The organism is Actinosynnema sp. NPDC004786 (assembly GCF_053601135.1).
The window spans coordinates 1-57,671 of the sequence record NZ_JBSGBG010000009.1; the positions used below are offsets into that span (position 1 = coordinate 1).

The following is a 57,671-nucleotide window of genomic DNA, read 5'->3' on the forward strand; positions in this document are numbered from 1 at the left end:
CACCGCGATGCTGCTGTCCCTGCCCGGCTCGCCGGTCCTGTACTACGGCGACGAGATCGGCATGGGCGACAACATCTGGCTCGGCGACCGCGACGGCGTCCGCACCCCCATGCAGTGGACCCCGGACCGCAACGCGGGCTTCTCCGACTGCGACCCCGGCCGGCTCTACCTGCCGGTGATCATGGACTCCATCTACGGCTACCAGTCGATCAACGTGGAGACCCAGCAGCGCGACACCTCGTCGCTGCTGCACTGGACGCGGCGGATGCTGGCCGTGCGCCGGCGGCACCCGGCGTTCGGGCTGGGCGAGTACCGGGACCTGCCGTCATCGAACCCGAGCGTGCTGGCGTTCGAGCGGCGGCACGGGGACGACACCATCCTGTGCGTCTACAACCTGTCCCGCCACCCGCAGGCGGTGTGGCTCGACCTGTCCGACCACCTCGGCGACGAGCTGGTCGAGCTGACCGGCGGGGAGGGTTTCGGGCCGGTGGAGTCACCGGACCACGCGCTCACCGTGGTCGGGCACGGGTTCTACTGGCTGGCGCTGGTGAGGCCGTCATGACGCTCTCGGCCTGGGACCGCACGAGGCTCGCGGCGGCGCTCGTGGACTGGCTGCCCTACCGCCGCTGGTTCGCCGCCAAGGGCAGGCCGGTCGAGCGGGTCGACCTCGCGCGGGTCGCCGACCTCGGGCGCGGTTGCCTGCTCGCGGTGGTGGAAGTGCGCCTGGTCGGCGAGGCGGAGCCGCACCGGTACCAGCTGCCGCTCGGACTGCTGGCGGAGCGCACGCCGGACGCGATCACCGACCTCGGCGGCCTGTGGGTGGTCGACGCCACCGACGTGCCGGACCTGATGGCGCACGTGCTGGCGCTCGTCGCGGCCGGCGGGGAGCGGGACGGCGTCCGGTTCACCGCGCACGCGCCCGTCGTGCCCGCGACACCGGTCCGGCGGATCACCGCGGAGCAGTCCAACACCTCGGTGGTGTTCGGCGACCGGCACATCCTCAAGTTCTTCCGGCGGCTCTTCCCCGGGGTGAACCCCGAGCTCGCGGTGTCACGGGCGCTCGGCCCGACGCCGACCCTCCCGCCGCTGCACGGCGCGGTGGACGACGGCACGTCGACCCTCGCCGTGGTGCAGGGGTACGCGGCGGGCGCGGTGTCGGGCTGGGACCTGGCGGGCACGCCGGGGTTCACCGGTCGGATGCGCTCGCTCGGCGAGGCGGTCGCCGCCACCCACGCGGCGCTGGCCGACGCGTTCGGCCACGCGCCGCTGACCCGCGCGGACCTGTCCGCGCTGGTGGACGGGATGCTCGACCGCCTGACCGGGACCGCCGCGGAGGCGCCCGCGCTGGGCCGGCACGTCGACCGGCTGACGCGCCTGCTGGTGGGCGCGGTCCGCGCGGCCCTGCCCGGGTCGCCGCGCCAGCGCGTGCACGGCGACCTGCACCTCGGCCAGGTGCTGGCCGCCGGCGGCGGGTGGCTGCTGATCGACTTCGAGGGCGAGCCGGGCGTGCCGATCCCCGAGCGCGCGCGGTGGGACTCGCCGCTGCGCGACGTCGCGGGGGTGCTGCGCTCCCTGGACTACGCCGCGCACCGCACGCCGGACCGGGACTGGGTCCCGGCCGCGGAGCGGGAGTTCCTGGCGGGTTACGCCGAGCGCGCCGGTCGCGCGCCGGACCCCGCACTCCTGCTCGCCCACCAGCTGGACAAGGCGGTCTACGAGGTCGGCTACGAGGTCCGCAACCGGCCCGACTGGGTGGACGTCCCGCTGCGGGCCATCGAGCGGTTCGTGGCCGCCGAGGGGAGGGCGGGGTGAGCGTGGTGGAGTTGACCGACCACGACCTGCGGCTCATCGGCGAGGGGCGGCACCCCCGGCTCTGGGAGGTGCTGGGCGCTCGGGTCGAGCCGTCGGGCGGCGTGTCGTTCGCCGTGCTCGCCCCGGCCGCCCGTGAGGTCCGGCTGCGGGGCGACTTCAACGGCTGGGACGGGGCCGCGCACCCGATGCGCCGCCGCGACGGCGGGGTGTGGGAGCTGTTCGTCCCCGAGGCCCGGCCCGGCCACCGCTACCGCTTCGCGGTGCACGGCGCCGACGGCCGGTGGCGGGAGAAGGCCGACCCGATGGCCCGGGCGTCCGAGTGCCCGCCCGCCAACGCCTCGGTGGTGTTCCGGTCGCGGTACCGCTGGGGCGACGACGGCTACCGGGTCCGGCGCGACTGGGCGAAGGAGCCGATGAGCGTGTACGAGGTGCACCTCGGCTCCTGGCGCGCCCGGGCGGACGGGCACGCGCCGACCTACCGCGAGTTGGCGCACGAGCTGGCCGACCACGTCGTGGACCTGGGCTTCACGCACGTCCAGCTGCTGCCCGTGACCGAGCACCCGTTCGGCGGTTCGTGGGGCTACCAGGTGAGCGGCTACTTCGCGCCGACGGCCAGGTTCGGCACCCCGGACGATTTCCGCTACCTCGTGGACCACCTGCACCGCAGGGGGATCGGCGTCCTGCTGGACTTCGTGCCCGCGCACTTCCCGCGCGACGACTGGGCACTGGCCCGCTTCGACGGCACCCCGCTGTACGAGCACCCCGACCCGCGGCGGGGCGAGCACCCGGACTGGGGCACGCTGGTGTTCGACTTCGGCCGGCCCGAGGTGCGCAACTTCCTGGTCGCCTCGGCCCTCTACTGGCTCGAGGAGTTCCACCTCGACGGCCTGCGGGTCGACGCGGTGTCGTCCATGCTGTACCTGGACTACTCCCGCGGACCGGGGGAGTGGGAGCCGAACGCGCACGGCGGCAACGAGAACCTGGAGGCCGTGGCGCTGCTGCGGGAGCTGACCGCCGCGGTGCACCGCGAGGCGCCCGGCGCGGTGGTGATCGCCGAGGAGTCCACGGCCTGGCCGGGCGTCACCGCACCGGACGGCCTCGGCTTCGACCTCAAGTGGAACCTCGGCTGGATGCACGACGTGCTGGGCTACCTGCGCCACGACCCCGTGCACCGCGCCGCGCACCACGGTGAGCTGGAGCTACCCCTGGACTACGCGTGGGACGAGCGGTACGTGCTGCCCCTGTCCCACGACGAGGTCGTGCACGGCAAGGGTTCGCTGTGGCAGCGCATGCCCGGCGACGACGAGCAACGCGCGGCGGGGCTGCGTGCGCTGCTGGCGTACACGTGGGCGCATCCGGGCAAGCAGCTGCTGTTCATGGGCGGCGAATTCGGCCAGCCGCCCGAGTGGGACAGCGATGGCTCGCTGTGCTGGGACCTGGCCCAGAGCCCGCCGCACCGGGACGTCCTCGACCTCGTGCGCAGGCTCAACCACGTCTACCGGCGCACGCCCGCGCTGCACGCCACCGACGACGACCGGGACGCCTTCGCCCGGCACCTCGGCGATCCCGGGCGCAACGTGCTCGCGTTCCGCCGCACCGGCCCCGACGGCACGCTGCTGTGCGCGGCCAACTTCTCCGGCGTGCCGCAACAGGTGCCCGTCGGCGGTCCCTGGACGACCCTGCTCGACAGCGGGCGCCCGCACCTGGCGGGCGAGCGCGTCACCGGCGTGCTCGACCTGCCCGCGTCCACCGTCACCTGGCTGTTCTCCGTGCACTGCACGGAAAACAGCGAGTGCACGGAGAATTCCGCAACTCCCTGATCGCCGGTGCGGGGGCGGCGATTCCTTGTGCGCCAACCGAATGCTCGCGAAGATTGACTTGTCGGTTCCGTAGTGAGCGGTACGACATCCGGGAGAAAATGTGAGCAAGAAAATCCTGTTCATCCTGTCCGAATACGGTTATTGGGGTGAGGAGCTGCTCGGGCCGCTGGTGGCGTGCGACCGCCAGGGGTACACGGCGGTGTTCGCCACCCCGACCGGCAAGCGCCCCGTCGCCCTGCCGCCCAGCCTGGACCCGGGCTACATCGACCCGCCGCTCGGCCGGTCGGTGACCACCCCCGAGGTCGCGGTCGCGGCCCGGGAGCTGGACGAGTCGTCCCGGCTGGACAACCCGACCAGCCTCGCCGACTGGATCCCCGAGCGCCCCTACGACAGCGAGCCGAACCCGTTGCGCGCCATGGAGGCGTACTACCGGGAGATCGCCACGCTGACCGACGACATCGCCGAGTTCGACGCGCTGGTCATCGTCGGCGGCTCGGGCCCCATCGTCGACCTGGCCAACAACGGCAGGCTGCACGAGCTGATCCTGGCGTTCGTCCGGGCCGACAAGCCGGTGGTCGGCGAGTGCTACGGCGTCGCGGCGCTGGCGTTCGCCCGCGAGTGGGACGACCGCAAGTCGATCATCTGGGGCAAGCACGTCACCGGCCACTGCAAGGAGTACGACTACAAGGACGGCACCGGCTTCGTCGGCGTCGAGTTCAACATGGGCCCGCCGCCGTACCCGCTGGAGTACATCCTGCGCGACGCCACCGGCCCCGACGGGCAGTTCCACGGCAACGTCGGCAAGGAGACCTCGGTGATCGTCGACTACCCGTTCATCACGGCCCGCTCGACCCCGGACTCCTTCCTCGCGGGCGAGAAGCTCGTCGAGGTCCTGGAGAACGGTCTGCGTCGGTTCGGCTGGTAATCGAGAACACCCCGTGGAGGGCAGGTCAATGACCGAACGGCAGGGCAAGCACGCCCTCATCGAACAACTGCGGGCCGACGGCCTGACGACGATGTTCGGCAACCCCGGCACGGTCGAGCAGGGTCTGCTCGACGTCGTCGAGCACGACCCGGACTTCGACTACGTGCTGGCGTTGCAGGAGACGGTCGCCATCGGCATCGCGGACGGCTACGCCCGTGCCACGGCCGGGCCCGCCCTCGTGCAGCTGCACACGGGAGTCGGTCTCGGCAACGGGATCGGCATGCTCTACCAGGCCATGCGCGGCCACTCGCCGCTGGTGGTCATCGCCGGCGAGGCAGGCGTCCGCTACGACGCCATGGACTCCCAGATGGCCGTCGACCTGGTGGCCATGGCCAAGCCGGTGACGAAGCACGCGACCCGGGTCACCCACCCCGACTCGGTGCTGCGGGTGCTGCGCAGGGCGGTGAAGACGGCGATGACCGAGCCCCGGGGCCCGGTGTTCGTCGCGCTGCCCATGGACGTGCTCGACGCGCTCAACACCGAACCGGTGGCGCCGAGCACCGTACCCAGCCGCGCGGTCCGGCCCGTCCCCGACGAGCTGGACCGCGCGGTGGCGGCGCTGCGCGGCGCGCGCAACCCCGTCGTGCTGATGGGCGACGGCGTGGCGGTGTCCGGCGCGCAGCGCGAGCTGGCCCGCGTCGCCGAGGCGCTGGACGCGCCCGTGTGGGGCTTGGACAACTCCGAGCTGAACATGGACAACCGCCACCCGCTCTACCGCGGGCAGCTCGGGCACATGTTCGGCTCGGTGAGCAGGCGGGTCGTGGCCGACGCCGACGCCGTGCTGGTCGTGGGCACCTATACCTTCCCGGAGGTGTTCCCGGACCTGACGAGCCCGTTCGCCGCGGACGCCCGGGTCGTGCACATCGACCTCGACGACTACGAGATCGCCAAGAACTTCCCGGTGGACGTCGCCCTGGTCGCCGACCCGAAGGCCACCCTCGCGGCGCTCGCCGACGCGCTGGGCGCACCCGCCGAGCCCGCGCCCGTCCCGCCGTGGACGCCGCCCGCGCTCACCGCCGACAGCCCGCTGGTGGAGCACCTCAGCGCCGCGCTGGCCGCGCACACCGGCGAGGACCTGGTGCTGTTCGACGAGGCGCTGACCGCCTCGGCGGGCCTGCTCAGCCACCTGCCGCCGCACGTGCCGGGCAACTACTTCCTCACCCGCGGCGGCTCGCTGGGCATCGGCATCCCCGGCGCCATCGGCGCCAAGCTGGCCCGACCGGACGCCACGGTCGTCGGCGTCACCGGCGACGGCGGCAGCATGTACACCATCCAGGCGCTGTGGACGGCCGCGCGCCACGGCGTCGCCGCCAAGTTCGTCATCTGCAACAACCACCGCTACCAGCTGCTCGACCTGAACATCGAGCAGTACTGGCGGGACAGCGGGCAGCCGTCGCGCCGCCACCCGAACGGCTTCGACCTGCGCCCCGACCTCTCCTTCGTCGACCTGGCCAGGGGCATGGGCGTGGAGGCGCTGCGGGTGGACGAGCCGGCGCAGGTGGAGCCGGCGGTGCGCAAGATGCTCGACCACGACGGCCCGTTCCTGATCGACCTGCTCACGGACTAGGGCGGACGCGATGACCACGACGATCCTGCGGGAGGGCGGCGCGCTCACCGGGCGCACCGTCGCCATCCTCATGGAGACCGACTACGTCGAGCCGGAGATCGACTACTACCGGCTCAGGTTCGCCGAGGAGGGCGCGCGGGTCGAGTTCCTGACCCGCCTGTGGGGCCGGGAGAGCATCACGTTCACCGGCCACGAGCACCGGCTGCCGATCACCGTGGCCGGCGACCTGGAGCAGGTGGACGACGAGCGGCTGCGCGGCTACGACGCCCTGATCGTGCCGTCGGGCATGGTCGCGGACCGGTTGCGCTACGCGGAGTCGCCGTCCGGCACCGCGCCTGCGGTGGACCTGCTGCGGCGGGCGTTCGCCGAGCCGTCGGTGCTCAAGGGCGTCATCTGCCACGGCCTGTGGCTGGTCGCCCCGATCCCGGAGGTGGTCCGGGGTCGTCCGCTGACCTGCCACAACAACCTGGTCGCCGACGCGCGCAACATGGGCGCGCAGTACGTGGACCAGGACGTGGTGGTCAGCGGCGACCTGGTCACCGCGCGCAGCGCCGACCACTGCCACCTGTTCGCGCGGACCGTGATCGACCTGCTGGCCGCCCGCACGGCGGACCGCGCCACCCGGTGGTGGCGCTCGTCCGTGCGGGACGCGGGAGGGGTGCGCCGTGGCCGCTGACCCGCTGGCACACGTCCGGATCTCCGACCTGGTCGCCGGGTACGTCGTCGAGGCGCACCCCGACCGCGGCTTGGTCGACCTGCGCACCGGCGACGGGCGCCCGGTGCGGGTCGGCTTCGCGCACGCCTCCGCCGAGCTGCTGCGCAACCTCGGCGAGCCGCACACCGACCTGACCTCGCGCAAGGCGGAGCTGTTGACGCCCGGGCGGCACGTCCTGGCGCACGGCATCTACTCGCCGACCGGCGACGGGCACGTCTTCGACGCCACGCGCATCGTGTTCCTCGACCGGGAGCCGGGCGAGTACGCGTTCGCGCGGCCGGGCTGGTGGCCGCGCCAGCTCGCCGAGCTGGCCCGGTTCTACCGCGTCGCCCAGTTCGGCACCGGAGAGGTCGACTACGCCGACTACCGCACGATCCTGCGGTTGGGCGGTGACAAGAGCGGCAGGCACGTGCAGGAGACCGACACGATCTCCCGGCTGGTGTACGGGATGGCGTCGGCGTTCCTGCTCACCGGCGAGGACGACTTCCTCGACGTGGCCGAGCGCGGCACCCGCTACCTGCGCGACCACCTGCGGTTCGCCGACCCGGAGAACGACGTCGTGTACTGGTACCACGGCCTCGACGTCGCCGACGGCGTGGAGACCAAGCTGTTCTCCTCGGAGTTCGGCGACGACTTCCGGTCCATCCCGGCCTACGAGCAGATCTACGCCCTGGCGGGCCCGACCCAGACCTACCGGATCACCGGCGACCCGGACATCCTGGCCGACGTCGACGCGACCGTGCGGCTGTTCCACCGGTTCTTCCGGGACGAGGAGCGCGGCGGGTACTACTCGCACATCGACCCGGTGCACCTGCGACCCGACCACGAGTCGCTGGGGCACAACCGGTCGCGCAAGAACTGGAACTCGATCGGCGACCACGCGCCCGCGTACCTGATCAACCTGTTCCTCGCCACCGGCCGCCGCCAGGACGCGGACATGCTGGAGGAGTGCTTCGACCTGATCGTCCGGCACTTCCCGGATCCCGCGAGCCCGTTCGTGCAGGAGCGGTTCCACGCGGACTGGACGCCCGACCGCGAGTGGGGCTGGCAGCAGGACCGCGCGGTGGTCGGCCACAACCTCAAGATCGCGTGGAACCTGATGCGGATGAACGCCCTCCGCCCCAAGGACGCCTACACCGAGCTCGCCCGCGCCCTCGGCGAGACCATGCCCGCGGTGGGCGGCGACACCCGGCGCGGCGGCTGGTACGACGTGGTGGAGCGGGCGCACCGCTCGGACGTGCCCGGCCACCGGCTCACGTGGCACGACCGCAAGGCGTGGTGGCAGCAGGAGCAGGGCGTGCTGGCGTACCTGATCCTGGCGGGCCACACCGGCGAGGAAGAGTTCCTGCGGCACGCCCGCGAGTCCCAGGCGTTCTACAACGCCTTCTTCCTCGACCACGACGAGGGCGGCGTGTACTTCAGCGTCCTGGCCGACGGCACGCCGTACCTGCTGGGCACCGAACGGCTCAAGGGCAGCCACTCGATGTCGATGTACCACGCCGCCGAGCTGTGCCTGCTCGCCGAGGTCTACGAGCGGCTGCTGATCCGCGGCGAGTCGCTGGACCTGTGGTTCCGGCCGCGGCCGGACGGGTTCCCGGGCCGGGTGCTGCGGGTGGCGCCGGACGCGCTGCCGCCGGGCTCGGTGCGGCTGCAATCGGTGGAGGTCGACGGCGGTCCCTACGACCGGTTCGACCCCGAGTCGCTGACCGTGCGACTGCCGGACACGTCCTCGCCGGTGCGGGTGCGCGCGCGCCTCGTCGCGGTGTGAGGTCCGGGTGTCGCGGCTCGTTGTGACGTCGCGGTGGAGGTTCTCGGCGTTGGCCGCCGGACCTCCCCGCCGGAACTCCTCGGGGGACACGTGGAAGCGGAGCTGATCGAGGCGGTGCGCCCGGCGCCGCCGCACCCACCGGGCGCGCGGGTCGTGCCGGGCGGCGTCTCGTTCGTCGTCCGGTCCACCGGGGCGACGGCGGTGACGCTGGTGCTGTACCGGGCCGGGGAGGAGGAGCCGTTCGCGGAGCTGCCGCTGCCGCCCGAGTGCCGGACCGGCGGCGTGTGGGCGGTGACGGTGCCCGGCCTGGACCACCGTGACCTCGAGTACGGCTACCGGGTGTGGGGTCCGGACGGCCCGGGCGACCGCTACGACCCGCGGCGCGTCGTGGCCGACCCGTACGCCCGGGCGATCGGCGGTGGCGGCGAGCGGTGGGGCGGGCCGCGCCAGCCGTTCGAGGGGTACCGGTACCGGAGCCGGGTGGTGGTCGACGGGTTCGACTGGGAGGGGGACAGGCCGCTCAACCTCCCGGCGCGCGACCTGGTGGTGTACGAGGCGCACCTGCGCGGCTTCACCCGGCACCCGTCGTCCGGGGTGGCGGCGCCCGGCACGTACGCGGGGTTCGCCGAGAAGGTCGACTACCTGCGCGAGCTGGGCGTCACCTGCGTCGAGCTGCTGCCGGTCTTCGAGTTCGACGAGCTGGCCAACGACCGGTTCGACCCGGTGGCGGGCCGGGCGCTGTGGAACTACTGGGGTTACAACACGGTCGGGTTCTTCGCGCCCAAGGCGGGCTACGCGTCCGGGCCCGACGCCGCCGCGGAGCTGAAGGATCTGGTGAAGACCCTGCACCGGGCCGGCATCGAGGTGGTGCTCGACGTGGTCCTCAACCACACCGCCGAGGGCGACGACAACGGGCCCGCGATCTCGTTGCGCGGCTTGGACAACCAGGTGTTCTACCTGCTGGACGACGAGGGGAGGTACCGCGACTACAGCGGCACCGGCAACACGCTCAACGCCAACCACCCGCTGGTCGTCGAGTTCGTCCTGGAGTGCCTGCGGTTCTGGGTGGTCGAGTACCACGTGGACGGTTTCCGGTTCGACCTGGCGTCGGCGCTGACCCGGGACGCGGACGGCACACCGCTGGCCGACCCGCCGCTGCTGCGGGCGATCGCCGAGGACCCGTTGCTGCGGGACACCAGGCTGATCGCGGAGGCGTGGGACGCGGCGGGCCTGTACCAGGTCGGCTCGTTCCCCGGGCACGGCCGGTTCGCCGAGTGGAACGGCCGGTACCGCGACGCGGTCCGCCGCTTCCTCAAAGGCGACCCGGGCACGGCCGGGGAGGCGGCGCTGCGGCTGGCCGGGTCACCCGACCTGTACCGCGGGCGGGGACCCCTGGCGTCGGTCAACTTCGTGACCGCGCACGACGGCTTCACCCTCGCGGACCTGTTCTCGTACAACGAGAAGCACAACGAGCGCAACGGCGAGCACAACCGCGACGGCGAGCACGCCAACCACTCGTGGAACTGCGGCCACGAAGGCCCGACCGCCGACCCGGAGGTGCTGGCCCTGCGCCGGCGGCTGACCCGCAACGCGCTGGCGTTGCTGCTGCTGGGCCGCGGCGTGCCGATGCTGGTGGCGGGCGACGAGTTCGGCCGCACCCAGCAGGGCAACAACAACGCGTACTGCCACGACGACGAGCTGTCGTGGGTGGACTGGGAGGCCGCGACCCGCAACCGGGACCTGGTGGAGCTCGCCCGGTCGCTGATCGCGTTCCGCCGGGAGCACCCGGCCCTGAGCCACGACGGGTTCGACGGCGTCCGGCACCGGGCCGAGGGCCTGCTGCTCACCGTCGAATTCCGGGCGGCGGGCGACGTCGTGCTGGTGATCGCGAACTCGCACTGGGAACCGACCGAGGTCACCCTGCCGCCGGACGCGGCGTGGCGGCTGTTCCTGGACACCACGACCGGCGAGGCGCACCGGGACCCGGCGCCCGTCGACCGGGACCGGATCACGGCGGGGCCGCGTTCGGTGCTGGTGTTCACCGCGGCCCCGTGAGGAGGAACCGGGAGATGACGCTCTACACGAAGGTGGAAATGGACGACGACGAGGCCACCGTGACCCTGACCGGGTACGCGGGGCCGGAGGCGGTCCCCACGCTGGACCGGTTGATCAGCGCGGTGGCCCTGCTGCCCGTCCGGCGGCTGGTGTTCGACCTGGAGCGCCTGACCGCGTTGCCCAGCGCGGGCGTCCGGAGCCTGCTGATGGCGCACCAGGCGGCCGGGCCGGGCTTGCGCATCGAGATCACGGGCGCCCGCGGCGCGGTGGCCGAGACGGTTCGGCTGTCGGGTTTCCCGGGCGTCAGCACGCCGTCGATCGCGTTGGCGGCCTGAGGCGCCTCGCCCTCACCGTTCGCGGAACGGTGAGGGCGACCCGGCGAAACAGACACTGGCAGGGTCACCCTGGGTCGTTGACGTGGTGGTCGAGGGGCCCGGAAGATCGTTCCTGTTGCTCCTGGAAAGCGACCGGTCGAGGTAGATGTGATGACGCCACAATCGGGCGATGAAGACCACCTTCGCGACGCATCCGAGCCCGATCGGCCACGCCGACGGCGTCGTCGCCGGGCGCGCCGGGCGTTGATCCCGGTCGGCGTGGTGTTGGTGCTGGTGGTGGCGAGCGCCCTGGTCTACGTGCGCAGCACGCCGTTCGGCGCGTCCGCGTCCGGCGACCGGTTGGCGAGGATGGAGTCCTCGCCCCAGTGGCACGACGGCGAGTTCGCGGCGCCCCGGCCGCTGTGGGTCGACAACTGGAACGCGACCATCGGCGCGTTCTCCGGTAGTGCGACGAGCAGCCCGGACACCGCGCTCGACATCGCGGCGACGGACACCGGTCTGTTCGACGTGCCGCCGGCGACGGGATTGCGCGTCACCTGGTTCGGCCATTCGTCCACGCTGGTCGAGATCGACGGTTCCCGGGTGCTGGTCGACCCGTTCTGGGGGGAGCAGTCGGGTCCGTCGAGCCTGATCGGCGTCAAGCCCTTCTACCCGCCGCCGGCCGCCCTCTCCGCGATCGGGCCGATCGACGTCGTGCTGATCTCGCACGACCACTGGGACCACCTCGACCAGCCCACGATCAGCGCGATGGCCGACTGGCGGGCGACCACGTTCGTCGTCCCGCTGGGGATCGGCGCGCACCTGGAGCGGTGGGGCATCGCGGCGGACCGCATCCGTGAACTCGACTGGTGGCAGGGCACGAACGTCGGCCCCCTGCGACTCACCTCCACACCCGGTCGGCACAACTCCGGGCGGGACCCGTTGCGCAGCAACGAAGCCCTGTGGTCGGGGTGGGCGGTCCAAGGTCCGCGGCACCGGGCCTGGTATTCGGGTGACACCGGGTACTTCCCGGAGTTGGAGCAGATCGGGAAGCGGCTCGGACCCTTCGACCTGACGTTGATCGCGTCGGGGCAGTACGACCCGGCCTGGCCGGACAACCACCTGGGACCGGAACTGGCCGTGGAGGCGAACGAGCTGGTGGGCGGGAAGCTGGTGGTCCCGGTGCACTGGGGCCTGTTCGACCTCGCGCCGCACAGCTGGACGGAGCCGGTCGAGCGGGTGCGCGCCGAGGCGCGGTGCCGGGCGCAGGACTACCTCGCGCTGGTGCCCGGAGCGCCGACCGAGCCGACCGCGGAGGCAGTGGCCGGGCAGCGGCAGTGGTGGCCGGAACTGCCGTGGCGCACCGCGGCGGAGGCGCCGATCACCCCGACGGTCGAAGGCAACCCCGACCAGCGGGTCGACATCACCCCTTGTGTGCTGGGCGGTGCCCAGGGCTCGACGGGCAACCCGGAACCCCGTTGACCGCGGTTCGTCCGTGAACACCATGGCCGACGTGCGGCAGTGACCGGTGGCACGTGCGGTGCCGGAGGCGGGCTGGACCGGCTTCCCTCCTCTCCAACGGCGTGGGCACGCCGCCCGCCATCGCGGTTCGCCTACCGACCGCTGGTCCGCCGCGACCGGGACCGGACCCTCCGATCCCGCAACCACCCGGGATGACCTGCTGCAACCACCTCCTCGGGACAGCGCGGCCCGCCCGGCGCCGGGCCGATCTCCCGGCGCGGCTACCGGGCGGAAACCGTCGCGGGTGCGCAGGCATCGGCGGACGACGGCCGGTCGGGCCGGGGAAGCCACTTCGCCGGGCCGCCTGGACACGACACCCGCGGCCGGGTGCTCCACCGGTCGTGGTCCGGACCCTTGACGGCGGCTTCGGCACGGAGTATCGCCGCAGGTGGGGGCGCGGTGCGTGCGCGTTTGAGACCGGTCTCAAGACGTGCGCGATAGCCTGCCGTTGCCTGAAAGGAGCCTGCGTGACGAACAGGAATCTCCGGCCCCACCCGTTGCCGGCGGGCACGCCCAGCCTGGCGCGTGGGGTGCCGGACATGCCGACGGGCACCATCTTCGCGCTGGCGGCGGACGGTGGGTTCGTCGTGCCGCCCCAGGAGCAGGAGTTCGTCCTTCGCTTCGGGCGGAGCAGGGACGACGTGCACGTGCCCATCGGCGTCACCGATCCCTACGTCAGCCGGTCGCACGGGGCGGTGGTCGGTGACGGCCGGGAGTGGTGGATCTCCAACAACAAGGGGAGCCTGCCGCTCCAGCTCCCCGGCGATCTCCTGCTGCTCGCCGGCCAGGAGGTGGCCCTCGCGCCCGGCTACACCCCGCTGTTCATCTGTTCCTCGAAGCACCGGGCACACCTGCTGGAGTTGCACGTCGTCGGCGCCGGGACGGCAGGCTCCGAAGGCGGGGAGCACGAGCGGACGAAGCCCCCTGACGCCTACGACTTGAGCCCGGAGGAACGGCTGGTGCTCACCGCGCTGGCCCAGCGGTACCTGCGGCAGGACCGCTACGCCCAGCCGGTGTCGTGGAAACAGGTGGCCGCGGACCTCAACCAGGTGGACGACGGCAGGCGGTGGACGCAGAACAAGGCGGCGCACACCGTCAACGCCGTGCGCCGGCGGCTCGCCGCGGGCCCGGATCCGGTCCCCGGCCTCCGGCGCGAGGACGGCGTCGGCGAGCCGGTGGGCAACGCGTTGAACCACAACCTGATCCAGGCGCTGCTGCGGACCGGCACGCTGGTGCCGTCCGACCTGAACGTGCTCGGCGACGCGGATGCGTGAGCCGGCGCCGATGTGGCGGAAAGGCCAGGTGGTCGACGACCGCTATGAGGTGACCGCGGTGCACGGACAGGGCGGGATGGGTGTGGTGTACCGGGTCCGGCACCTGGGGTGGAACATCGATCTCGCGGTGAAGTGCCCCCGGCCCGAGCTGTTCGACAGTGCGGCGAGCAGGCAGCGGTTCGTCGAGGAGGCGGAGACCTGGGTGTCGCTCGGGCTGCACCCGCAGGTGTCCCACTGCTACTACGTGCGCGTGCTCGGAGGTGTGCCGCGGGTGTTCGCGGAGTACGTCCCCGGCGGCAGCCTGTACGACTGGATCGCGGACCGGCGGCTGTACGAGGGCGACGCGCCCGAGGTGCTGGGTCGGATCCTGGACATCGCGATCCAGACCGCGTGGGGCATCGACCACGCGCACGGCCACGGCCTGGTGCACCGGGACGTCAAGCCCGCCAACGTGCTGCTCGACGACGACGGCACCGCCAAGATCACCGACTTCGGACTGGCCCGGGCCAGGGACCTGGCGCTGACCGGCCCCGCCTCCGCTCCCGGCGCGAGCGTCCCGGTCCCCGGGGGCGGCGGGTTGACCCCGCGGTACGCCTCGCCCGAGCAGGCGGACGGGATGCCGGTGAGCCGGCGCACCGACATCTACAGCTTCGCGGTGTCGGTGCTCGAGATGTGCGTCGGCAGGGCCACCTGGACGTACGGACCCACTGCGGGCATCGCGCTGGCGGGCTACCGCGCGGGCGTCGTGCCCGGCGCGGTAGCCCTCCCGCGGGCTCTCGGCGACCTGCTCGAACGGTGCCTGCGCGAGCACCCCGCCGGTCGGCCCGGCACCATGGTCGACGTCGCCGCCGAACTGGTCGACACCTACCGGGCCGTCACCGGCCGGCCGTACCCCCGGCGCGCGCCGGTCATGGCCGACCTGCTCGCCGATGAACTCAACAACCGGGCGTTGTCGCTGCTCGACCTCGGCCGTCCGGCAGAGGCCGAGGCGGCGTTCGAGCAGGCCCTGGCGGCCGATCCGCAGCACACCCGGGCCGTCTACAACGCCGGGCTCGCGCAGTGGCGCCGGGGCGAGATCACCGACGACGAGCTGGTCACCGGGATGGAGGCGTTCCGCGCGCACACCGGCGACCACTGGGAGGTGCGGCTCGCGCTCGCCCGGATCCACCTGGAGCGCGGCGACCTCGGCGCCGCCCGCGTGCTCCTCGACGCACTGGCCGGGCGGCAGTCGCGGGAACCCGAGGTGCTCGCGACGGTGCGCGTGGTCGAGTCCGGCGAGGTCGCCGACGCCGGCCTCGTGCACGAACGACGGGTGCCCTGGCGTCAGGACGGGTACGTGGTCCCGCTCGCCGTCACCCCCGACGGCGGGTTCGTGCTGACCGCGGAGCGGGACGGCAGGATCCGGCTCTACAACGTCGCGGCCGGGCGGTGCGTCCACACCGTCGGGGCGCGGCACGGCCCGGTGCACGCGGTCGACCTCACCCCGGACGGACGGTTCGCCGCCGCCGTCTACGAGGACGGGACCGTGTGGTTCTGGGATCTGGCCGGACCGCACGGCCGCCGCCTGCACGCCGGCGGCGACTCCGGCGGCCGCGGCGCGGTTCGGCTCGTCCCGGACGGGCGCCGCCTCGTCCACAAGAGCGCGGACGGCGTGCTCCGCGTCCTCGGCACCGATCGCGACCGGCACCTGGCGCTCGACGGGACCGCGGGCGCCGGGCCGATCGACGTGAGCGCCGACGGCCGCCGGGCGCTGTCGGTCGGCCGGCGCCCGGAAGGCTCGCCCACGTCCGTCGTGCGGGTGTGGGACCTGGAGAACGGCTCGTGCGAGCGCGAGCTGACCGTGCCCGGGTTCATGGTGACCGCCCTGTGCTTCAGCGCGGACGGCGGTTTCGCGGCCACCGCTTCCTTCGAGGAGCCCGTCCACGTCTGGGACCTGGCCGACGGGCGGCTCGCGCACGTCCTGGCGAGCGAGTCGACGCCGGACACCCTGTCGATGAGCGGGCGCTTCCTGTTGTCCGGCAGCAAGTACGACAGCGCCATCCGGTTGTGGGAGCTGGGTGGTGGCCGATGCCTGCGCACCTTCCAGGCCCACCGGAACGGCACCACCGCGGTGCACGTCGACGGCCGGTTCGCGCTCTCGGCGGGCCAGGACGGGACGGTCCGGCGGTGGCGACTGCCGGGCGAGCACCGCGGCACGGCGTTGCTGAGCCGACCATTTCCGCACGTCGAGCTGAACGAACGGGGCAACCGGGTCGACGCCCTGCTGGCCGGTGCGGAGGCAGCGATGGCGGCCGACCGCCTGCCCGCGGCGCTCGACCTGCTGCGGCAGGCACGGGCGGTCGACGGGTACGAGCGGGCGTCGCGGGTCATGACGGCGTGGTGGGCGTTGGGCCGTCGCGCTGTGCGCACCGGACTCCGGTCGGCCTGGTCGTCCACCCTGATCGCGGGGGGCACGGCGGTGCGCGCGGTGGACCTGACCGCTGACGGACGGCTCGCGGTGTCCGGCGACGGTGACGGGACGATCCGGTTGTGGGACACCCGGTCGGGCACCTGTCTGCGGGAGCTGCGCGGGCACCGCGGCGAGGTCGGGTCGGTCTGCCTGAGCGCCGAGGGGCGACGGGTGCTGTCGTCGAGCCGGGACGGCACGATCCGGCTGTGGGAGACCGGCAGCGCGACCTGCCTGCGCGTCCTGACCGCTACGCGGTGGTCGATGGGCGGGTCGCTGCCGGTGCGGTTCAGCGCCGACGGAAGGCATGCCGTGGTGGGTATCGGCCGGCTCCCCTTGTGGGACCCGGGAACCGGTGGCCTGATCCGGGAGCTGGCGGTACCGGACGGCAGCAGCACCGCCGACCTGAGCGTCGGTTACGACGACCTGGCCGTGGGTGGCGACGGCCGCCTGGCCGTGACGACGACGTATTCCGGGCTGCGGCTGTGGGATCTCCGCAGCGGGCGCGTCACCCGTGACCTGCCGAGCGGCTTCGGGTGGCGAGCGGGACGGGTGTCGCTCAGCGCGGACGGCCGCCTCGCGTTGACCGGCGGCCAGGACGGCCTCCGGCTGTGGGACATGGCGACCGGAGACGTCGTCTGGACCGTTGACGGGCCGGAGACCAGGCTCAACGCGGTCCGGATGACCGCGGACGGGCGGTTCGCGGTCACGTGCGGCGCCTGGTCGTACCCGGTGGTGCGGGACGTCCGCACCGGGCGACCGCTGCGGGTGCTCGACGGTCACGAGCGCGGCGTGCGCGATGTCACGCTGACGCCGGACGGCCGTTTCCTGCTGACCGCCAACCCTGACGGCTTGCGCCTGTGGGAACTGGACTGGGAGCTGGACGCGCGCGAGGCCGCCGACTGGGACGACGGCGCGACCCCGTTCCTCGAAGCGTTCCTGCGCCGGCACGGTCCACAGTGGACGAGCATGGACTTCGACGCACTGCTGCGGCTGCTGCAAGACGTCGGCTACGGCTGGTTGCGCGCCGACGGCGTACGGGTTCGGCTCAAGCGCATGACGACCTGACACAGCGATGAGATCACTGCCCCGACCACACAGGGAGAGACCGAGGCGATGTCCATCTTCCGGCAGAGCAAACCGACCGCGTCCGAGGACTGCACCCAGCACAGCCCGTGCCGCGAGTTGCTGGCGATACCGGCCGCGCAGCGCGACTCCCTGTTCCGCCTCGTCATCACCCGGACCGCGGACCTCGGCCCGGACGCGATCACCGTCTACCTCAACGACGAGTTCGCCGCGCTCCTGGTGGCGATGGGGCCGGGCGAGTCCGGCAGGCATCAGCGGGCGTTCCCCGTCCTCGGCCACCTGGCGGCCCGGTGGGGCATCGCCCACCAGGACCTGCTGTTCCGCGCGATCGACAACATGCGCGGCGACAACGTGTCGGTCCAGACCTACGACCAGCCCGAGAGCTCGCCGCTGCACGTCGTCGTCGACCAGGGCGTGTCGGGCGTCGCGCAGCTGGTGCGGCTGGAGGAGCTGCTGGGCACCGACCTCCCGCACGGAGCGCTCGTCGGCATCCCCCGCGAGCACCAGATCGTCGCGGTGCCGATCCGGAAGCACCGCGACATCAACACCATGGAGCCGCTGCTGAAGCTCGTCTACGAGGTCGGCTCACAGGCCGGCGACCGGCTCAGCCTGGACGTGTTCTGGTACCACAAGGGCCGCCTGCACCCGTTGCACGCCGACGGGAACAACGGAGAACTGGATCGGATATTCCCACCGGACGAGTTCTTCCGGCTCGTGGACCACCTGCGGGGCACCTGACACGGTCCTTCGGGTCAGCGTGAGCGCTGTGGTCGCCGAGAATGTCATCCGTGCAGGTCCGGAGGCGCGGTGGCACTCGTTGCGGATGCCGCGCCGTCGTTGCCTTCGGTGGATGTCGAGTTGGGGGTGAGGGCTGCTTGATCGGTGACGGTGGGTGGCAGCGTGCGCAGTGGCCGGGCGTTGGCGATGCTTTGGCGGGAGTTGTAGAAGTGCTCGAACCGACGTAGCGCATCGAGCAGGTGCCGTTGGTGGTCGGCCGGGCCGCTTGGGACGGGATCTGGGTGCGTGGCGGCGGGCAAGGAGTCTGGGTGCGAGCGGAGAACTGTCTCCGAGCACATCAGTAGTCGGAGCCGACGAAGCGTGGCGACCGGGGTCGGTCAGCACGGGCATCTCCGAGTTGGCGTTCCAGGACGGTGATCTGGTGCCGGAGCGTGAGGATCTTCGTGTCTTTGTCCCGGTCGCTCAGGGGCAGCAGGCGCAGCAGCGCGAAGGCGTTGGCCATGCCGAGGTCGGCCAGTCGGAGCAGCACAGCCGGTCATCATGCCGTGCTGGTCAACGTCACAGCGGATGGCAGCAGTGCTCGCGAACGCTCAACTCCCTTGGACCTCGTACGTCCTCTACCTGCGTGGATGCGGTACTCCGCCGACCGCTGTACGCACCTCGCCGAACAACCCATGCATGGGGGGTCGTGGAATGATCAACGGCTACTGCATTCGTCCATCTGTCGCTGGACACGCTCGGCATTGACGTCACGTCCTTGTTCGCGGAAGAGTCTTAATGCTTCTCTCCAGACTTCGCGAGCCTGTTCCTGTTGTCCGAGGCCGACATAGGGATGGCCGAGGTGTTCGAGGGTGCTGGCGACCTGGTAGGTGTGGCCGAGGGTGCGAAGCAGGGTCAGCGCCTGGTCGTAATATTGGATGGCCTGGTGGTGGTCACCGGTTGCGTATGCGATGTAGCCCAGGCTGTCCAGGGTAGCTGCCTCAGCGTCGAACTCGTGGTGACGGCGGCATAAGGTCAGGGCGGCGCGGCAAAGGTCGCGAGCGGTGTCGAAATTGCCGAGCAGGGCCGCATACCATCCCACCGCGTTGAGCGCGCCGGCTTCGCGTATCGGCTGGTCGAGAGTGCGGGCAAGTTCTAAGGCGAGTTGTGCGTGCTTGAATGCTTCGGGAGTGTCCTCCTGTAATTCCTGTATCTCCGCAAGATCGAGGTGTATATCGGCTTGTTGAGCAACGTCACGTTCCTGCACGGCCGCAGCGAGCGCCCGATGTAGGTGTTCGGCTGCTTCGTTGTAGTGACGCAGTCCGAGATGTGAGCGACCGACGAACCGGTGGGCGAGGATGTGGATGGAGGGTTCGGACAGGTGGGTCGCGGCATCCAGTGCGATCTGCCACATCGCCAGGCTTTCGCGGAAGTACCCCCGTCGATGATGGAAAGGCGACAAGGCCTGGGCCAACTGCCAGGCGGTGCGATGTCGGTGGTGGGTGGCGACGGTGTGCTGCGCGGCAAGCAGGTGTGGGTGTTCGGCGTCCAGCCAGGCCATCGCGGCTGATCGATCGGGCAGTGGATGGATGTGGACACCCGGTGCGGGTGGCTCGAGCGGGACCGGCTCGTCGTAGGGAACGAGCAGGCGGTGGGCGTGGTGGGCGGTGTGAAGGTAGAAGTCGACGACGCGTTCCAGCGCCGTCTGCCGGACAACTTCGGGCAGATCGTGGACGAGGGTCGTGGCATAGGCGCGGGTGAGGTCGTGCATGATGTACCGGCCGCCTGGGGCGATATCGACCAGAGAGTTGGCGACTAGGGTTTCCATGTCCGCGCGGGTCTGTTGCACCGGCAGTCCAACGAGGCTGGCGGCGGCCTGCAGGCCGATGTCGGGGCCCGGCGCGATGCCCAGCAGCGCAAACATCCGCCGCGGCCGATCAGTGAGATGGCGCAGCGACCAGGACAGCACGACGGGCAGGCTGGCGGCCGGGTCGTCAACGTCGGACAAGGCCTCTAATCCGAGACTGCGCAGTTCGGCGACGGTGTCGGCCAGTGACACGTGAGGACGACAACGGGCAGCGACCAGTCCGAGCGCGAGAGGAAACCCGCCGCACAACGCGATCAACTCGGCAGTCGCCTGCTCGTCGGCCATGACGTGATCTCGGCCCAGGGCGGCTACCAGGAGCGCACGTGATTCCGCCGCGGAGAGCACTCCCAACGCCAACGGTCGAGCGCCGTGGCGGGCGAGCAGAGCGGGCAACCGGTGGCGACTGGTGACCAGCACAGTGCACGAAGCGCTGCCGGGCAGCAATGGGATCACCTGTTCGGCGGACACGGCGTTGTCCAGCACAATCAACATCCGTCGACCTGCCACTAGGCTGCGATAACGCGCGATCTGCGCATGACGGTCGGTCGGGATCCGAGCCGGCTCAGTCCCCAGGGCGTCGAGGAAGCCGCGCACTGCCACTTCGGGCTCCAACGGTGTGCTTTCGGGACTGAAACCCTGCAGGTCGACGAATAACTGCCCGTCGGGGAACCGCTCCAGGTGACGGTAAGCCCATGTCAGCGCCAACCAGGTCTTACCGATACCGCCAGCGCCGGCTATCGCGGAGATCACTATCCGCTCACCGGTCGCCGTGTGGTCGACCGGCCAGGCCCCGTCCAGCAGGTTCAATTCTTTCGCCCGTCCGATGAACAGCGGTGGAGCAGCGGGCAATTGTCGAGGCACGAGTCCAGCCTCGACAGGGCGTGATGTCAGGACCGGGTCGGCGTCAAGGATACGACGGTGCAACTCCCGCAGACCGGGCCCCGGATCCACGCCCAGTTCCTCGGCCAACAGACTGCGGAATTCCTCGAAGCAGGTCAGAGCTTCGGCTTGCAATCCACAGCGGTAGGCGGCCAGCAGGAACTGCTCCACCACTCGTTCATTGAGCGGATGCGCCGCCACCAACGTCGATAGCCTGGCGAGTAGATCCTGGTGCCCACCTTCATTCAATACGAGGTCGTTGCGCTCCAGTTCAACAGTCAATCGCCGCTGCAGTAGTTCCTCGCGCAACGACGTCCACCAGGGTGACTCCATGCCTTCAAAAGGTTCCCCACGCCACAGGGCCAACGCGGCGTCCAGGATCTGCAGCCCTGGTTCTCCGGAGTTACGGGCGTTGGAGACAAGGCGGTTGAACAGGTGCAGGTCGACTGTTGTCGGATCAGCTGTCAGGATGTACCCGCCTGATCGCCGTGAGATGGCCACACCGGCCTTCCGTAGATGGTAAATGTAGCCGTACAACGTGGTGCGCACCCCGTTCGGTGCCGCATCCCCCCACACCCGATCGATCAAACGATCCACCGGGACGGGACGGTTCACTTCCACCGCCAGTACCGCCAGCACGCAGCGCTGACGGCTATGGCCGAGTTCCACCGGCTCACCGTCCACCAACGCACGAACCTCGCCAAGCAAACCGAATTCCATCACCCAGCCCCCGCTCAGTGCACGTACTGACCCTCATGCATAACAGACACGGCGCCTATTGCGCACCGACATCGTGCGGTCACACCACGAACGGAGCCCCCAACGAAGCGGGGAGGCGCGTGTCCCGGGAAGCACCGCCTCGACCGGTCGCATCACCGACAGGACGACGCTCCTCTGCATCGTCCATCGGCGCGCCGAGAACCATCCACCACTTCGAATGGACCTAGGGAGCCACCACTCGCCGTGCCGGTCGACAGGCGAAGCATGCGCGAGGGACTTCGACGCGGGCGCCGTGGTGAGCCGCGACGACCGCTCCGGGGGTCGAGATCCTGACTCGGCTCTGGCTCAAGTTCTGTGGAGCGGTGAGCTTGCGTGATCAGGATGGGTGAGGATCACTGCGGCTTTGCCTCGTGATCGACACTTTTGCGGACCGTGCGTCCGGTCCATTTGGACGCGGTTGACATCGGTGGCGCCGCTGTGTCGGTGGACGGTGGAGATCCTATCGGTAAGGATCTTGCCCGAGGATGTCCCCCTCGGCCAGAGCACGTTGCCGTCGATCGTGTCGACTTGGTCGCCGTTGAACGAGCGGCCCTGCTGGTTGGCTGGACAGGCCCGCTTGCCCGCGTTCGGCCGGAGTGCTCACCGGGCGAACGCGGGCATCAGGCGACCGATCCAGGACCTTGGCAATCAAGGCCGCTGAGGTCGGGCGACAAGTTGTGCCGAATCCAGCCGATCCCGAGTCAGCTCACGCCGGTGCAGTTGAGGTTGGTAACGGTGTTGCTGTTGATCCTGTCGCAGACCCGGATGCGAAGATCACGGATCGTGCTGTACGACCTGTCCACGACGTGGTCGCCCGATGCCTTGGCGATGGTGACCCAGTTCTGGGTCGCCCAGGTCCCGCCGCTGCGGTACTTGAAGGTGACCTGCGCGACCGCGTCGTCGTATCCGTCGCAATAACCGGCGATGACCGCGAGGCCTTCGATCTGCGCGTCGTAGGCGGGGTAGCCACCGAGGTTGTCCGACACCTTCCAGTATTCGTACCAACCATCGGCAGCCGAACAATTGGTGGTTCCGTACACCGCGCCGGTCGCAGTGATGTCGTCTGCCGCCGCGGTGCCGGCGCCCACCAAACTAATGGCCGCGACCAGACCTGCCACGAACATCGCCGATCTACGAAGCGTGGAAACGATCATGGGTTCCCCCTGTGGTGATGACTGACCGGATCAAGTGGCCGTCGCTCCGAGTGGAACAAGGCAGCACTGTCCGGTTGGTCGAACATACTCGGTTCATTGGGAGTGGCCGGTGGAGGCGGCGTCCACCAACGTCGTGGTGCGGCCTTGCGCCAGCGAAGGAAGACACCACAGCGTGATCAGCCGATCGACTGGGGCGTGCCGCACGCCCACACGCTGCCGGTGCCCGAGTTGCGCCACGAGCACATGGTCGCCGTCCCGCTGATGAACGTCCCGGGGAACGCCTTCTGGCGGGTAGCGAAGACGTACGCGTCACCGTTGCCGACCGTGGCGAACGGGATGTTGTAGGTGCCCGAGCTCGACCTGATGTTGATGTAGAGCGCGCTCGAACTCCGATGGAACCCCGTGTCTGCGATGCTGCCGTTGGCCTTGACGACGTTCGTGCCGACCACGACGGAACCGTTGTAGTAGCCGTCGACGCTGTCGACGCTGACCGCCTGCTGGGCCTCCACCGCCGAACCGGGTGCGGCCACCACGGCCAGTGCCGTCAGCACGCCTGCCACCACGCCGATCGCCTTCATAACCAAACGCATCCGCTTCCCCCTTACATCCTGAGCTCTGGAGGCACGTCCTCCGTGTCCTCGATCGTCGGGCAGGCGAATGGGAGGAATCTTGGATGATTCTGGGGTCGACCCCAGGTCGGCTCGCTCACGGGCGTCTGGAGAGCTGACTGCCGGCTATGTCGGTGGGGACCGGCTCTGGCTCGAGTTCTGTCGACCGGTGACTGATCGTCAGGAGAACAGGTCCCGTTCGCGGAGTAGCTGGAAGCCCGCGCGTCCCTGCATCTGGCGTACGAGCATGTGGTACGGATTGACGTGGTCTTCTACGACTCCTGAGCTCCAGGGCAGAGTGAGCCGTGCGGTGACGGCGGCCAGGTCACGCTCCACGCCAGCGGCGTAGTCGTGCTGGCTGGGCAGGTCGGTTGCGCGGCGTCGGTGAGCCACTGTTCGAGCCGTTGGCCTTGTAGGCGGGTGTCCAAGTCGATCCGGGACCAGTGCGGCCCAGTCGGTTTGCCCCAGCGCATGCCGGTGTAGACCGCAGTGAGGCTCAGGGTGGCGTCGAACGACGGCACCCGCCCGGTCAGCGCGGTACCTCGTCGGGACCGGCGGTAGCGGCAGGTCCGTGGCGCGGCACGCGTAAGGGGACGCCCGTAGTCGTCGGCGTACATCACTGCGGCGACTTACGTCGTGCGTGATCCGGTGCGAGTACGAGGCGGAACTTGGTACGTGATCACCTTGTCCCGCTGGGAACCTGCTGACGTGCGGCGTCCACCACGTACTCGGCCGATGACTGGTCAGCGGCGTGTCGAGGTGCAGTCCGGCTTCGCGATCGGTCGGCTTGGTCGTGGCATCGCGAGTTGAGGTCGTCGGTGTGGAAGACGGCGTCGAACGCCTGGCTGTACGTGCCGTCGTGGTCGCGGCGCGGGAAGCGCCGGGACTCCGAGGTCGGCGGTGAGGTTCCACCGCCACCACCCATCGGTCGCGGTTGCTTCCGACCCCTCACGCCCGCTACGCCATCATGAACGAATTGCCGACTGCCACCACGCAGCGGGTTCGAGCGGAGCACCGGAGGGGTGGCGACGATGCGCCAGCGCAGGCAAGGTCGGGCGATGTTCGCGGGTTTCGCCGGGTGGTTGGCCACCGGCGTGTGGCACCGGTACGCCGTCGAGATGGCGCAGGCGGGGACCCTCAACGGCACTCCGCCGACGGCGGAGGTGGTGATCGTGATGGCCGCGATCGGGTTCGGCGTCGCCGTCGGTGCGGCATGGGCGGTGTGCGTGCGCCGGTGGAGCACCGGCCGGGGGTGGCGAGTTCCGCTCGTGGCCGTGGGGTTGTTCGTCGCCGAGACGGGCACCGCCCTGCTCTTGAGCCTGGTTTACGCCGACCGATCAGGTGTGGCGGCGCTCGGTTCTCTGCCGATCGGGCTCGTGCTCTACTTCGCGATCAGGCGGCCCGACGGGTTGCGACATGCCGAGCCTTCAGGCCGCCGTGCCGACCGTTGGAGAGACAACGGCTTGATCCGGTTCTCCCAACGTGACGATGAGCATGGCACGGACCATGCCGACGTCGTCCGCGCAGCGGCGCGATCCGGAGCGCGCGCGGTCGCACCCGCTCTGGAGGCGCGACTGCGGCAGTACTACGGCCCCGACTGGCTCGTCCAGGTCAACAGCACGAGAGGCGCTGGTCAGCGGGCACGCGGGCTCAGGGACCACCGGTTCTGCCTCTCCACGCTGGCCAACGACCGTGCCACCGAGGGCTGGGCACCCGCCCATGTCCGCCGCGACGCCCGCAGGCTCGCCGCACTCTCCAACGCCGCCGCTCACGACGATCCGTGCGGTCCGCGGGAAGCTCACGAGGCGAGGCAACTCGCGAACAGGCTGATAGCGGCGAACCTCGGTGTTCACCGGTGACGCGTGGGCAGAGCCCGTGAGGTGCGGAAACTGCTCTACGCCGAGCTGGGTGGTCCTCACGGGGGGAGCCGCGCGCGCCGTGCTGGAACGCATCGGCGGGGAGTCCGGCAGGCTCGCCGTCGCGGATGCGTAGTCGTCGCCCCGGCTTGGCCGGTCCGCGGATGGCGAAGGGATCGGTTCGACCGTCGGCGGTCGGGTCGGGTTCGGCGGCGTTTGAGGTGGTGGGCGAGTGGTTAGCCGTGGGTGGGTGGGATGAGTGCCGGGGGAGGCGCGGTGGACGAGAGGGTTCGTCGGGCGCGGGACGAAGTGGTCAACATGGTGGCGTTGCGGCCGGTGGCGACTTCGGTTGGTGGGGAGTTGCCCGGTGGGCTCCTCCGGCGGGAGTTGTGGTTGTCGGTCGGGTCGGGTGTGCTGGATCTCGTGGCCGCGGTGGCGGTGGTGGCGGTGGGGCCCGATGCCTGGTTCGCCAGTGCCGCCGGTGTCGGGTTGGGTGCGGCCGGTGCGAACGCGATCATCGAGGCGTTCCGGGAGTCGCGACGGCGCAGGGCGGAGGTCGCGCGCATCCGCGAGCACGGCGCGGATGAGGTGGACACGCTGACGGCGTTGCGCGCCGACGTCCCGGCGCGCCGGTGGGGCGCGGTGGTCTGGGCGCTGTGCGAACTGCTCTTGGTCACCGTGCTGGCAGTGGTCCTGGTCGGGGTGGAAGGGGTGCTCGCTCGGGTGATCGTGGTGGCGGCCTTGGTCTGTCACCTCGTCGCCGCCGTGTGGGAGTACCGGTACGCCCGCCGCCGGGAGCGGTGGAGGGCGGAGTTCGTGCGCGGGGAAGGCGTCGTGCTGCCTCCTCTGCCGGACCGGTGGCGAGTCCTCGTGCCGTGTGACCCTGCCGCAGGTACGGGGAAGACCGCTGAAAGCACGTGAAGGCGGCGCCACCGGTCGGAGCGCTGCTCCGCTCGGCACCGGGGTGGTTATGCCACATCGTCCTGCCGTAGCTTGACGATCAGGTCCGCGGGTCGGCGGTGTGCGGGCGCTCGGGGCGGTGAGGTGGTCGTAATCGCTGAGGACGCGGCACCGGGTGACAACCGGAACTCGGTGAGCGGAGTCGCCCGCGACGTCGTGCAGGCGGGCAGGGTGGGGAGCGTCGTCATCCGGTCGACCCACGACCGACGTGGCGTGATCGCGCTGGTCGTCGTGGCCCTCGCCCTGACGGTCACGGTCGCACTCGTTGCGCTGCACGCGGTGGACGGCCGTCCCGGCGACCGCTCGGGAGGGGATCCCGTCGCGGCGGTGAGCCGATTACGCGTGGGCTGCGAGTCCGGTTGGGTGGTGCCCGGTTGGGGCGACGCCCCGGTTCCGTGGGACGACGGGTTCGTCATGGCCCACTCGTCCCTCGACGGCCCTTCTCGGGTGCACGTGTCGGCGGACGGTGTGGACTGGCGCGAAAGCGCACCGGGGAACGTGGTGACGCTCGAACGCCACGTCAACGTCGTGAGCGGGTACGGTCCGGCCGCCTACCTCCTGGGGCGGGACGCGCGAGGACCGGCGGTCTGGCGCACCGAGGGAGGCGACCGGTGGGAGTCGACCCCGCTCCTGCCGGGCGACCGAAACCCGCCGGCACCGCGGAACCTGGTGATCACCGCGGGGCTGCGCGGCGTCCTGGTCGTCGGCGCGAACGGCGGCTTCGACACCGAACACCGCGAGGTCTGCGCGTGGTATTCCCGGGACGGGCGGTGCTTCTCCGGGATGTTCGCCATCCCCGAACCCGAGGCCGGGTACGAGGACTACGCGCCGGTCGCGGCCGCGACGTCGAACGGTTTCCTGCTGGGGCTGTGCGATCGTGACCGTTGTTCGATATTGTCGTCGGCCGACGGGACGACCTGGCACGACATTTCCGCCGGTTTTCCCCAGACGGGCAGGACCGGCATCGGCGGAATCGCCGGCAACGCCTCCGTCGTCGTGGTGGAACGGCGGCCGGCGCCGGACCAGGAGCGCGTTTCCGACGAGCCGCGGATGTGGTGCCGACGGGACGGCGCGTGGCGGCCGGCCCGCACCGATCCCGGGACGCTCCCCGACGCCGGAGTGGTCCCCGCGCACGACCGCTACCTGTGGGCCATCCGGAACCGGGGAACGGGCTTCATCGCTCCCGGTGGCACGTACGGTGACGTCGCCGGGGTGATCTGGCACTCCTCGGACGGCGCGCACTGGCGGCGCACCCCCGTTCGGGACAACGGCTTCGACCGCGCCCGGGGGATCCGGGACGTGGTGATCGGCAACAACCGCGCCCTGGCATTCGGCATATCCGCCGACCCGGCGGACGGTGTCCTGATCCGGCAGACCCCGACCCCCTGAGTGCTTCGCCGGAACGGGGCAACTTCGCTTCCCGCCACTGCGACTGAACGGTCCACGCACACCGACCGTCATTTGCGGAACACTGAACGTGGGCGAGTGCACACGGAGGGGACGTAAAGTTGCGCAAAAAATGGAGCACATTCCGCGTCACCGCTCTGTCCCTGGCCTCGGCCCTGGTGGCCGCCGGGGCGTTGGCGGGAGCCGCGGGTCCGGCGGCGGCGCAGACGACCGCGGTGCGGATGGACTACACCTGCACGACCTCCGCCGGCCCGACCGTGGCGTTGACCGCGTGGGTGGTCGGCGGGCTGCCGGACGAGGCGGGCCCGAACAGCGCCCCCAGCGGCACCTACGCCTTCCTCGACGTGGACCTGGACCTGCGTGAGCTGCGGCCGGCCCTGCCGGTGGGCAGCGGGGTGCGCCTGGACGGCGACAGCACGGCGACGCTCGACGCGAGGGTCGTCGGCCCGGACGGGACGCGGACCACGCGGGCCGCGTTCACGCTCGCGCCCACCTGGATCACCGACGTCCGCACGACCGCCGTGCGCGCCGCGGGAGCCTTCCCGGCGCTGTACCTGCCCGTGCCGGGCGCCTACGACCTGCGCGTGGACGACCTGGCGCTGACGCTGCGCCCGGAACGCGCCGACGGCACGCCGTTCGGCCCGACGATCACCGCGTCCTGCTCGCACGACCCGGCGCAGAACGACCTGCTGGGCACGCTCCAGGCGCTGATGCTCCACGCCGACCGGCCGATCCGCCCGGACGCGCTGCACGTGGTCTCGTCGACCCCGACCTCCGTGACGCTGGCGTGGGACGCCCGCTCGTGGTGGAACCCGACCGCCGGTTACCACGTGTACCTGGACGGCGGGCACGTCGTCTTCGTCACGGAGAAGCAGGCGACCATCACCGGGCTGACGCCGGACAAGCAGCACCGGGCGAAGGTGGTCACCGTGGACGTGAAGGGCAGTTGGTCGAACCCGAGCGAGGGCCTGATCTTCACCCTCCCCAGGGCCTGATCCCGCGCGACGCGCCGATCACCGGGTCCGTCGGGCGGCGGACCCGGTGATCCGGTGGGTGCGGGCCGTGTGCGCCGTCCGGGTGACCCGCGGTCGGTTCCGCGTTCCGGGGGCGGGCGGGTGCGTACGGTCGTGGGCCATGTCGTCCTTGGCGGACAGGGAGATCGGGAGCGCGGACGGGCCTCTGGCGGAGTTCGCCGCCCTCCGCGACGAGATCCAGGACAGGGTGAAGGCCCAGCAGCAGATGTTGTCCCTGCAGCTGACGTTCACCGGCGCCATCTTCGGCTTCGCCCTCACGCGGCCGGGCATGACGGCGCTGCTGTTGATCGTCCCGTTCGGGTCGTACCTCCTCTGCGGTCGTCTGGTGGCGCAGCACTTCGGCACCCTCCGGGTCGCCGAGTACATCAAGGAGGAGCTGAGCGACCGGGTGCGCGGCGGGCTCGGCTGGGAGCGGTGGTTGGAGGAGCGCCAACGGCGTCGACCTCACTTCCTGGGGTCGACGCTGCCGTTGTTGATCACCTTCACGGGCGCCGGTGTCCTCGCCCTGGGGTGGACGGCCGGGTACGTCTTCGGGCGTCACGACGTGTCGGCGCCGGCGTGCCTGGGGCTCGGCGCGTTCTGGCTGCTCGGTGTGGCGGCGGCGGTGGCGTGCACCGTCCTCGTGCTGCAGATGGCCAACCGCCTGCCGGTCCGCGGTTGGGCGCAGACCGGGCTGTCCTGAGCCCCTGGTCCGCCGGGAGACCTGCTCGGGTGACGTGCCCGATCCGCCGGGTGAAGTCGCTGGCCGCCGGGCAGGCGGCGCTGCCACCGTCGAGGCAGGGGACGAACCCCTGACCGAGGGGCGGAGATGGGCAACTCCCGGCGGACTGCGCGGGAGCGCGACGCCGAGGCGCACGGCGAGGCGTCGGCCGGTCGGATCGTGGGGTCGCCGGAGCGGGCCGACTCCCCGTCCCGGCCGGGCACCGGGTTGCCGTTCGACTTCTTCGCCTCCGGGCGCACGAGGCGTTCGCCCTCGTGGAACCGAAGCAGAGGAGCCGAAGATGTCAGACACGAAGGACCGGAAGTTCACCGTCCTCTTCGACTGGTTCGACCGGACCGGGGACGGCTACCTCACCGCCGACGACCTCCGGGGCATGGCGGACCTGTTCACCGGCCTGCCGGGCGGCGCCGACCCCGGGAACGCCGAGCCGGTCCGGGAGGCGTTCGCGAGCTGGTGGCGGTTGCTCGAAGAGGGGGACACCGACGGCGACGGGCGGGTCGCGCGGGAGGAGTTCATCGACCTGATGAAGTCCAGCGTGACCGCCCCCGGCAACTTCGAGGCGGCGGTGATCAGGATCGCCGACGCCTTCATGCGCATCGTGGACACCAACGGCGACGGCTCGCTCGTGTTCGACGAGTACGTGCGGATGTACGAAGGGCTGGGGATCGACCCGTCGTACTCCGGCGACGCGTTCCGGCGGCTCGACCGGGACGGCGACGGCCGGATCGGCAAGGACGAGTTCCGGACCGCGATCACCGAGTTCTACCTCAGCGACGACGAGAACGCCCCGGGCAACTGGCTGCTGGGGCCGCTCGTCCAACCGGCCTGACGGGGTGGCGCCGGGTTCGGTCCGGATCGGACCCGGCGGGGAACCACAGGGGCGTGGGGGTGTCACCGTTCGCGGCGGGGCTTTCCGGCGCGGAGTGCCAGCAGGCCGAGGGCCACGGCCGCCAGCCCGGAGAGCGCCGCCAGGGCCACGTTGACGCCGGTGCTCGGCAATTCGTCGTGGGGGCGCTCGGGGTGCGGGGGCGTGCCGGGTCGGGTCGGCTGAGGCTCGGGCTGCGGCTCGGGTGGGGTGGTGGTCGGCAGGGCGCCCGACGGGACGGTGGCCGTGTCGGGTGGGGAGTCGACGGCGCCGCCGCCCGGGGTCCGGCCGGTGGCGGTGGCCGTGTTGACGATGGCGCCCGCGGTGACGTCGTCCCGGGTCACGACGTAGGTCGCGGCGCAGGTGGTGCTGCCTCCCGGCGGCAACGGTCCGGTCGGGCAGGTGACCGCGACCCCGGCGGCCGCCAGTCGGTCGTCCACGATCGTCGGGTCGGTGATGGTGACGGAGCCGGTGTTGGTCACGACGAACGAGTAGTCGACCCGCTCGCCGGCGTCGGCCCGGCCGTTGCCGTCGGCGTCGGCCAACGTGGCCCGCTTGTCCAGGTCCAGGCCGGCGACGACCTCCACCGGGGTCGTGGTGTGGTCGCTGCTCGTCACCGGGTCGCCGGTGGGCGGGACGCCGGTGGCGGTGGCGGTGTTGTCGACCGCGCCCGCGTCCACGTCGGCCTGGGTGAGCGGGTAGGGCGGCGCGGTGCAGGTGGTCGACGCGCCCGGTGCGAGGGTGGTCGACGGGCACGTGACCGGGCCGACCCGGGGATCGTCGACCGCGACGCCCGTCAGGGTGACGTTGCCGGTGTTGGTCACGGTGAACGCGTAGGTGATGGTGTCGCCCGCGTCGGGGCCGTTGGCGTCCACGTCGGCGACGCCGGCGGCGGCCTTCACCAGGGAGATGGCGCTCGTCACCGGCACGGGCGTGGTGACGGAGTCCTCGTCGGTCGCGTCCGGCAGGTTCGTCGCGGTCCCGGTCGCCGTCGCGGTGTTCGGCACGCTGCCGCCGTCCACGTCCGCCTGGGTGAGCCGGTACGTCGCGGTGCAGGTGGTCGACGCGCCGATCGCCAGCGGACCCGGCGGGCAGGTCACCGGGCCGACCTTCGGGTCGTCCACCCGGATCGTCTCGAGCACGACCGTGCCGGTGTTGGCGACGGTGAAGGTGTACGGGATCGCGTCGCCGGCGTCCGGGCCGTTGCCGTCCGCGTCCGCGATCGCGCCGGCCTCCTTGGTGAGGTCGATCCGCGAGACCCTGGCCGTGTTGGTGAACGTGCACAGCGCGGCGACGCCCGCGGCGCCGCCGTCGGGCATGGTGAACTGCCCGCTCGTGCCCGTGCCGCGCGCCAGCACCTGCCCGTTGTTCTGGTTCACGCACTCCCACCCGCGCTCGTAGCCGGGGGCGGTCGGTCCGCTCTCGCTCGTGCCCGAGCCGGACTCGGACACGGTGTACGTGCTCCCGGCCAGCCCGAACACCGGTCCGGCCATCTCGCCCGGCTCGGTCTGCAACCCCACGTCGGAACCCCTCGTCGTGCCGGTGTTCCCGGTGGTGATGCCACCGCCGGTCACCGTGACGGTGGCCTGGTCGGACGGGGTGACGCGGCCCAGCGGGAAGTCCTTGCGCACGACGATCGTGTTCGGCGAGGCGCACGAGCCGAAGTCGACCGAACCGGCCTGCGACAGGGCGCGGCTGCCCAGCACCTCGCCGGTGCTCGGGTTGGCGCGGTACAGCGTGGTCCCGCTGGCGGGGTAGAGGTAGCCGTCACCGGCGAACGCGATGCCGTTGAGCGCCTGGCCCGGCGTGCTGATCGTGGTGATCCGGCGACCGGTGATCGCCCGCGCGGGCCCGGCCGTCGTCGGGATCTCCTCGTTGACCACGAAGACGCTGTTCGTGCCGCCCGCGCCGCCGACGACGTACAGCCTGCCCTGCTGGTCGAACGCCCAGTCCCCGTTGGCGCCGTCGGTCGGCGTGGCGCCCTGCGCGACCAGGCCGAGCGACGTGCCGGTGCGGGGGTCGTGGCCGTAGACCTTCAGCGTGGTCCCGACGAACCCGCCGTAGTAGTAGAAGCCGTTGCGGGGGTTGACCGCGCCGTGGGTCACCGGGGCGTCGGCGACACCGGGCGCCGAGGTCGTCGTGCCGGTCGCGGTGTCGAAGCGGTGAATGGTGCGGGCCGTGCCGTTGGCCGCCACGCCGTAGGCGGCGGTGCCGCCCGCGGTGATGCCGAGCGCGTTGATGGTGCCCGTCACCCCGCCGAACGCCGCGACCGGCGTGCCCGCGCCGGTGGCGGGGTCGACCGACCAGATCGCGCGGGCGCCCGGATTCGCGCCCGCGCCCTGCACCGAGTACAGCGCTCCGCAGGTGAAGCCCGCCGCCGCGACCGCGGTCCGCTGGGCGTGCGTCGCGAGTGGACCGGCCCACAGGAGCGCGCCGAGCCCCACCGCCGCGGCCGCCGCCCACCCGGTCCGACGCGCCCTCGACCGCATCACGCCCGCCTCCACGCACTCGCCCGCACCCGTGTTGGTCTTCCGCACACCGCACCACAGCGGCGGCATGATCGCCCCGGAGCCGGACGACGGCCCCGTGGATTTCACCCGACCGAGTCGGTGACCGGATCACCCGGATCGGTGCCGACCCCGGTCGGCGGACGGGGAAGTGGCGGCGCGGCAACGGGATCGAGCCGCACCTCGCCCGGTGGAGGGTTTCGGTCGCCCGCGTTGACACGGATCGGTGAACGCTCCTAGCCTCGAACCGGGTGGGGGATTCCCTTGGGGGGACTCGAAGCTCCACGACCGGACCGCGAGGTCCGCCGCGCCGATCGTCGGGGAACGGTCGCGCGCCGCCGTGTGGGAGGAGTCGGCGTGGCTGTCCGAGGCGGGACCGCGGTCGGCGGGGGTGCGGCGGGGGCCGGCGGGGGCGCGGCCACGCCCGGCATCACGTGGGACGACGGGCTGGAGTGCTGGGTGGTGTCCGACCCGGTGCTGGCCCGCGTGGTCCTCAAGCACCGCGCGTTCTCGTCGCGCACCTCCGAGCGGTCCGCCGAGCTGTACATGACCGAGCGGTCCCGGGAGGAGTACCGGGAGCTGACCGAGTTCCTCCGGCTGTGGTTCGTGCACACCGACGGCGCGGAGCACGCCGCCCTCCGCAAACCGGTGCAGCGGCTGTTCTCCGCCTCGTTCACCCGTTCCCTGGCGGGAGTGGTCGAGCGGCTGGTCGAGGACTGCCTGGACGAGCTGGCGGCCGACCCCCGGCACGACGCGGTGCCGGCCCTCGCGGAGGGGTTGTCGGGACGGGTGATGGCCCACCTCGTGGGCGTCGAAGCGGAACCCGCGGTGCTGCACGGGTGGTCGCAGGCCCTCTCGGCGTTCATCGCCGCGATGTACCGGCGCGACCACGCCGAGGCGGCCACGCGGGCCATGGCGGAGATGACGGAGGCGCTGCGCGGATCGCCCGCGTTGGCGGCCTTCCCCCGCGACACCCCGGCCGACCGCGCCCGCACGACCGCGACGTGGGCGATGCTGCTGTTCGGAGGGTTGGAGACGACGGCGTCGCTGCTGGGGTCGTGCCTGCTGGCGGTGTTGACCGACCGGACCCGGTGGGACCTGGTCGCCGGGGATGTGCCCGGCGAGGTCGAGGCGCTGGTCGAGTCCGTGCTGGAACAACGCCCGCCGCTGCGCAACGTGGGTCGGGTGGTGGCGGAGGACCTGCTGTTCCACGGCGAGCGGCTGCGGCGCGGTGACCTCGTGCTGGTGTCGTTGGCCGCCGGCGGCCTGTTCGAGGAGGCGGCCGCCGCGTCGACCGGTCCGGCCGACCGCCACCTGGCCTTCGGGTTCGGCGCCCACTACTGCGTGGGCGCGCCGCTCGTGCGGCTGGAGGCGGCGACCCTGCTGCGCGGGTTCACCCGGAGGTTCCCCGACGCCGTCGTGGCCGAGGGCGGGGTCGAGTGGGGCGCGAACCTCGCGTACGTCGGCCTGGACCACCTGCGCCTGGCGCTCTGACCCGCGCCGGTCGCGCCCCCGGCTTCGCGGTCCCGAACCGCTGTCGCGGCCCGGTCCTGCGCGATCCACAGTGGACGGACGCGGGAAGTGCGGACCGCGCCTGGTCGATGACGTGCTGTAGTACTGTGCGCCCGGACGTCCCGCGCCGGGCGCGGACCGAGGCGAGGAGGCAGCGGATGAGGTACCGCACCATCGGGCAGGACCCGGCCACCCGGCGGCAGGTCAGCGTGCTGGGGTTGGGCGCGATGCTGTTCGGCACCGCCACCGACGAGGAGCGGGCGTTCCGCATCCTCGACCGCTTCGTGGAGGCCGGGGGCACGTTCGTCGACACCTCCAACAACTACGCGTTCTGGTACGGGTCCACGCAGGGCGGCGAGAGCGAGGCGGTGCTCGGCCGCTGGCGGGCGAGCCGGGGCGTGGGCGACGAGGTCGTCATCGCCACGAAGCTCGGCGGGCGGCCCACCAAGGCCGGCCTCGCTTTCGCCGACACCGCGAAGGCGGAGAACGTCGAAGGTCTGTCCGCCAAGGCGATCCGCGAGTCCGCCGAACGCAGCCGCGACGCGCTCGGGGTCGAGAAGATCGACCTGCTGTACGCGCACGTGGAGGACCCCGGCACCCCGCTGGAGGAGACCGTCGAGGGCTTCGCCGAGGTCGTGCGGGACGGCGTGGCCGGCCTGCTCGGCGTGAGCAACCACTGGTCCTGGCGGGTGGAACGCGCCCGCGCCCTGGCCGCCGCCCGCGGCCTGCCCGGGTACGAGGTGCTCCAGTACCACTACAGCTACCTGCGGGCCCGCACGGACCGACCCGGCCGCCGCTCGCAGGACGGCAACCAGGGCATCGCCACCGGCGACCTGCTCACCTACCTGCGCGAGACGCCGGGGTTGACGCTGGCCGCGTACTCGCCGCTGCTGTCCGGCGGGTACGTGCGCGAGGACAAGCCGCTCAGCCCCGACTTCGACCACGCGGGGACCGCCGTGCGCCGGCAGGCCCTCGCCGAGGTCGCGGCCGAGACCGGCGCGACGGTCAACCAGGTGGTGCTGGCGTGGTTGATCGGCGGCGACCTGCCGATCGTGCCGCTGGTGGGCGCGTCGTCCGTGGAGCAGCTGGACGAGAGCCTGGCGGCGGCGGACCTGGAGCTGACGCCCGAGCAGCGGGCGAAGCTGGACGCCGCCTACTGACCGGCCGCGCCGACGGCGAGCAGGTCCTCCACCGCGGTCCGGAGGACCTGCCGCAGGCCGTCGTCGGTGAAGAAGTGCGCGCCCGGCACCACGGTCAGGTCGAACGCCGCCGACGTCTCGGCCCGCCACGGCGCCATCCGGTCCGGTGAGGCGCCGGTGTCGGCCGCGCCGGCGAACGCCCGGATCGGCACGTCCAGCGGCGCCCGCGGCGGCGGCTCGTGCCGCCCGACGACCGCGAGGTCGGCGCGCACCAGCGGCAGGAACAGCTCCAGCAGTTCCGGGTGGTCGAACACGGCGGCCGGCGTGCCCCCGAGATCGCGCAGGTAGGCGATCAGCCCTTCGTCCGGCTCGGACCACCCGCGCACGGGCAGCCGCAGCGACGGCGCGGCGCTGCTGGCCACGAACAGCCGCGCCGGCAGCGGGAGGTCCCGCGCGCGCAACGCGTGCGCCAGTTCCAGCGCGACGCGCGCCCCCATGCTGAACCCGTAGCAGGCGAACGGCCGGTCGAGCACCGGGAGCACCGCCGGCAGCAGTTCGGCCACCAGCGCCGCCATGTCGGTGTGCGGCGGCTCGTCGTACCGGTCGTCGCGGCCCGGCAGCTGCACGGCGATCGGCTCGACCTCGTCGGGCAGCAGCGCGGGCCACTCGCGGAACATCGCCGCGTTGCCCCCGGCGTAGGGGAAGCACAGCAGCCGGACCGACGCGTCGGCGCGCGGCGCGTGGTTGCGCAGCCAGCGACCGCTCATGCGGCACGACGGCGCGCGGTGATCGGCACGTGCTTGTAGCCGGACACGAAGTTGGACACCAGCCGCTCGGGCTCCCCGACCAGGCGGAAGTCCTCGAACCGCGCCAGCAGTTCCTCGAACAGGATGCGCAGGGTCACCCGCGCCACGCTGTGCCCGACGCAGTAGTGCGGCCCGGCGCCGAACGCGAGGTGCTTGTTCGGCTTGCGCCTGATGTCGAACGTGGACGCGTCGGGGAACTCGGCGTCGTCCCGGTTCGCCGCGCCCAGCCACACGACCACGGCGTCGCCGGCGGCGATCTCCGTGCCCGCCAGCACCGTGTCCCGGGTGGCGTAGCGCAGGAAGTGGTTCACCGGCGACGCCCACCGCAGCGCCTCCTCGACGGCGGTGCCGTTGACGTCGAGGTGGTCGGCCCAGTCCTCCAGCACGCCCGTCCCGGCGAACTCGGCCAGCACGAAGTTCGGCGAGTGCGGCGTGGTGACGTTCGCGCCGAGCAGCAGGCTGTAGCAGTTGGACACGATCTCCCCGAGCGACATGTGACGGCCCTCGAACTCCGTGGTGATCAGCACGGAGATCAGGTCGTCGCCCAGGTGGTCGCGGCGGTGCCGGACCAGGTCCTGGAAGTAGCCGAACAGCTCGTGGTGGGCGAGGGCCAGCGTGAGGCCGCGGTTGCCCTCCAGCTGGTACTCGGGGTCGTCCGGGGCGATGCAGGTGGTGTTGATGCGGGTCAGCCACGGCCAGTCCGACCGGGGCAGGTCCATCATCGTGCCGGTGACCGACATCGGCATGGCCAGCATGGCCTCGGCGAAGTCGAACGCGCCGCCGTCGCCGATCGGGTCGATCAGGGCCACGACGTGGTCGCGGATCATGTCCCGCTGCTTGTCCACGGCCTTGATCGTGAGCGCGCGCTTCAGCCTGCCCTGCATCTCGGTGTGCCGGGGCGGGTCGGTCACGGCGAGCTGCGTGCCGCCGGCCGGGTCGTCGGTGCCGAGCAGGTCGAGCAGCGTGCCGCGTTCGGAGGTGAACGTCGCGTGGTCGCGCAGCACCTGGTCGGCGTCCGCGAACCGCACCGCGGACCAGAAGCCGCGTTCGTCGTCCACCTGCCGCCAGCTCAGCCCGTCGATCGCGCGCAGCTCGCGCCACACGGCGTACGCGTTCCCGTCGCTGTAGAGCGTGGGGTCGACCAGGTCGTCCCGGCCCAGGTGCACCGGGCAGCGCGCCGCGGCGGTCTCGTGCGTGGTCATGCCCTCCCCATTCTTCGCGAGGCTCCACCGACTTATTCGTCCGATTTCGGGTGCGATGGTTGTTTCGGGGAGAGTAGGTCAGGGCGCGGTCGTCCGGCCGGTCCCGTCACCGGTCGACAGTGGTGATCGGTGACCTGCCGGTGCTGATCGAAAAAAATGCCCCCAGCGTCCGACATCCCCGGTGTCGGCTCGTTCCCCCGCCTCGTTCGGAGTGAAGCACGCGCCCGTGAACTGCGTCAACACCCATGCTTCGGCGCTGCTCAGCACGTGGATCACCGGCGGCGCGGGCACACCGCGTCGCCGCCGCGTGGAATATTCCACGCGGTCGGGCAAGTCCGGGAAATGCTGCGGTCGAACGCGTTCGGTGGTGTTGACACTGTCCGCGAAACGGCTTTAGCCTCGGTCGGCGTCTGGGGGAAAATTTGACCCACCTGGGGGGTGGTCAATTTTGGGTGGAACGCTGCCCGGTGCACATTTGTGGTTTGACGCGACCCCGGCCCAGCAGGGCATCTGGGTGTTGGACAGCGATGAAGAACTCCGTCCCACATATCTCATTCCCACGGTGCTGGAGTTCACCGGACCCGTCCACCACGAACTGCTCGCCGCCGCCGCCCGACGGGCGCTGGCGCGGCACCCCGCGCTGCGGTCGCGGTTCCGGTTCGACCCCGCCGCCGGGCGCGTGCGCTACCGCACGGACGGCCCGCCCGGCGACGTGGGCCTCATCGACGCGGAGGCCGACGGCTGGAGCGAGCGGGAGCTGGAGCGCCTGGTCGAGCTGCTGTCCTGGACGCCGTTCGACCTCGCCACCGAGGCGCAGGCCCGCGGCGAGGTCGTGAAGGTGGACGCGAAGACCACGCTGCTGGTGCTCACCATGCACCACATCTCGTTCGACGGCTGGTCCCGGCACCTGCTGGTCGACGAGATCATCGAGACGTACCGGGCGCTGCTCGACCGGCGCGACCCGGACCTGCCCGAGCCCGCCCACCCGGGTGAGCTGGTGCGCCCGCTGACCGGGGACGAGCTGGCCGCCCGGGTCGCGGGCGCGGTGGCGCGGCTGCGCGGCGCGCCGACCACGGTGGAGCTGCCGCGCGACCGCACGCCCGAGCACCCGTCCGAGATCGGCGCGAGCCGGGGGGTGGTGCTCGACCCCGAGCTGAGCGCGGCGGTGCTGGACATCGCCGCGCAGGAGGGCTGCACGCCGTTCATGACGGCGGCGGCCCTGCTGGCGGGCACCTTCTCCCGCACCACCGGCCAGCGCGACTTCCTGTTCGCGTTCGGCTGGCCGGGCCGGGACGACCCCGCGACCGCCGACGCGATCGGCATGTTCATGTCCACGCTGGTCCTGCGGATCACGGTGGACGCCACCACGTCGTGGCGCGACGTGCTGGGCGAGGCGCGGATCGGCGCGATGGAGGCGTTCCTGGACTCCGACGTGCCGCTCGACGCGATCGCCACCGCGCTCAACCCCGGCCGCCGGGTGATCTGGCCGCCGCTGACCCCGGTCCTGGTGAACGTGGACGACCTGCCCGCGGAGCTGGAGCTGGCGCCGGGCGTGCGCGGCAGGTACCGGCTCGACGGCCAGGTGCGCACCAAGTACGACCTCGGCCTCTTCGTGCGGGTGGACGAGGGGCCGCGGCTGGCGCTCGCCTTCGACTACCCGCTCGACCGGTTCGACCACGAGACGATCGAGCGCTTGCTGGACGACCTGCGGCACAGCGCGCACGCCCTCGCCCACTCAGCGGAGGAACCCCATGTCCGAACCCCAGACCTCTGACGGCGTCGACCTCGACGACCCCGACGCGCGGCTGGCCGTCGTCCGCGCCGCGTGGTGCGAGGTGCTCGGTGTCGCGCAGGTCCCCGACGACGCCACGTTCTTCGACGCCGGCGGCGACTCGCTGCGGCTCGTCCTGCTGGTGGAGAAGCTGAACCTGGCCACCGGCCGCGCCCTGCGCGCGGTGGACCTCTTCCGCGCCGGCACCGTGCGCGGCCACGCCGACCTGCTCGCCGAGCCGGCGCGGCCGCGGGCGTCGGCGTTCCGCGGCACGGGCCGCGAGCACCTGCTGGCCGCCGCGCGCACCGAGCGCGGCACGCCGGAACGCCCCCGCTAGGTCCACCGGCACGCAGCGAAGGAGCGCGAGATGACGTTGGACGAGTACGCGCTGTCGGTCCTCGGGTCGGGCGCCGGCACCGAGGGGTTCGCCACGCGCAGCTTCATCGGGCTCGGTGGCGATTCGCTGCGCGCGATGCGCCTGACCGCACTGGCGCAGGAGAACCTGGGCGTGCGCCTGTCGGTGTCCGACCTGCTCTCGCCCGTGCCGCTCGGCGAGGTGCTGGCGAACGTCGTCGGCGTCGCCCGGCCCGAACCGGCGGACGCCCCGACGCCCGTGCTGACGCCCATGCAGCGCGGCATGTGGCTGGTGGACGAGGTGCTGGGCGGCTCGACCTACAACCTGGTGTTCACCTGCGCCGTCACCGCCGGCGCGCTGGACCGCGAGCTGTTCGGCCGGGCCGCCGCCGCGGTGGCCGAGCGGCACGCCACGCTGCGCACGGTGTTCGTGGAACGCGACGGCCAGGTGACCCCCGTGGTGACCGACGCGCCGCCGTCGATCGAGGACGTCGCGTTCGCCGGCGACGACTTCGACGCGCACGTCCGGGACGTGGCGGCCACGAGCGGGCGGGTCCCGTTCGACCTGGCCTCCGCGCCGCCGTGGCGGCTGCTGTTCGTGGCCGGACCCGAACGCCAGGCGTTCGTGCTGGTCGCGCACCACGTCCTGCTCGACGGCGGGGCGGTCGGCCTGGTGCTGCACGAGTTGGCCCGCGCGTACGGCGCTTTCGCGGCCGGCGGGCCGAGCCCGTTCGACGGACCCGCGCCGACGACCGCCGCGCTGCTGCTGCGCCAGGAGCAGGCCAAGCGCAGCGGCGAGTGGGAGCGGCAGGCCGAGTTCTGGGCCGGGCACCTCAAAGGCGTGCCGACCGTGCTGGAGGTGCCGACGGACCGGCCGCGCCCCGCGGTGCAGGACCCGTCCGGCGCGCGCGTCCCGCTCGACCTGGGTGACGAGCTGACCGCGCTCGTCGGCGCGCGGGCGCGCGACCTGGGGATCACGCCGTTCGCGTTCCTGCTCGGCGCGTACGGCCTGGCGCTGCACCGCTGGACCGGCGTCGACCGCTTCCTCGTGGGGGTCGCGCTGTACGGCCGCGACACCTCGGAGCTGGCCGGGCTGGTGGGTGTGGCGGGCAACCTGGTGCCGGTGCGGTTGGACGTCGACGACGACCTGCCGGCCGCCGACTACCTGCGCGCGGTGCAGGAGTCGCTGGCGTTGAGCATCGGGGCAGGCGCGCTGCCGTTCGAGGAACTGGTGGCCCGGTTGGGCGTCGAACGCGACCTCGGCGCGCACCCGCTGGTGCAGGTGTGCTTCGGGATGCACGACCAGCTCGTGCCGCGGCGGCTCGCGTTCGGCGACGCGGAGCTGGACGTCGAGGAGGGCCACGGCGGCGGCGCGCAGTTCGACCTGTCGCTGTCGTTCGGCCGCTCCGAGCCCACCCTGGGCGCCCAGCTGGAGTACGCGACGGCGTTGTGGCAGGAGGCGGACGCACGCGCGTTCCTCGCCGACTTCACCACCGCCGTGCGCGAACTCGGCACGGCCCGGGGCCGGCTGGAGGACCTGCGCGCGATCTCCGCCGAACGCCGCGCGGTGCTCGACGCGATCAACGCGACCCGGCGCGACTTCCCCGCCGTGACGGTGGACGAGCTGGTGCGGCGGGCCGCCGTGCGCACCCCCGACGCGGTCGCGGTGCGGGCGGAGGACGTGGAGCTGACCTACGCGCAGCTCGTCGGCGCGGCGGCGGAGCAGGCGCGGCTGCTGCGCGAGGCCGGCGTCGCCCGGGGCGACCGGGTGTTGGTCGCCGTGGACCGGTCCGTCGCCGAAGTCGTCGCGGTGCTCGGCGTCCTCTGGTCGGGCGCCGCGTACGTGGGCGTCGACCCGGCGCAGCCCGCCGCCCAGCTGCGGCACGTGCTGGCCAAGGCCGCGCCCAAGGCGGCGCTGCTCGACGCGCCGGACGCGCTCCCGCCGGGGGACGTCCCGGTCGTGGCGACGTGGGAGCCGTCGTGGCCGGCCGCCACCGCCGAACCGACCCCCGGCGGGCCGGACGACCTGGCGTACCTGGCGTTCACGTCCGGCTCCACGGGCGTGCCGAAGGGCGTCGCGGTGCCGCACCGGGCGGTGGTGCGGCTGGTGCACGAACCGGACTTCCTGCGACTGGCGCCGGAGGACCGCGTGCTGCGGCTCTCCCCGCTGCCGTTCGACGCGTCCACCCTGGAGCTGTGGGCACCGCTCGTGGCGGGCGCGGCGGTGGAGGTCCACCCGGCGGGCCTGCCGTCGGCGTCCGAGCTGGGCGCCTTCCTGGCGCGGCGGCGGGTGAGCGTCGCGTGGCTGACCGCCGGCCTGTTCCGGTTGGTCGCCGAGTTCGCGCCGGACGGGCTCGGCGGGCTGCGGCAGTTGCTGACCGGCGGCGACGTGGTGCCGCACGACCACGTGGCCCGGGTGCTGGCACGCCACCCCGGCCTGGTCGTCACCAACGGCTACGGGCCGACCGAGAACACCACGTTCACCACGACGCACTCGGTCCGGGTCGCCGAGGACGCGGACGGGCCGCTGCCCATCGGCGTCCCGCTGCCCGGCACCCGCGTCCACGTCCTCGACCGCCGCCACCGGATCGTCCCGCCGGGCGCGGTCGGCGAGCTGTACGCGGCGGGGGAGGGCCTGGCGGACGGGTACGTGGACGACGAAGCGGAGACGGCACGCGCCTTCGGCGCGTTCTCCCCGGACGTCCCCGAACGGCTCTACCGCACCGGCGACCTGGTCCGCGTGGACGCGGCGGGGCGGCTGCGGTTCCTGGGGCGGCGGGACGACCAGGTGAAGCTGCGCGGGTTCCGGGTGGAGCTGTCCGCGATCGCGGACGTGCTCAAGGGCGACGCGCGGGTGCGGGACGCGGCCGTGGTCGTCACCGACGGCGACGCCTTCGAGAAGCGCCTGGTCGCGGCGGTCGTGCCGGTCGGCGACGTGCGCACCGACGACCTGCGCGACCGGGTCGCGGAGCGGCTGCCCGCGTACATGGTGCCGACCCTGTGGGCGGTCGTGGACCGGGTTCCGGTGACGGGCAACGGGAAGGTCGACCGGCGTGCGCTGGTGGCGGCGGCCCTGCCCGCCGGGCAGCACGTCGCGCCGCCCGCGTCGACGGGCGCGGAGTTCTTCGCCCGCGCGCTCGGCCGCGACGCGGGCGAGGTGACCGCCGACACCGACTTCTTCGCCGTCGGCGGCAACTCGATGGGCGCGGTGAAGCTGCTGCGGCTGGTGAAGGACGAGCTGGGCGTGACGGTGCGGTTGCGGGAGTTCCTGCTGGAGCCCACGCCCGCCGGCCTGAGCCGGCTCATCGACCAGGCCGCGCGCCCGTGACCGGGGGCTCCGTGGCCGTCGTCGGGATGGCGTGCCGGTACCCGAAGGCCCGTGACGTCCGCGAGTTCTGGGCGAACCTGCGGGCGGGCGTCGAGGGCGTCACGCGGTTCGACCGCGAACAGCTCGTTGCGCGGGGCGTGCCCCGGGACCGGGCGATGCGGCCGGACTTCGTCCCCGCCAAGGGGTTCCTGCCCGGCGCGGACCGCTTCGACTGGGCGTTCTTCGGCTACAGCCGCGCGGAGGCCGCCGGGATCGACCCGCAGCAGCGGGTGTTCCTGGAGGTCGCCGTGACCGCGTTGGACGACGCGGGGCTCGACCCGACGCGGTTCCCCGGCTGGATCGGCGTGTACGCGGGTGCCGACGTGGTGCCCGCGCCCGACCTCGACGACCAGGGCGAGCTGGCCCGGGTGATCGGGCTGGAGAAGGACTTCCTGACCACTCGGGTGGCCTACAAGCTGGGCCTGCGCGGGCCCGCAGTGACCGTGCAGACGGCGTGCTCCACGTCGCTCACCGCCACCCACATGGCGGTGCGCGCGCTGCTCGGCTACGAGTGCGACGCGGCGCTGGCCGGCGGCGTCACGGTGACCCCTCGGCACGACTGGGGGTACGTGCACGAACCGGGCGGCATCCTGTCGCCGGACGGCACGTGCCGCCCGTTCGACGCCGAGGCGGCCGGCACGGTGCCCAGCGAGGGCGTCGGCGTGGTCGTGCTGAAGCGGCTGGAGGACGCGGTGCGCGACGGCGACCGGATCGCCGCCGTGCTGCTCGGGTCGGCGATCAACAACGACGGCGGCGAGAAGATGGGCTACACCGCGCCGTCGTTGCGCGGTCAGAGCGAGGTCGTGCACTACGCCCAGCAGGTCGCCGGCGTCGACCCGGCCGACCTGGACTACGTCGAGGCCCACGGGACCGCGACGCGGATCGGCGACCCGGTCGAGGTGCAGGCGCTCACCGAGGTGTTCCGGGGCAGCACCGACGACACCGGCTCGTGCCTGATCGGCGCGGTGAAGAGCAACCTGGGGCACACGGGCGCGGCGGCGGGCGTCGCCGGGTTGATCAAGACGGCGTTGATGCTGGAGCACCGCGAGGTCGTGCCCACGCTGCACTTCTCCCGGCCGAACCCGTTGCTGGAGCTGGACACCACGCCGTTCCGGGTGGCGCGGGAGCACCGGCCGTGGCCCGACCGCGGCACACCGCTGGCGGCGGTCAGCGCGTTCGGCATCGGCGGCACCAACGCGCACGTGATCCTGGGCGCCGCGCCGAGCCGGCCGCGTCCGGTGACCCCGGGCCCCCGGGTCCTGCCGGTGTCCGCGCCGACGCCGGAGGCGCTGGCCGAGACCGGTCGGGCGCTCGCCGGGCACTTGTCGGCCATGCCGCCCGGGGCGACGGTGGGCGAGGTCGCGCGCACGCTGGCCGGGCGGCGGGCGCACCCGCACCGGCGGGCCGTCGTGGCGGGCGACCTCGCCGAGGCCGCCGCCCTGCTCGGGACGGAGGTCCGGTCCGCGGCCGGCAGTCCGGGCGCGGCCGGAACCCTCGGCGCTCCTGGCGCGGCCGGCAGCCCGAGCCCGGCGGGCACTTCCGGCCGGGCGGGCGCTTCCGGCGCGGCGGGCGCGGCCGACAGCTCGGACGTGGCCGGCGCTCCCGGTGCGGCCGACACTCCGAGCGCGGCCGGCGCTCAGGGAGCGGCCGGCGGCCCGAGCCCGGCCGGCGTTCCGGGGGCGGCCAACACCCCGGGCGCGGCCGACACTTCGAGCGCGGCCGATACTCGGAGCGCGGCCGGCAGCCCGAGCCCGGTCGGCGCTCCGGGCGCGGTCAACACCCCCGGCGCGTCCGCCAACGCCGCCAACGCCGCCGACTCCGGCGGCACGGCGTCGGTCCGGTCAGCCGGACCGCCACCGCTGACCACGGCCGTGTTCCTGTTCCCCGGCCAGGGCGTGCTGCGCGACGCGGCGGGCGCGGCGGCGCACCGGTTGTTGGACGGGTTCCGCGCGCACTTCGACGCGATCGCCGACGCCGTCCGCGCCGCGCACGGGGTGGACCTCACGCCCGTGGTGTCCGACGCCGGCGACCCGCGGTGGTTCGAGCACACCGTGCACCAGCAGCTCGGGCTGTTCGCGCTCGGCTGCGCCCTGGGCCGCCAGCTCGCCGACTGGGGCGTGCGGCCGGCGGCGTTGTTCGGCAACAGCGTGGGCGAGTACGCCGCCGCCGTGCTGGCCGGGCTGTGGACCCCGGAGGACGCCGCGAACCTGGTCCACGAGCGGGCCGCGGCGATGTGGCGGACCGAACCGGGGCTGATGGCGGCCGTGGACGCGTCGTGGGACGAAGTGCTCCCCCGGCTGGAGGGCCACGACGGCGTGTCCGTCGCCGTCGCCGGACCCGGCCGCACCGTGCTCGCGGGGCCGCCGCGGGCCGTGCGGGCGCTGCTCGACGGCGACGACCTGCGCGGCTTCGCGGTCCGGTTGTTGGCGACCGCCAGGGCGTTCCACACACCCGCGATGGAACCCGCCGCCGCCGCGCTCGCCGCGCTGGTCGCCGCGACCCCGGCGACACCGCCCACCGTGCCGATGATCTCCAACGAGACCGGCGACTGGGCGGGCGCGGTGACCACACCGGAGTACTGGACCAACCAGATGGTGCGCCCCGTCCGCCTCGACGACGGCGCGCGCACGCTGCTCGCCGCGGGCCACCACACGTACCTGGAGCTCGGGCCCGGGGCGTCCATGTCGGCCACGCTGCGCCGCCACCCCGACTGGTCGCCCGAGCACGGCGCGATCCCGCTGCTGGGCGGCGAGCGCGACGTGCTGCGCGCCCTGGCGGCGTTGTGGGAGCGCGGCGTGGACCGGGCGTTGGAGCACACCGACGACGGCTCGTGGCGCCGCTCGCTGCCCACCCACCCGTTCACCGCGGTCGACCCGGACCGCGGCGGAGCACCGCGCCCGCGCGTCGTGGTCACCGCGCGGCGACCCGGCGCGCTGGCCGACATCTGGACGTCCGCCCTCGGCGTGGCGTCCGTGTCGGACACCGACGACTTCCGCGCGCTGGGCGGCGACTCGCTGATGCTGGTGGACCTGCTCGCCCGCGTCCGGGAACGCACCGGTCGGACCGTCGCGTCGGCCGAGTTCCAGGCCGAGCCGACGTTCGGCGCGCTGACCCGCCTGGTCGGCGCGGAACCACCGCCGGGCGTGGTGGCGTTCGGCGCGGAACGGTCGGGCGACCCGCTGTTCCTCGTCGCCGACGCGACCGGCGCGGTCGAGGGCTACCGCGCCCTCGCCGACCTGCTGGACGTGCCCGTGCACGGCCTCGAACCCGTCGACCCCGCGCCCGACGTGGCCGCCTTGGCGGCGCAGCACGTGCGACGCCTGCGGGCGGTGCGGCCGGACGGCCCGTACACCGTCGGCGGCTGGTCGTTCGGCGCGGTCGTCGCCCACGAGGTCGCCTGCCTGCTCCGCGCCGACGGCGCGGAGGTGGACCTGCTGGTGTGCCTGGACGGGTACGTCCCCGTCGCCGGGCGACCGCTGGCGACCGACCCGGCCCACCTCCTCGGCCTCGCGCGCACCTTCGTGGGCGCGGCGACCGGGCTGGACGCGTTCGGCCGCCGCCTGCGCCGCGCGCCGGCCGTGCGCCGGCGGTTCCTGGCCACCGTCGCCGCGCTGCCCCGGCACCGGCCCGGCCGCCCCGACTTCCCGGTCGCCGTGTTCCTCGCGCGCGGCGACGGACGTGACGTCCGACGCCTGCGCGAGGTCTACGGGACCGGCGTCCAGGTCCACCCGGTGGGCGGAGACCACTGGTCGATGCTCGCCGACCCGCACGTCCACCGGCTCGCGGCACGGCTGCGCTCGGTGCTGCACACCAGGGAGTCCCGATGACCGAGAGCGTGGAGCAGGGCACCGCACCGCCGGTTCCGCTGCGCCGCAACGTGAACTTCCAGGCGCTGTGGACCAGCGAGTCGTTCGCCGCCGTCGCCAAGGAGACCGCGGAGTTCGCCTACCCGCTGCTGATCCTGGCCACCACCGGCTCGGCGCTGTTCGCGGGCACGGTGGCGTCGGCCCAGGTGGTGGTCGCGGGCCTGGTGTCCATCCCGGCCGGGCGGCTCGCCGACCGGTTCGACCGCAGGCTGCTGATGATCGGCTGCAACCTCGCGCGGGTGGTGCTGCTCGGCCTGTTCGCGCTGCTGATCGCGACGGACCTGGTCACCTTCCCGCTGGTGCTGCTGATCTCCACCGCCTCCGCGGTGTTCCTCAGCCTGTCCCAGCCGGCGGGCATCGCCGCGATCAAGGCGCTGGTGCCGCCCGACCAGGTGTCGACGGCCATCTCGCAGAACCAGATCCGGTTCTTCGGCGCGACGCTCGTCGGCCCGCCCATCGGCGGCGCGCTGTTCGGCCTCGGCCGGGCCTTCCCCTATTTGGGCGCGGTGTTCGGGTTCCTCGTCTCCACCCTGCTGCTGCTGGTGATCCGCAAGCCGATGCAGGCCGAGGCCACCACGCACGACGACGGGAAGCGGCACGCCAAGGAGGGGTTCCGGTTCATCCGCCGCAACCCGATCCTGCTGATGATGCTCATCTGGGTCATGTGCTCGAACATGGTCTTCAACCACACGGGCCTGTTCATCGCGCTCGCCGCGACCGCCCACGACACCGACACGGCCTCCGCCGTGACCGGCGCGGCGGTGGCGTTCGCGGGCGGCGGCGGCCTCATCGGGTCGCTGGTCGCGTCCTGGGTGCACCGGCACGTCCCGCCGCGCGTGATCATGCTGTACGCGGCGTGGGTCGGGCCGGTCGCCGCGCTGCTGCTGGCGTTCACGCCGCCGCTGATCGTGATGGGCGTGGTCATCGGGTTCGTGTTCCTGCGCGCCCCGATCGTCGGCTCGCTGTTCCTGTCGTACGTGACCGTGCTCGCGCCGGACAAGCTCCAGGGCCGCGTGCTGGGCGCGGTGTTCTTCCTGACCATCATCGTGCAGCCGCTGGGGATCTTCCTGGTGGGCACGATCTTCGACCTGGCGGGACCGGTCGGGGTGTTCCTGTTCATCCTCTCGATCGCCACGCCCGCCGCGCTGACCACCCTGACCAGGACGATGCGGACCCTGCCCCGTCCCGCGGAACTGGAGGAATCGGTGTCATGACCGCAACCGGGAAGATCACGGCGGGGGAGCCCGCGGTGCGGGTGCTGCCCCCGGAGTTCTTCAACGACCCCGGCGACGACCGGCACGGCTGGGAGGCCGCGCTCCGGGCGGACGGCCCCGTCCACCGGATCGACTACCCGCCGGGCGCCGAGGCCTACATCGTCACCGACTACGAGACCACGCTGAAGGCGTTCACCGACCCGCGCCTGTCCAAGAGCGTGGACGCCGCGCCCGCGTGGTTCCGCGAGCAGCTGCGCGACGCCAGCCCCGTGCTGATCCGCAACATGATCACCGCCGACCCGCCGGACCACACCCGGCTGCGCAAGCTGGTCAGCCGGGCGTTCACCGCCCGCCGCATGGAGCTGCTGCGCCCGCGCGTCCAGCAGATCACCGACGACCTCATCGACGACTTCCCGGAGTCCGGCGAGGTCGACCTCATGGGCTTCGCCTACTCCCTGCCGATGCGCGTCATCAGCGAGTTCCTCGGCGTCCCGGACGAGGACCGGCCGCAGGTCCAGCAGGACGTGGTGATGCTCAGCGAGGCGCCCTACCCGGACGAGGAGCGCAACCGGCTGCTGCGCGTGGCCAGCGACAAGATCGAGCGGTACCTGCTCGACCTGCTCGCCGCCCGACGCGCGCGACTGGGCGACGACCTGGTCAGCGACCTGATCCGGGCCGCCGACGAGGACGACGTCTTCGAGGAGTCCGAACTGGTCTCGACGCTCGTCCTGCTGATCATCGCCGGGCACAAGACCACGGCGAACCTCATCGGCAACGGCACCCAGGCGTTGCTCCAGCAGCCCGACCAGCTCGCCCTGCTGCGCGCGGACCCGTCGCTCGCCCCGTCGGCGGTGGAGGAGTTCCTGCGGCTCGACTCGCCGGTGTTCCGCGGGACGCTGCGCATCGCCACGGAGGACATGGAGCTGGGCGGGCAGCACATCCCGAAGCAGAGCTTCGTGCACCTCATGCTCGGGTCGGCCAACCGCGACCCGCGGGTGTTCGAGGACCCGGACCGGCTGGACATCCAGCGCAAGGTCAACAAGCACTTCGCGTTCGGGCACGGCGCGCACTTCTGCGCCGGCGCGCCGCTGTCGCGGGTGGAGGGCTCGGTCGTGTTCCCGACGATGCTGCGCCGCCTGCCCGGTCTGCGGCTGGCGGTCGCCCCGCGCGACCTGGACTGGGTCTTCGACAACTCCACCAGCCGCGGCCTGCGGTCCCTGCCGGTCGCCTACGACGAGAGGCTGCCCCGATGACCGGCGCCGGAGAGCCCACCACGCTGGTCTGCCTGCCGTTCGCCGGGGCCGGCGCGTCCTTCTACCACCCCTGGTCGCGGTTCGCGGGCGACCGGCTGCGCGTCCTGCCCGCCCGGCTGCCGGGCCGGGAGCGGCTGATCGACGTCGAGCCGCACCGCGACGCGCACGTCGCCGCGGCCGCCCTGCTCACGCAGGTGGTGGCGGACCTGGGGGACGCCAAGCGGGTCGCGCTGTTCGGCCACAGCCTGGGCGCCGTGCTCGCCTACGAGCTGGCACACCGGCTGCTCGACGTGCCGGGCGTGGAGGTGGTGCGGCTGTTCGCCAGCGGCTCCCCGCAACCGCACGTGCAGCGCGATCGCCGCGCCACCGGGCTCGACGACGACGAGTTCGTGCGGCGGGTCAGGGAGTTCGCCGGGTTCAGCGACGACGCGCTGGACGACCCGGAGATGCGCGAGCTGATCCTGCCGACGCTGCGCGCGGACGTGGAGATGCACGAGGGCTACGTGCCGTCCACGACGGACCCGCTGCCCGTGCCGGTGACCGCGCTGCGCGGCGCGGACGACGAGCTGGTGACCTCCGCCGAGGCCGCCGGGTGGGCGGCCGTGACCACGGCCGGGTTCGAGCTGGTCGAGCCGCCGGGCGGGCACATGTACCTGGCCGACGCGGGCGAGCGCCTGGTCCACCTGGTGGACCGGGCCGTGAACGAGGGGTGAGGACGTGCGGCTGAGCGGCAAGGCGGTGCTGGTCACGGGCGCGGCCCGCGGCCTGGGTCGCGCCACCGCGCTGGCCTGTGCCGCCGAGGGGGCCGACCTCGTGCTGCTGGACGTGGCCGCGGACGTGCCCGGCGTGCCGTACCCGCTGGGCACGCCGGGCCAGCTCGCGCACACCGCCGAGCGCTGCCGGGCCGCGGGGGCGGCGGTGCTCGCGCACGCCGCCGACGTGCGGTCCACGGCCGACGTGCAGGCGGCGGTGGACCTGGCGCTGGACCGGTTCGGGCGGCTCGACGTCGTGGTGAACAACGCCGGCGTCGCCGCCCCGGCGGGCAAGCCGGTGCACGAGATCGGCGAGGACGAGTGGTCCCTGATGCTCGACATCGACCTGACCGGCGCGTGGCGGGTGATCCGCGCGGTCGGCAAGCACATGGCGGCCGCGCGGTCGGGCAGCATCGTCAACATCTCCTCCACGGCCGGCCTGGTGGGGTACCGGCACTTCGCCGGCTACGTCGCCGCCAAGCACGGCGTGATCGGGCTGACCAAGGCGGCGGCGCTGGACCTGGCCCCGATGAAGGTCCGGGTGAACGCCGTGTGCCCCGGCTCGGTGCGCGACGACAACGAGGTGGAGGGGCGGATGCTCGCCGAGATCGCCCGCGCCCTGGACGTGCCGGTCAGCGAGCACGAGCAGGCGTTCACGACGGCGCAGCCGATGAACGCGCTGGTGGAACCCGCCGACGTGGCCGCGGCGGTGGTGTACCTGGCGTCCGACGAGTCGCGGCACGTGACCGGTGCGGTGCTCGCGGTCGACGGTGGCTTCAGCGCCCGATGACGGGGACGGGGGAGTGGTGATGGCGGTGCACGCGGTGGCCGTGCCGGTGGACGTGGACGCGGCCGAACTGGCGGCGCGGGTGCGCGCCCGCGTCGGGGCCCGGCTGTGGGTGGACGACGTGCCCGCCGGGGAGTTCGACCGGCGGCGGGCGGCGGAGCTGGCGCGCCCGACCGACGACGTGCGGTGCGTGCTCGTGCGCTCGGGCGAGAGGGCGTCCCTGGTGGTCGCGGCCCGCCGGGACCTGCCGGTGCTCGGCCTCGCGGCGGCGCTGCTCGACCCGTCGGCGGAGCTGCGCTGGGAAGGCCGGGCGGTCGCGGCGCCGGCGGCCGACCCGCCACCGTGGGGCCTGGGCACGGGGTCGGGCGTCGCGTCGGTGGCGCTGCCGGTGGCCGGCGGGGACGAGACCCGCTGGCGCGCGGCGCTGGCCGACGTCCTGGCCTGGTACGGCGGGACCCCGGCGGTGGGGCTGTTCGTGGAGACCACGCGCCTCGCCGGGGCCGAGTACGTCCCCGGCCCGCCGGTGCACCCGTTGACGCTGACCGTGTTCCCGGAGGGCGACGGGTGGGTCCTGCGCTGCGACCACCTGACCGGCCACTTCGCCCCCGACGTGGCGGAGCGGTTCGCCCGGCACGTCGCCGCCGCGTACGACGCGGGGGTCGCCCCGTCGCCCGCCGTCGTGGCGGAGCTGGTGGAACTGGGGCGGTCGCCGGTCGCCCTGGACTCGACGCCCACGACGATCCCCGAGGCGTTCCGCCGCGTCGTGACCCGGTCGCCGGAGGCGATCGCGGTGTGCGACCGGGACGTCCGGCTCACCTACGCCCGCCTCGACGCGCTCTCCGACGCCGTGGCGGACGGCCTCCGGGAGCGGGGCGTCGGGCCGGGGGACCGGGTCGTCGTCTGCCTGGAGCGGACGTCGGAGCTGGTCGTGGTGCTGCTCGGGGTGTTGAAGGCCGGCGCCTGCTACGTGCCGACCGACCCGGCGTACCCGGCCGACCGGCTCGCCTACACCGCGCGCGACGCCGCCGCCGCGCTCGTCGTGACGCGGCTCGCGGGGTTCCCGGCCGACGACGCCGTCGCGCCGGACGACCTCGCCGCCCCGCCGGGCTCGACCGGCGCACCCGCGGGCGGGCCGCCGTCGGACGCCGACTCCCCCGCGTACGTCATCTACACGTCGGGTTCCACGGGACGCCCCAAGGGCGTGGTCGTGCCGCACCGCAACGTGATCGCGCTCGTGGACGCGACCCGGGACGAGTACGGGTTGGACGCCGACCAGGTGTGGACCCTGTTCCACTCCAGCGCCTTCGACTTCTCGGTCTGGGAGGCGTGGGGCTGCCTGCTGACCGGCGGGCGGCTGGTCGTGGTGTCCTATGAGGACTCCCGCGACCCGGAGCGGTTCCGCGACCTGTTGGCGGGCGAGGCGGTGACGGTGCTGAGCCAGACGCCGTCGGCGTTCGCGCAACTGCTCGACGTCGACCACGCGGCCTTGGCCGTGCGCCTGGTCGTGCTCGGCGGCGAACCGCTGGACGCCCGCGTGCTGCTGCGCTGGCACGACCGGCACCCGGACTGCCGCGTGGTGAACATGTTCGGCATCACCGAGACCACCGTCCACGTCACCGCGCAGACCTACGACCGGGGGCTCGCGCTGGCCGCGTCCCGCTCGGTGGGCCGGCCCCTGCCCGGCTGGCACGTCTACGTGATGGACGAAGGAGGCCGGCCCACCCCGCCCGGGGTGCCCGGCGAGATCTGGGTGGGCGGCGCCGGCGTCGCGCTCGGCTACCTCAACCGGCCCGAGCTGACCGGGCAGCGCTTCGTCCCGGACCCGTACGCCGGGGGCACCGCCTACCGCAGCGGCGACCTGGGCCGGTTGCTGCCCGACGGCACCCTGCACCACCTCGGCCGGATCGACGGCCAGGTGAAGATCCGGGGCTTCCGGGTCGAACTGGACGAGATCCGCGCGGTGCTGCTCGAATCGCCCGACGTGCGCGCGGCGGCCGTCGTCGTCCGCGACCCCGGGACCGCGCGGGCGCGGCTGGACGCCTACGTCGTCCCCGCCGGGCTGGACACCCGCGACCTGCACACCCGCGCCCGCGACATCCTGCCGGACCACATGGTCCCCGCGACCGTCACCGCGCTCGACGCCCTGCCGCTGACCGCGAACGGCAAGCTCGACGCGTCCCGCCTGCCCGAACCCGACCCGCGCGCCGAACCGGCCGCCGCACCCCCTCCGCCCGGCGAGGGCTCGACCGACGAGGGGTTGGCCGAGGCGATGAGGGAGGCGTGGAGCGCGGCGTTCGGCGTGCCCGTGGGCCTGGACGACGACTTCTACCACCTGGGCGGCAACTCCCTGCTGGCCGTCCGCATCAGCGCGGCGCTCAAGTCGCGCGGCCTGCCGTCACCGAGCCTGCGCGAGCTGTTCCGCACGCCGACGATCAGGGAGTTGACCACGAGGTGACCTGTTCGCGGATCACCGGCGGCGCGGCGGGCATGTGACGACCAACGCCGCCGCGACGACCGCGGCGAGCACACCGGCCAGGACGAACGTCGTGCCGAGGCCGACGGCGTCGATGACCGGTTGCGCGATCAGCGGTGACGAGAACTGGCCGAGGAACAGGGCCGACGTGAGCAGGCCGAGCGCCCTGGTCCGCGCGCCGGGGGACACGGAGGCGACCAGCCAGCCGTTGAGGGTCGGGTTCTGCAGGCCGATGCCGATGCCGACCACCACCATGCCGAGGCCGGCCACCCAGAGCGTGCCCGCCGAGCCGATGAGGAGCAGCCCGACGGCGAGCGCCGCGAACATGCCCGTCGCCAGCACCGGGAAGTCCCACCGGGCGCGCAGTCGCCGGTAGTTCAGGCCCACCAGGGTCATCACCAGGTTCACCGCGGCGATCAGGGCCCCGGCGACCGCCGGACCCGCGCCGCCCACCTCGGCCAGCCAGAACGGGGCCTGCGTCGGCACGGTGTAGAACGCGACGACGCCCAGGAACACCAGCGCGTACAGGCCGAGCGACCGCCGCTGCCACGGCGTGCCCCCGGTGACGCCTTCCTCCGGCCGCACGGCCGCCTCGGGCACGAACCTGAGCACCAGGACCAGCAGCGGCACCGCCAGCAGGTACACCGCGAACGGCCCGCGCCAGCTCCCGGCCGCCAGCACACCGCCCATCAGCAGCGCCACGACCCCGCCGAAGCCCATCGCCGCGCCCTGGAGGCCCAGCACCCGGCCGTGCTCCGCGACGGGGTGGTGGTCGGCCAGCAGGGCGGTCGAGGTGGTCATGATGCCCGCGATGCCGACCCCGAGCAGCGCCCGCCCGACGAGCAGCCCGGACAGCGAGTCCAGCACCAACCCCGACCCGCCGCCCACGGTGTAGAGCGCGAGGCACGCCACCAGCACCGGCACGCGCCCCGTGCGGCCGCTGAGCCGGGCGAGCAGCGGGGCGGAGATCATGATCAGCAGGCCGGGCAGCGTCAACACCAGGCGCACCAGCAGTTGCGCGTGCGGCTCGCCCGCGAAGTGCCGCTCCATGCCCGGCAGCGCCGGGGTGATCGTGGCGCTGGCCATGATGGTCATCGTGCTGACGCCGAGCAGGGTCGCCAGGAGGGACTTGGGCGGTCGCCGCACCTCCGCGACGGGTGTTGCGGTCATGGTGGCGACGCTAAGACCTCGACCATGCTGGAGGTCAACGACCACGCAGCCGTGATCACGTCAGGCGGTGCCCCGCCGCGCCGGACGACACCGGACCCGGATGCGACCCCGACCCGGTCCGCCCGCCCCACGTCCACCGCCGAGCGGGGGTCGATCACCGCGGAGGAGGTCGGTCGGAGCCGATAGAGCGCTGCGATACCGGCCGATGGAACTTTGATACCGGCACGGTCGAAGCGGCCACCTCGCACCCGTAGTGGTGACATCCTTGGCGTACACGGGCCCCGCACACCGATCAGGCCGACGGAGTGAGCATGACGGACGCGGTGGACAGCGACGGTGGCAAGGCCCTCGGCACGCCGGCCGACGTGGTCCAGCACGCGGAGGTCCGGGCGGCCGGTCACGTGGTGCAGGCCGGCCGCGATGCGGTGATCACGTTCCGGCAGGCGGCCCGGCGGGTGGCGTGGCCGGTGCGGGTCGGGCTGCCGCCCGGACTCGCGGACCACTACCGGAAGCGACCGGACTACGACCTGGTGGCGGAAGTGCTCGCCGCCGGACGGGGCGAGGACGCGATCGGGCGCACGCTCGGCGTGGTGGTGTCGGGGCTGGGCGGGGTCGGGAAGTCGCAACTCGCGGCCCGGTACGCGTGGTCGAGGTGGTCGGACGCGTCGCTGGACGTGGCGCTGTGGATCTCGGCGGTGTCGCGTGACGCCGTGGTCATCGCCTACGCCGAGGCGGCCGCCCGGGTGTTGGTCGACCGTGACCCGCAGATCGCCGAACGGCCGCCGGAGCAGGCCGCGAAGTCGTTCCGCGAGTGGTTGGCCGCGACCTCCCGGCGGTGGCTCGTGGTCCTCGACGACGTCCAGGACCCGGTCGACCTCCGTGACCTGTCCCCGCCGCCGAGCGCGGCCGGGCAGGTGATCCTCACCAGTCGCCGACGTGACGCCGCGCTGCGCCGCGGGGAGTACCGGGTGGTCGAGTTGGACGTGTTCGACGCGGACGAGGCCGTGGCCTACCTGACCGGGGCGCTCGGCCGCGACGCCGATCCCGCGCAACTGCGGGGCCTGGCGGTCGAGCTGGGGCGATTACCCCTGGCGTTGGGGCAAGCGGCGGCGTTCATCCTCGACCAACCGCTGCTCTCGGTCGCCGACTACCGGGCGATGCTGGCCGACCGGCGTCGCACGCTGGCCGAGCTGGCCCCGCCCGAGGACGCGTTGCCCGAGCACCAGGCCACGGTCGCGGCGACCTGGTCGTTGTCCATCGAACGCGCCGACTCGGTGCGCCCCGGCGTGGCACGCCTGCTGCTGGAGGTCACCAGCCTGCTCGACGCCAACGGCACCCCGCTCGGCGTGTTCACCGACAAGTCCATTGTGGACCACCTGGCGGACCGGATCGGCGGCGAGGTCCGCGTCGGGGACGTCCACGACGGGCTGACCCGCCTGCACCGGTACCACCTGATCACCCTGGACCCCGGCCGTCCCGGCCGCGCGGTGGCCGTGCACGCCCTGGTGCAACGCGCGGTCCGTGACACCATCGCCCCGGACCGGCTCCCCGCGCCGGCACGTGCCGCGGCCGACGCCCTCCACGCGGTCTGGCCCGAGATCGACACCACCGATGCCGAACTCACCCAGGCCCTGCGTTCCTGCGTCGACAGCCTGCGCGCCCACGCGATCCTCTACACCGACGACCTGCACCCCGTGCTGGAACGGGCGGGCGAGTCGTTGGGGCAGACCGGCCAGGTCCACGCCGCGATCGCCTACTGGCACGCCCTGCACGACGAGGTGAACGCCCACCTCGGCGCGGACCACCCCGCCACCCTGACCACTCGCCACCACCTCGTGGCCTGGCAGGCCGAGGCGGGCGACCTGGCGCGCGCCGTGCCGGCGCTGGAGTCGTTGCTGGCCGACGAACGCCGGCTGCTGGGCGCCGACCACCCCAGGACCCTCGCCACGCGCAGCCGCCTGGCCTGGTGGCGGGCCGAGGCGGGTGACGTGGACCGGGCGGCGGCCGAGTTGGAGTCGTTGCTCGCCGACCGCGTGCGGGTGCTGGGGCCCGATCACCCGGACACGCTGACGACGCGCGCGAACCTGGCCCGTCGGCGGGGCGAGGCCGGCGACCCGGCGAGGGCGGCGGTCGAGTACCAGGCGCTGCTCGCCGACCGGCTGCGCGTCCTGGGCCCGGACCACCCGGACCCGATGAAGACCCGTCAGAGCCTCGCGTTCTGGCGCGGCAGGACGGGCGACCTGGCAGGCGCGGTGGCCGAGCTGGTAACGCTGCTGGCCGACCGGCTGCGGGTGCTGGGACCGGACCACCCCAGCACCCTGATCACCCGCAGCACCCTCGCCCAGTTCCGGGGCGAGGCCGGTGATCCGGCGGGAGCGGCGGCCGACCTGACCGCCCTGCTGGCCGACCGCCTCCGCGTCCTGGGCGCCGATCACCCGAAGACGCTCGCCACCCGCGGTCGGCGGGCGCACTGGCTGGGGGAGGCCGGCGACCCGGGCGCCGCGGCGGCGGAGCTGGAGGCGCTGCTGGCCGACCAGCGGCGGATCCTGGGCCCCGACTACCCCCACATCGCGGCAACGGCCGCGGACCTCGCGCGATGGCGAGGTGTCGCCCCCGACGTCGGCGAGGATCGGGCAACGCCGTCGTGAGTCCCCGGTGGGCTAGGGGTGCTCGGGCGCACCACCAGGTCCAGAACGCGCGCAGGGCCGCGGCTCCGGGCCGGACGCCGATCCTGACGAGACCTCGGCCGACAGGCCCGGCCTCCGGGTCCGCTACCGACGATCCGGTCGCCGAGGGGCGGTGTGCGTGGTCGGGCATCATCGCGTCGCGTTCGGAGGCCGTGTGCGATCGAGCAGTCGGGCTCCGAGTGGGGTGAGGGTGTGGAGCACGGCGGATCCGTGTCGGTGGGTGTCGATCAGTCCGGCGTTGCGCAGGACAGTGGCGTGTCGGCTCGCCGCGGCGGGCGAGATGCGCAGGATCCGGGCCAGGCGGGTGGTGCTGGGCTCGGAGGTGATGGCGGAGAGCACGTTCGCGCGGGTGGCGCCGAGGAGTTCCCGCAACGGTTGCGAGGCGTGCGGTGCGCTCATCCAGCGGTGCTCGGCGGCGATGGGGTAGATGATCACCGGCGGCAGTTCGGGGTCGGCGATGGCGACCGGCGAGCCGTGGCAGAAGTAGGAGGGCACCAGTCGAACACCTCTGCCGTTCAGGTGCATCTCGTGTTCGACGTCGTATCGCACGTGCAGGACCGGCGGTTGCCAGTCCATGAGCGGGCGCATGCCGTGCAGCAGGCCCTCGACGCCACCGTCGAG

Annotated in this window: 40 protein-coding genes (1 of these 40 running past the window's edge); 31 read left to right on the forward strand and 9 right to left on the reverse strand. The window is 72.8% G+C overall.

Translation table 11 applies throughout. The features are described from left to right. The 13 genes from ACWEFJ_RS09915 to ACWEFJ_RS09975 form a co-directional block, all read left to right on the forward strand. Positions 1 to 562 (forward strand): alpha-glucosidase C-terminal domain-containing protein (locus ACWEFJ_RS09915; RefSeq protein WP_449713499.1); only part of this gene is annotated, 562 nt, incomplete at its 5' end. After that, positions 559 to 1,812 carry a maltokinase N-terminal cap-like domain-containing protein gene (locus tag ACWEFJ_RS09920; protein ID WP_449713500.1) on the forward strand — a complete coding sequence of 418 codons (1,254 nt, stop codon included), beginning with the start codon at positions 559 to 561 and terminating at the stop codon, positions 1,810 to 1,812. The genes ACWEFJ_RS09915 and ACWEFJ_RS09920, both read left to right, overlap by 4 nt. Beyond that, on the forward strand, positions 1,809 to 3,632 hold the full coding sequence (gene glgB / locus ACWEFJ_RS09925; RefSeq protein ID WP_449713501.1) for a 1,4-alpha-glucan branching protein GlgB: 1,824 nt from the start codon (positions 1,809 to 1,811) through the stop codon (positions 3,630 to 3,632). The genes ACWEFJ_RS09920 and glgB overlap by 4 nt, the downstream gene beginning before the upstream one ends. 100 nt (positions 3,633 to 3,732) lie before the next feature. Next, positions 3,733 to 4,557: a type 1 glutamine amidotransferase domain-containing protein gene (locus ACWEFJ_RS09930; protein ID WP_449713502.1), complete on the forward strand. Its 825-nt coding sequence runs from the start codon at positions 3,733 to 3,735 to the stop codon at positions 4,555 to 4,557. Between the two features lie 28 nt (positions 4,558 to 4,585). Beyond that, complete coding sequence (locus ACWEFJ_RS09935) at positions 4,586 to 6,184, forward strand: thiamine pyrophosphate-binding protein (protein ID WP_449713503.1); 1,599 nt, start codon at positions 4,586 to 4,588, stop codon at positions 6,182 to 6,184. Positions 6,185 to 6,194: 10 nt separating this feature from the next. Then, positions 6,195 to 6,860, forward strand: a complete 666-nt coding sequence (locus ACWEFJ_RS09940; RefSeq protein ID WP_449713504.1) for a DJ-1/PfpI family protein — start codon at positions 6,195 to 6,197, stop codon at positions 6,858 to 6,860. Further along, positions 6,850 to 8,667 carry an AGE family epimerase/isomerase gene (locus ACWEFJ_RS09945; protein WP_449713505.1) on the forward strand — a complete coding sequence of 606 codons (1,818 nt, stop codon included), beginning with the start codon at positions 6,850 to 6,852 and terminating at the stop codon, positions 8,665 to 8,667. The genes ACWEFJ_RS09940 and ACWEFJ_RS09945 overlap by 11 nt, the downstream gene beginning before the upstream one ends. A 90-nt stretch (positions 8,668 to 8,757) precedes the next feature. Then, a complete protein-coding gene (locus tag ACWEFJ_RS09950; protein WP_449713506.1) occupies positions 8,758 to 10,722 on the forward strand; it encodes a glycogen debranching protein in 1,965 nt (654 codons plus the stop codon). 14 nt (positions 10,723 to 10,736) lie between these two features. Further along, positions 10,737 to 11,057, forward strand: a complete 321-nt coding sequence (locus ACWEFJ_RS09955; RefSeq protein ID WP_449713507.1) for an STAS domain-containing protein — start codon at positions 10,737 to 10,739, stop codon at positions 11,055 to 11,057. Positions 11,058 to 11,315: 258 nt separating this feature from the next. Beyond that, the gene (locus ACWEFJ_RS09960; RefSeq protein ID WP_449713508.1) at positions 11,316 to 12,518 is read left to right on the forward strand and encodes an MBL fold metallo-hydrolase; all 1,203 of its coding nucleotides are present in this window, start codon (positions 11,316 to 11,318) and stop codon (positions 12,516 to 12,518) included. 506 nt (positions 12,519 to 13,024) lie between these two features. Beyond that, a complete protein-coding gene (locus ACWEFJ_RS09965; protein ID WP_449713509.1) occupies positions 13,025 to 13,831 on the forward strand; it encodes an FHA domain-containing protein in 807 nt (268 codons plus the stop codon). A 58-nt stretch (positions 13,832 to 13,889) separates the two neighbouring features. Then, entirely contained in the window at positions 13,890 to 17,345 is a 3,456-nt protein-coding gene (locus tag ACWEFJ_RS09970) for a protein kinase domain-containing protein (RefSeq protein ID WP_449713510.1), read from the forward strand. A gap of 48 nt (positions 17,346 to 17,393) precedes the next feature. Continuing rightward, positions 17,394 to 18,101, forward strand: coding sequence for a hypothetical protein (locus ACWEFJ_RS09975; RefSeq protein WP_378093817.1), 708 nt, complete (start codon positions 17,394 to 17,396; stop codon positions 18,099 to 18,101). Between the two features lie 337 nt (positions 18,102 to 18,438). On the opposite strand, the gene ACWEFJ_RS09980 is transcribed toward ACWEFJ_RS09975, so the two are convergent. The 4 genes from ACWEFJ_RS09980 to ACWEFJ_RS09995 all read right to left on the reverse strand — a co-directional run bounded on the left by ACWEFJ_RS09980 (position 18,439) and on the right by ACWEFJ_RS09995 (position 23,329). After that, on the reverse strand, positions 18,439 to 18,630 hold the full coding sequence (locus tag ACWEFJ_RS09980; protein WP_449713511.1) for a hypothetical protein: 192 nt from the start codon (positions 18,628 to 18,630) through the stop codon (positions 18,439 to 18,441). A gap of 168 nt (positions 18,631 to 18,798) precedes the next feature. After that, positions 18,799 to 21,546, reverse strand: coding sequence for a BTAD domain-containing putative transcriptional regulator (locus ACWEFJ_RS09985; RefSeq protein ID WP_449713512.1), 2,748 nt, complete (start codon positions 21,544 to 21,546; stop codon positions 18,799 to 18,801). A 740-nt stretch (positions 21,547 to 22,286) separates the two neighbouring features. Next, on the reverse strand, positions 22,287 to 22,739 hold the full coding sequence (locus tag ACWEFJ_RS09990; RefSeq protein WP_449713513.1) for a hypothetical protein: 453 nt from the start codon (positions 22,737 to 22,739) through the stop codon (positions 22,287 to 22,289). A gap of 176 nt (positions 22,740 to 22,915) precedes the next feature. Beyond that, positions 22,916 to 23,329: a hypothetical protein gene (locus ACWEFJ_RS09995; protein WP_449713514.1), complete on the reverse strand. Its 414-nt coding sequence runs from the start codon at positions 23,327 to 23,329 to the stop codon at positions 22,916 to 22,918. Between the two features lie 1,049 nt (positions 23,330 to 24,378). Between ACWEFJ_RS09995 and ACWEFJ_RS10000 the strand changes: the two genes are divergently transcribed. The 6 genes from ACWEFJ_RS10000 (at position 24,379) to ACWEFJ_RS10025 (ending at position 30,154) form a co-directional block, all read left to right on the forward strand. Beyond that, a complete protein-coding gene (locus ACWEFJ_RS10000) occupies positions 24,379 to 25,206 on the forward strand; it encodes a hypothetical protein (protein WP_449713515.1) in 828 nt (275 codons plus the stop codon). Positions 25,207 to 25,521: 315 nt separating this feature from the next. Beyond that, on the forward strand, positions 25,522 to 26,124 hold the full coding sequence (locus ACWEFJ_RS10005) for a hypothetical protein (protein ID WP_449713516.1): 603 nt from the start codon (positions 25,522 to 25,524) through the stop codon (positions 26,122 to 26,124). 171 nt (positions 26,125 to 26,295) lie between these two features. Continuing rightward, the gene (locus tag ACWEFJ_RS10010; protein WP_449713517.1) at positions 26,296 to 27,552 is read left to right on the forward strand and encodes a hypothetical protein; all 1,257 of its coding nucleotides are present in this window, start codon (positions 26,296 to 26,298) and stop codon (positions 27,550 to 27,552) included. A gap of 119 nt (positions 27,553 to 27,671) precedes the next feature. Further along, positions 27,672 to 28,565, forward strand: coding sequence for a DUF6801 domain-containing protein (locus ACWEFJ_RS10015; protein WP_378093825.1), 894 nt, complete (start codon positions 27,672 to 27,674; stop codon positions 28,563 to 28,565). Positions 28,566 to 28,704: 139 nt separating this feature from the next. Next, entirely contained in the window at positions 28,705 to 29,286 is a 582-nt protein-coding gene (locus ACWEFJ_RS10020) for a hypothetical protein (protein WP_378093827.1), read from the forward strand. 319 nt (positions 29,287 to 29,605) lie between these two features. Next, on the forward strand, positions 29,606 to 30,154 hold the full coding sequence (locus ACWEFJ_RS10025) for an EF-hand domain-containing protein (RefSeq protein ID WP_449713518.1): 549 nt from the start codon (positions 29,606 to 29,608) through the stop codon (positions 30,152 to 30,154). A 62-nt stretch (positions 30,155 to 30,216) separates the two neighbouring features. On the opposite strand, the gene ACWEFJ_RS10030 is transcribed toward ACWEFJ_RS10025, so the two are convergent. After that, positions 30,217 to 32,727, reverse strand: a complete 2,511-nt coding sequence (locus ACWEFJ_RS10030) for a DUF7507 domain-containing protein (RefSeq protein ID WP_449713519.1) — start codon at positions 32,725 to 32,727, stop codon at positions 30,217 to 30,219. Positions 32,728 to 33,054: 327 nt separating this feature from the next. Here ACWEFJ_RS10030 and ACWEFJ_RS10035 point away from each other — a divergent pair, with 327 nt between their 5' ends. Both ACWEFJ_RS10035 and ACWEFJ_RS10040 read left to right on the forward strand, forming a co-directional pair. Next, on the forward strand, positions 33,055 to 34,191 hold the full coding sequence (locus tag ACWEFJ_RS10035) for a hypothetical protein (RefSeq protein ID WP_449713520.1): 1,137 nt from the start codon (positions 33,055 to 33,057) through the stop codon (positions 34,189 to 34,191). A 176-nt stretch (positions 34,192 to 34,367) separates the two neighbouring features. Next, positions 34,368 to 35,369 carry an aldo/keto reductase gene (locus ACWEFJ_RS10040; protein ID WP_449713521.1) on the forward strand — a complete coding sequence of 334 codons (1,002 nt, stop codon included), beginning with the start codon at positions 34,368 to 34,370 and terminating at the stop codon, positions 35,367 to 35,369. On the opposite strand, the gene ACWEFJ_RS10045 is transcribed toward ACWEFJ_RS10040, so the two are convergent. Both ACWEFJ_RS10045 and ACWEFJ_RS10050 read right to left on the reverse strand, forming a co-directional pair. Beyond that, positions 35,363 to 36,115, reverse strand: coding sequence for a thioesterase II family protein (locus ACWEFJ_RS10045; RefSeq protein ID WP_449713522.1), 753 nt, complete (start codon positions 36,113 to 36,115; stop codon positions 35,363 to 35,365). The genes ACWEFJ_RS10040 and ACWEFJ_RS10045 overlap by 7 nt on opposite strands. Further along, complete coding sequence (locus ACWEFJ_RS10050; RefSeq protein WP_449713523.1) at positions 36,112 to 37,356, reverse strand: cytochrome P450; 1,245 nt, start codon at positions 37,354 to 37,356, stop codon at positions 36,112 to 36,114. Before ACWEFJ_RS10050 ends, ACWEFJ_RS10045 begins: the two co-directional genes overlap by 4 nt. 514 nt (positions 37,357 to 37,870) lie before the next feature. Between ACWEFJ_RS10050 and ACWEFJ_RS10055 the strand changes: the two genes are divergently transcribed. From ACWEFJ_RS10055 to ACWEFJ_RS10095, 9 genes are read left to right on the forward strand one after another with little or no spacing between them, the layout of a single operon-like run. Then, on the forward strand, positions 37,871 to 39,130 hold the full coding sequence (locus ACWEFJ_RS10055; protein WP_449713617.1) for a condensation domain-containing protein: 1,260 nt from the start codon (positions 37,871 to 37,873) through the stop codon (positions 39,128 to 39,130). Further along, the gene (locus ACWEFJ_RS10060; RefSeq protein WP_378093843.1) at positions 39,108 to 39,464 is read left to right on the forward strand and encodes an acyl carrier protein; all 357 of its coding nucleotides are present in this window, start codon (positions 39,108 to 39,110) and stop codon (positions 39,462 to 39,464) included. Before ACWEFJ_RS10055 ends, ACWEFJ_RS10060 begins: the two co-directional genes overlap by 23 nt. A gap of 30 nt (positions 39,465 to 39,494) precedes the next feature. After that, complete coding sequence (locus ACWEFJ_RS10065) at positions 39,495 to 42,809, forward strand: non-ribosomal peptide synthetase (protein ID WP_449713524.1); 3,315 nt, start codon at positions 39,495 to 39,497, stop codon at positions 42,807 to 42,809. Then, positions 42,806 to 46,675, forward strand: coding sequence for a beta-ketoacyl synthase N-terminal-like domain-containing protein (locus ACWEFJ_RS10070; RefSeq protein ID WP_449713525.1), 3,870 nt, complete (start codon positions 42,806 to 42,808; stop codon positions 46,673 to 46,675). Before ACWEFJ_RS10065 ends, ACWEFJ_RS10070 begins: the two co-directional genes overlap by 4 nt. Beyond that, a complete protein-coding gene (locus tag ACWEFJ_RS10075) occupies positions 46,672 to 47,928 on the forward strand; it encodes an MFS transporter (RefSeq protein WP_449713526.1) in 1,257 nt (418 codons plus the stop codon). Before ACWEFJ_RS10070 ends, ACWEFJ_RS10075 begins: the two co-directional genes overlap by 4 nt. Beyond that, positions 47,925 to 49,181, forward strand: a complete 1,257-nt coding sequence (locus tag ACWEFJ_RS10080) for a cytochrome P450 family protein (RefSeq protein WP_378093234.1) — start codon at positions 47,925 to 47,927, stop codon at positions 49,179 to 49,181. Before ACWEFJ_RS10075 ends, ACWEFJ_RS10080 begins: the two co-directional genes overlap by 4 nt. Further along, positions 49,178 to 49,894 carry a thioesterase II family protein gene (locus ACWEFJ_RS10085; RefSeq protein WP_449713527.1) on the forward strand — a complete coding sequence of 239 codons (717 nt, stop codon included), beginning with the start codon at positions 49,178 to 49,180 and terminating at the stop codon, positions 49,892 to 49,894. Before ACWEFJ_RS10080 ends, ACWEFJ_RS10085 begins: the two co-directional genes overlap by 4 nt. A 4-nt stretch (positions 49,895 to 49,898) precedes the next feature. Beyond that, a complete protein-coding gene (locus ACWEFJ_RS10090; protein ID WP_449713528.1) occupies positions 49,899 to 50,723 on the forward strand; it encodes an SDR family oxidoreductase in 825 nt (274 codons plus the stop codon). A 19-nt stretch (positions 50,724 to 50,742) separates the two neighbouring features. Then, positions 50,743 to 53,175, forward strand: a complete 2,433-nt coding sequence (locus ACWEFJ_RS10095) for a non-ribosomal peptide synthetase (protein WP_449713529.1) — start codon at positions 50,743 to 50,745, stop codon at positions 53,173 to 53,175. A 12-nt stretch (positions 53,176 to 53,187) separates the two neighbouring features. On the opposite strand, the gene ACWEFJ_RS10100 is transcribed toward ACWEFJ_RS10095, so the two are convergent. Continuing rightward, a complete protein-coding gene (locus ACWEFJ_RS10100) occupies positions 53,188 to 54,363 on the reverse strand; it encodes an MFS transporter (RefSeq protein ID WP_449713530.1) in 1,176 nt (391 codons plus the stop codon). A gap of 311 nt (positions 54,364 to 54,674) precedes the next feature. Between ACWEFJ_RS10100 and ACWEFJ_RS10105 the strand changes: the two genes are divergently transcribed. Continuing rightward, complete coding sequence (locus tag ACWEFJ_RS10105) at positions 54,675 to 57,011, forward strand: tetratricopeptide repeat protein (RefSeq protein WP_449713531.1); 2,337 nt, start codon at positions 54,675 to 54,677, stop codon at positions 57,009 to 57,011. 168 nt (positions 57,012 to 57,179) lie between these two features. Here the strand turns inward: ACWEFJ_RS10105 and ACWEFJ_RS10110 are convergent, their stop codons facing one another. Further along, positions 57,180 to 57,671, reverse strand: partial view of an ArsR/SmtB family transcription factor gene (locus tag ACWEFJ_RS10110; RefSeq protein ID WP_449713532.1) — the final stretch only. It continues 531 nt past the right edge of the window; only the last 492 of its 1,023 coding nucleotides appear in the window; its start codon lies off the right edge, out of view; its stop codon occupies positions 57,180 to 57,182.

Coding starts and splice junctions, on each gene's coding strand:
- ACWEFJ_RS09920 (WP_449713500.1), top strand. CDS start 559: ATGACGCTCTCGGCCTGGGACCGCACGAGGCTCGCGGCGGCGCTCGTG.
- ACWEFJ_RS09935 (WP_449713503.1), top strand. CDS start 4,586: ATGACCGAACGGCAGGGCAAGCACGCCCTCATCGAACAACTGCGGGCC.
- ACWEFJ_RS09940 (WP_449713504.1), top strand. CDS start 6,195: ATGACCACGACGATCCTGCGGGAGGGCGGCGCGCTCACCGGGCGCACC.
- ACWEFJ_RS09955 (WP_449713507.1), top strand. CDS start 10,737: ATGACGCTCTACACGAAGGTGGAAATGGACGACGACGAGGCCACCGTG.
- ACWEFJ_RS09975 (WP_378093817.1), top strand. CDS start 17,394: ATGTCCATCTTCCGGCAGAGCAAACCGACCGCGTCCGAGGACTGCACC.
- ACWEFJ_RS09985 (WP_449713512.1), bottom strand. CDS start 21,546: ATGGAATTCGGTTTGCTTGGCGAGGTTCGTGCGTTGGTGGACGGTGAG.
- ACWEFJ_RS09990 (WP_449713513.1), bottom strand. CDS start 22,739: ATGATCGTTTCCACGCTTCGTAGATCGGCGATGTTCGTGGCAGGTCTG.
- ACWEFJ_RS09995 (WP_449713514.1), bottom strand. CDS start 23,329: ATGCGTTTGGTTATGAAGGCGATCGGCGTGGTGGCAGGCGTGCTGACG.
- ACWEFJ_RS10000 (WP_449713515.1), top strand. CDS start 24,379: ATGCGCCAGCGCAGGCAAGGTCGGGCGATGTTCGCGGGTTTCGCCGGG.
- ACWEFJ_RS10005 (WP_449713516.1), top strand. CDS start 25,522: ATGGTGGCGTTGCGGCCGGTGGCGACTTCGGTTGGTGGGGAGTTGCCC.
- ACWEFJ_RS10020 (WP_378093827.1), top strand. CDS start 28,705: ATGTCGTCCTTGGCGGACAGGGAGATCGGGAGCGCGGACGGGCCTCTG.
- ACWEFJ_RS10025 (WP_449713518.1), top strand. CDS start 29,606: ATGTCAGACACGAAGGACCGGAAGTTCACCGTCCTCTTCGACTGGTTC.
- ACWEFJ_RS10040 (WP_449713521.1), top strand. CDS start 34,368: ATGAGGTACCGCACCATCGGGCAGGACCCGGCCACCCGGCGGCAGGTC.
- ACWEFJ_RS10045 (WP_449713522.1), bottom strand. CDS start 36,115: ATGAGCGGTCGCTGGCTGCGCAACCACGCGCCGCGCGCCGACGCGTCG.
- ACWEFJ_RS10050 (WP_449713523.1), bottom strand. CDS start 37,356: ATGACCACGCACGAGACCGCCGCGGCGCGCTGCCCGGTGCACCTGGGC.
- ACWEFJ_RS10060 (WP_378093843.1), top strand. CDS start 39,108: ATGTCCGAACCCCAGACCTCTGACGGCGTCGACCTCGACGACCCCGAC.
- ACWEFJ_RS10065 (WP_449713524.1), top strand. CDS start 39,495: ATGACGTTGGACGAGTACGCGCTGTCGGTCCTCGGGTCGGGCGCCGGC.
- ACWEFJ_RS10075 (WP_449713526.1), top strand. CDS start 46,672: ATGACCGAGAGCGTGGAGCAGGGCACCGCACCGCCGGTTCCGCTGCGC.
- ACWEFJ_RS10080 (WP_378093234.1), top strand. CDS start 47,925: ATGACCGCAACCGGGAAGATCACGGCGGGGGAGCCCGCGGTGCGGGTG.
- ACWEFJ_RS10085 (WP_449713527.1), top strand. CDS start 49,178: ATGACCGGCGCCGGAGAGCCCACCACGCTGGTCTGCCTGCCGTTCGCC.
- ACWEFJ_RS10095 (WP_449713529.1), top strand. CDS start 50,743: ATGGCGGTGCACGCGGTGGCCGTGCCGGTGGACGTGGACGCGGCCGAA.
- ACWEFJ_RS10100 (WP_449713530.1), bottom strand. CDS start 54,363: ATGACCGCAACACCCGTCGCGGAGGTGCGGCGACCGCCCAAGTCCCTC.
- ACWEFJ_RS10105 (WP_449713531.1), top strand. CDS start 54,675: ATGACGGACGCGGTGGACAGCGACGGTGGCAAGGCCCTCGGCACGCCG.